Source organism: Bacillus infantis, assembly GCF_020171945.1.
Classification (GTDB): domain Bacteria; phylum Bacillota; class Bacilli; order Bacillales; family Cytobacillaceae; genus Bacillus_AB; species Bacillus_AB infantis_A.
The window spans coordinates 1-56,358 of the sequence record NZ_JAIVAP010000028.1; the positions used below are offsets into that span (position 1 = coordinate 1).

The 56,358-nt window shown below is 47.7% G+C and carries 57 protein-coding genes and 2 tRNA genes; 4 read left to right on the forward strand and 55 right to left on the reverse strand.

Features of this window, described 5'->3' with window-relative positions; genetic code table 11:
- Positions 1–473: 473 nt before the first annotated feature.
- From lysS to spoIIE, 19 genes are all read right to left on the reverse strand, one after another.
- Positions 474–1,931: a lysine--tRNA ligase gene (lysS, locus tag LCM00_RS22960; protein ID WP_318247651.1), complete on the reverse strand. Its 1,458-nt coding sequence runs from the start codon at positions 1,929–1,931 to the stop codon at positions 474–476.
- A gap of 234 nt (positions 1,932–2,165) precedes the next feature.
- Positions 2,166–3,158: a tRNA dihydrouridine synthase DusB gene (gene dusB / locus LCM00_RS22965; RefSeq protein WP_224906379.1), complete on the reverse strand. Its 993-nt coding sequence runs from the start codon at positions 3,156–3,158 to the stop codon at positions 2,166–2,168.
- A 30-nt stretch (positions 3,159–3,188) separates the two neighbouring features.
- Positions 3,189–3,404, reverse strand: a complete 216-nt coding sequence (locus tag LCM00_RS22970) for a helix-turn-helix domain-containing protein (protein WP_009796137.1) — start codon at positions 3,402–3,404, stop codon at positions 3,189–3,191.
- Positions 3,356–3,883, reverse strand: coding sequence for a 2-amino-4-hydroxy-6-hydroxymethyldihydropteridine diphosphokinase (gene folK, locus LCM00_RS22975; protein ID WP_224906387.1), 528 nt, complete (start codon positions 3,881–3,883; stop codon positions 3,356–3,358). Before folK ends, LCM00_RS22970 begins: the two co-directional genes overlap by 49 nt.
- Positions 3,884–3,885: 2 nt before the next feature.
- Positions 3,886–4,245, reverse strand: a complete 360-nt coding sequence (gene folB, locus LCM00_RS22980; RefSeq protein WP_224906389.1) for a dihydroneopterin aldolase — start codon at positions 4,243–4,245, stop codon at positions 3,886–3,888.
- Entirely contained in the window at positions 4,238–5,074 is an 837-nt protein-coding gene (gene folP, locus LCM00_RS22985) for a dihydropteroate synthase (RefSeq protein ID WP_224906392.1), read from the reverse strand. Before folP ends, folB begins: the two co-directional genes overlap by 8 nt.
- Complete coding sequence (gene pabC / locus LCM00_RS22990; RefSeq protein ID WP_224906394.1) at positions 5,071–5,946, reverse strand: aminodeoxychorismate lyase; 876 nt, start codon at positions 5,944–5,946, stop codon at positions 5,071–5,073. The genes folP and pabC overlap by 4 nt, the downstream gene beginning before the upstream one ends.
- A 2-nt stretch (positions 5,947–5,948) precedes the next feature.
- On the reverse strand, positions 5,949–6,539 hold the full coding sequence (gene pabA, locus LCM00_RS22995) for an aminodeoxychorismate/anthranilate synthase component II (RefSeq protein ID WP_224906395.1): 591 nt from the start codon (positions 6,537–6,539) through the stop codon (positions 5,949–5,951).
- Complete coding sequence (locus LCM00_RS23000; protein ID WP_224906397.1) at positions 6,536–7,951, reverse strand: anthranilate synthase component I family protein; 1,416 nt, start codon at positions 7,949–7,951, stop codon at positions 6,536–6,538. Before LCM00_RS23000 ends, pabA begins: the two co-directional genes overlap by 4 nt.
- A 126-nt stretch (positions 7,952–8,077) precedes the next feature.
- Positions 8,078–9,001 (reverse strand): cysteine synthase A, encoded by a 924-nt coding sequence (cysK, locus tag LCM00_RS23005; RefSeq protein WP_224906399.1) that lies wholly within the window; start codon positions 8,999–9,001, stop codon positions 8,078–8,080.
- Positions 9,002–9,452: 451 nt separating this feature from the next.
- Positions 9,453–10,343: a peptidyl-prolyl cis-trans isomerase gene (locus LCM00_RS23010; protein WP_224906401.1), complete on the reverse strand. Its 891-nt coding sequence runs from the start codon at positions 10,341–10,343 to the stop codon at positions 9,453–9,455.
- A gap of 24 nt (positions 10,344–10,367) precedes the next feature.
- A complete protein-coding gene (gene hslO / locus LCM00_RS23015) occupies positions 10,368–11,246 on the reverse strand; it encodes an Hsp33 family molecular chaperone HslO (RefSeq protein WP_224906403.1) in 879 nt (292 codons plus the stop codon).
- Between the two features lie 27 nt (positions 11,247–11,273).
- On the reverse strand, positions 11,274–12,053 hold the full coding sequence (locus LCM00_RS23020) for a type III pantothenate kinase (RefSeq protein ID WP_224906485.1): 780 nt from the start codon (positions 12,051–12,053) through the stop codon (positions 11,274–11,276).
- A 245-nt stretch (positions 12,054–12,298) separates the two neighbouring features.
- On the reverse strand, positions 12,299–14,287 hold the full coding sequence (gene ftsH / locus LCM00_RS23025) for an ATP-dependent zinc metalloprotease FtsH (RefSeq protein ID WP_224906413.1): 1,989 nt from the start codon (positions 14,285–14,287) through the stop codon (positions 12,299–12,301).
- Between the two features lie 143 nt (positions 14,288–14,430).
- Positions 14,431–14,976 carry a hypoxanthine phosphoribosyltransferase gene (gene hpt, locus LCM00_RS23030; RefSeq protein ID WP_009796150.1) on the reverse strand — a complete coding sequence of 182 codons (546 nt, stop codon included), beginning with the start codon at positions 14,974–14,976 and terminating at the stop codon, positions 14,431–14,433.
- A gap of 22 nt (positions 14,977–14,998) precedes the next feature.
- Positions 14,999–16,387: a tRNA lysidine(34) synthetase TilS gene (gene tilS, locus LCM00_RS23035; RefSeq protein WP_224906415.1), complete on the reverse strand. Its 1,389-nt coding sequence runs from the start codon at positions 16,385–16,387 to the stop codon at positions 14,999–15,001.
- Between the two features lie 211 nt (positions 16,388–16,598).
- A complete protein-coding gene (locus tag LCM00_RS23040; RefSeq protein ID WP_224906417.1) occupies positions 16,599–17,591 on the reverse strand; it encodes a serine/threonine protein kinase in 993 nt (330 codons plus the stop codon).
- Positions 17,560–18,297 carry a VWA domain-containing protein gene (locus tag LCM00_RS23045; protein ID WP_224906419.1) on the reverse strand — a complete coding sequence of 246 codons (738 nt, stop codon included), beginning with the start codon at positions 18,295–18,297 and terminating at the stop codon, positions 17,560–17,562. The genes LCM00_RS23040 and LCM00_RS23045 overlap by 32 nt, the downstream gene beginning before the upstream one ends.
- A gap of 89 nt (positions 18,298–18,386) precedes the next feature.
- Complete coding sequence (spoIIE, locus tag LCM00_RS23050; RefSeq protein ID WP_224906421.1) at positions 18,387–20,864, reverse strand: stage II sporulation protein E; 2,478 nt, start codon at positions 20,862–20,864, stop codon at positions 18,387–18,389.
- 333 nt (positions 20,865–21,197) lie between these two features.
- Here spoIIE and LCM00_RS23055 point away from each other — a divergent pair.
- Positions 21,198–21,271, forward strand: a tRNA-Met gene (locus LCM00_RS23055).
- A gap of 16 nt (positions 21,272–21,287) precedes the next feature.
- A tRNA-Glu gene (locus LCM00_RS23060) sits at positions 21,288–21,359 on the forward strand.
- A gap of 289 nt (positions 21,360–21,648) precedes the next feature.
- Here LCM00_RS23060 and LCM00_RS23065 read toward each other — a convergent pair.
- The 26 genes from LCM00_RS23065 to metG form a co-directional block, all read right to left on the reverse strand.
- Positions 21,649–22,119, reverse strand: a complete 471-nt coding sequence (locus LCM00_RS23065) for a S1 domain-containing RNA-binding protein (RefSeq protein ID WP_224906423.1) — start codon at positions 22,117–22,119, stop codon at positions 21,649–21,651.
- Between the two features lie 86 nt (positions 22,120–22,205).
- Positions 22,206–22,613 carry an FtsB family cell division protein gene (locus tag LCM00_RS23070; RefSeq protein ID WP_224906425.1) on the reverse strand — a complete coding sequence of 136 codons (408 nt, stop codon included), beginning with the start codon at positions 22,611–22,613 and terminating at the stop codon, positions 22,206–22,208.
- Positions 22,614–22,636: 23 nt separating this feature from the next.
- On the reverse strand, positions 22,637–23,263 hold the full coding sequence (gene yabQ, locus LCM00_RS23075) for a spore cortex biosynthesis protein YabQ (protein ID WP_224906427.1): 627 nt from the start codon (positions 23,261–23,263) through the stop codon (positions 22,637–22,639).
- Entirely contained in the window at positions 23,260–23,562 is a 303-nt protein-coding gene (yabP, locus tag LCM00_RS23080; protein ID WP_022543208.1) for a sporulation protein YabP, read from the reverse strand. Before yabP ends, yabQ begins: the two co-directional genes overlap by 4 nt.
- 129 nt (positions 23,563–23,691) lie before the next feature.
- The gene (locus LCM00_RS23085) at positions 23,692–23,961 is read right to left on the reverse strand and encodes an RNA-binding S4 domain-containing protein (RefSeq protein ID WP_224906429.1); all 270 of its coding nucleotides are present in this window, start codon (positions 23,959–23,961) and stop codon (positions 23,692–23,694) included.
- A gap of 14 nt (positions 23,962–23,975) precedes the next feature.
- Positions 23,976–25,436: a bifunctional methyltransferase/pyrophosphohydrolase YabN gene (gene yabN, locus LCM00_RS23090; protein ID WP_224906431.1), complete on the reverse strand. Its 1,461-nt coding sequence runs from the start codon at positions 25,434–25,436 to the stop codon at positions 23,976–23,978.
- A 6-nt stretch (positions 25,437–25,442) separates the two neighbouring features.
- Entirely contained in the window at positions 25,443–27,044 is a 1,602-nt protein-coding gene (locus tag LCM00_RS23095; protein WP_224906433.1) for a putative polysaccharide biosynthesis protein, read from the reverse strand.
- A gap of 204 nt (positions 27,045–27,248) precedes the next feature.
- Positions 27,249–27,785, reverse strand: coding sequence for a stage V sporulation protein T (gene spoVT, locus LCM00_RS23100; protein WP_009796163.1), 537 nt, complete (start codon positions 27,783–27,785; stop codon positions 27,249–27,251).
- A 265-nt stretch (positions 27,786–28,050) separates the two neighbouring features.
- Positions 28,051–31,590, reverse strand: coding sequence for a transcription-repair coupling factor (gene mfd, locus LCM00_RS23105; RefSeq protein WP_224906435.1), 3,540 nt, complete (start codon positions 31,588–31,590; stop codon positions 28,051–28,053).
- An 81-nt stretch (positions 31,591–31,671) separates the two neighbouring features.
- On the reverse strand, positions 31,672–31,902 hold the full coding sequence (locus LCM00_RS23110; protein ID WP_224906437.1) for an anti-sigma-F factor Fin family protein: 231 nt from the start codon (positions 31,900–31,902) through the stop codon (positions 31,672–31,674).
- A 132-nt stretch (positions 31,903–32,034) separates the two neighbouring features.
- On the reverse strand, positions 32,035–32,598 hold the full coding sequence (gene pth / locus LCM00_RS23115; RefSeq protein ID WP_224906439.1) for an aminoacyl-tRNA hydrolase: 564 nt from the start codon (positions 32,596–32,598) through the stop codon (positions 32,035–32,037).
- Between the two features lie 66 nt (positions 32,599–32,664).
- On the reverse strand, positions 32,665–33,300 hold the full coding sequence (locus LCM00_RS23120) for a 50S ribosomal protein L25/general stress protein Ctc (RefSeq protein ID WP_224906441.1): 636 nt from the start codon (positions 33,298–33,300) through the stop codon (positions 32,665–32,667).
- Between the two features lie 185 nt (positions 33,301–33,485).
- The gene (locus tag LCM00_RS23125; protein ID WP_009796168.1) at positions 33,486–34,442 is read right to left on the reverse strand and encodes a ribose-phosphate diphosphokinase; all 957 of its coding nucleotides are present in this window, start codon (positions 34,440–34,442) and stop codon (positions 33,486–33,488) included.
- Between the two features lie 28 nt (positions 34,443–34,470).
- Positions 34,471–35,844, reverse strand: a complete 1,374-nt coding sequence (gene glmU / locus LCM00_RS23130) for a bifunctional UDP-N-acetylglucosamine diphosphorylase/glucosamine-1-phosphate N-acetyltransferase GlmU (RefSeq protein ID WP_224906443.1) — start codon at positions 35,842–35,844, stop codon at positions 34,471–34,473.
- Positions 35,845–36,085: 241 nt separating this feature from the next.
- Positions 36,086–36,376, reverse strand: coding sequence for a septation regulator SpoVG (gene spoVG / locus LCM00_RS23135; protein ID WP_009336662.1), 291 nt, complete (start codon positions 36,374–36,376; stop codon positions 36,086–36,088).
- A 227-nt stretch (positions 36,377–36,603) separates the two neighbouring features.
- A complete protein-coding gene (ridA, locus tag LCM00_RS23140; protein WP_224906445.1) occupies positions 36,604–36,978 on the reverse strand; it encodes a 2-iminobutanoate/2-iminopropanoate deaminase in 375 nt (124 codons plus the stop codon).
- Between the two features lie 14 nt (positions 36,979–36,992).
- A complete protein-coding gene (purR, locus tag LCM00_RS23145; protein ID WP_035403610.1) occupies positions 36,993–37,820 on the reverse strand; it encodes a pur operon repressor in 828 nt (275 codons plus the stop codon).
- 58 nt (positions 37,821–37,878) lie between these two features.
- Complete coding sequence (gene ispE / locus LCM00_RS23150; protein ID WP_224906447.1) at positions 37,879–38,748, reverse strand: 4-(cytidine 5'-diphospho)-2-C-methyl-D-erythritol kinase; 870 nt, start codon at positions 38,746–38,748, stop codon at positions 37,879–37,881.
- Positions 38,749–39,004: 256 nt separating this feature from the next.
- On the reverse strand, positions 39,005–39,175 hold the full coding sequence (locus tag LCM00_RS23155; RefSeq protein ID WP_224906449.1) for a small, acid-soluble spore protein, alpha/beta type: 171 nt from the start codon (positions 39,173–39,175) through the stop codon (positions 39,005–39,007).
- Positions 39,176–39,392: 217 nt separating this feature from the next.
- A complete protein-coding gene (gene veg / locus LCM00_RS23160; protein ID WP_009796178.1) occupies positions 39,393–39,656 on the reverse strand; it encodes a biofilm formation stimulator Veg in 264 nt (87 codons plus the stop codon).
- Positions 39,657–39,935: 279 nt separating this feature from the next.
- Complete coding sequence (gene yabG / locus LCM00_RS23165) at positions 39,936–40,811, reverse strand: sporulation peptidase YabG (protein WP_224906451.1); 876 nt, start codon at positions 40,809–40,811, stop codon at positions 39,936–39,938.
- A 156-nt stretch (positions 40,812–40,967) separates the two neighbouring features.
- Positions 40,968–41,849, reverse strand: a complete 882-nt coding sequence (gene rsmA, locus LCM00_RS23170) for a 16S rRNA (adenine(1518)-N(6)/adenine(1519)-N(6))-dimethyltransferase RsmA (RefSeq protein WP_224906453.1) — start codon at positions 41,847–41,849, stop codon at positions 40,968–40,970.
- Complete coding sequence (rnmV, locus tag LCM00_RS23175) at positions 41,842–42,402, reverse strand: ribonuclease M5 (protein ID WP_224906455.1); 561 nt, start codon at positions 42,400–42,402, stop codon at positions 41,842–41,844. The genes rsmA and rnmV overlap by 8 nt, the downstream gene beginning before the upstream one ends.
- A 207-nt stretch (positions 42,403–42,609) precedes the next feature.
- A complete protein-coding gene (locus tag LCM00_RS23180; RefSeq protein ID WP_224906457.1) occupies positions 42,610–43,803 on the reverse strand; it encodes a G5 and 3D domain-containing protein in 1,194 nt (397 codons plus the stop codon).
- 269 nt (positions 43,804–44,072) lie between these two features.
- A complete protein-coding gene (locus LCM00_RS23185; protein ID WP_224906459.1) occupies positions 44,073–44,843 on the reverse strand; it encodes a TatD family hydrolase in 771 nt (256 codons plus the stop codon).
- A gap of 149 nt (positions 44,844–44,992) precedes the next feature.
- Positions 44,993–46,954: a methionine--tRNA ligase gene (metG, locus tag LCM00_RS23190; RefSeq protein ID WP_224906461.1), complete on the reverse strand. Its 1,962-nt coding sequence runs from the start codon at positions 46,952–46,954 to the stop codon at positions 44,993–44,995.
- A gap of 716 nt (positions 46,955–47,670) precedes the next feature.
- On the opposite strand from metG, the gene LCM00_RS23195 reads away from it, so the two are divergent.
- A complete protein-coding gene (locus tag LCM00_RS23195; protein ID WP_009791698.1) occupies positions 47,671–47,955 on the forward strand; it encodes an AbrB/MazE/SpoVT family DNA-binding domain-containing protein in 285 nt (94 codons plus the stop codon).
- A gap of 110 nt (positions 47,956–48,065) precedes the next feature.
- On the opposite strand, the gene rsmI is transcribed toward LCM00_RS23195, so the two are convergent.
- The 10 genes from rsmI to LCM00_RS23245 all read right to left on the reverse strand — a co-directional run bounded on the left by rsmI (position 48,066) and on the right by LCM00_RS23245 (position 55,328).
- Positions 48,066–48,944 carry a 16S rRNA (cytidine(1402)-2'-O)-methyltransferase gene (rsmI, locus tag LCM00_RS23200; protein WP_224906463.1) on the reverse strand — a complete coding sequence of 293 codons (879 nt, stop codon included), beginning with the start codon at positions 48,942–48,944 and terminating at the stop codon, positions 48,066–48,068.
- Positions 48,922–49,209 (reverse strand): GIY-YIG nuclease family protein, encoded by a 288-nt coding sequence (locus LCM00_RS23205; RefSeq protein WP_224906466.1) that lies wholly within the window; start codon positions 49,207–49,209, stop codon positions 48,922–48,924. The genes rsmI and LCM00_RS23205 overlap by 23 nt, the downstream gene beginning before the upstream one ends.
- Complete coding sequence (locus LCM00_RS23210; RefSeq protein ID WP_224906467.1) at positions 49,199–49,939, reverse strand: tRNA1(Val) (adenine(37)-N6)-methyltransferase; 741 nt, start codon at positions 49,937–49,939, stop codon at positions 49,199–49,201. Before LCM00_RS23210 ends, LCM00_RS23205 begins: the two co-directional genes overlap by 11 nt.
- A 58-nt stretch (positions 49,940–49,997) precedes the next feature.
- The gene (gene yabA, locus LCM00_RS23215; RefSeq protein ID WP_224906487.1) at positions 49,998–50,366 is read right to left on the reverse strand and encodes a DNA replication initiation control protein YabA; all 369 of its coding nucleotides are present in this window, start codon (positions 50,364–50,366) and stop codon (positions 49,998–50,000) included.
- A 13-nt stretch (positions 50,367–50,379) separates the two neighbouring features.
- On the reverse strand, positions 50,380–51,207 hold the full coding sequence (locus LCM00_RS23220) for a PSP1 domain-containing protein (RefSeq protein WP_224906469.1): 828 nt from the start codon (positions 51,205–51,207) through the stop codon (positions 50,380–50,382).
- Positions 51,200–52,207 (reverse strand): DNA polymerase III subunit delta', encoded by a 1,008-nt coding sequence (gene holB / locus LCM00_RS23225; RefSeq protein WP_224906489.1) that lies wholly within the window; start codon positions 52,205–52,207, stop codon positions 51,200–51,202. The genes LCM00_RS23220 and holB overlap by 8 nt, the downstream gene beginning before the upstream one ends.
- A 13-nt stretch (positions 52,208–52,220) precedes the next feature.
- Complete coding sequence (locus LCM00_RS23230; RefSeq protein WP_224906478.1) at positions 52,221–52,661, reverse strand: YaaR family protein; 441 nt, start codon at positions 52,659–52,661, stop codon at positions 52,221–52,223.
- Between the two features lie 25 nt (positions 52,662–52,686).
- A complete protein-coding gene (locus LCM00_RS23235; RefSeq protein WP_009791690.1) occupies positions 52,687–53,016 on the reverse strand; it encodes a cyclic-di-AMP receptor in 330 nt (109 codons plus the stop codon).
- A gap of 175 nt (positions 53,017–53,191) precedes the next feature.
- Positions 53,192–53,827: a dTMP kinase gene (gene tmk, locus LCM00_RS23240; protein WP_224906480.1), complete on the reverse strand. Its 636-nt coding sequence runs from the start codon at positions 53,825–53,827 to the stop codon at positions 53,192–53,194.
- Positions 53,828–53,855: 28 nt separating this feature from the next.
- Entirely contained in the window at positions 53,856–55,328 is a 1,473-nt protein-coding gene (locus LCM00_RS23245) for an aminotransferase class I/II-fold pyridoxal phosphate-dependent enzyme (RefSeq protein WP_224906482.1), read from the reverse strand.
- Positions 55,329–55,507: 179 nt separating this feature from the next.
- Between LCM00_RS23245 and LCM00_RS23250 the strand changes: the two genes are divergently transcribed.
- Positions 55,508–55,711: a sigma factor G inhibitor Gin gene (locus LCM00_RS23250; protein WP_022543201.1), complete on the forward strand. Its 204-nt coding sequence runs from the start codon at positions 55,508–55,510 to the stop codon at positions 55,709–55,711.
- Positions 55,712–56,358: the final 647 nt, after the last annotated feature.

Below are 56,358 nucleotides of genomic sequence, written 5' to 3' on the forward strand. Positions count from 1 at the left end.
CCGCCAGCGTTCGTCCTGAGCCAGGATCAAACTCTCCATATAAGAGTAAGATTTAGCTCTGATAAAAATAAGATTAACGTTGACGTTTTTGTTCGTTCAGTTTTCAAAGAACAATCTCTTTCGTTTGCCGCTCATTAGGCGACTTAACTATCTTATCATAACCAAGTTAGTGAGTCAATAGTTTTTTTATTTCTTTTTTTGGCTTGCTTGCTGTCTTGCAGCAACAGATATTAATATACCACCTATATGACAGGTGCGCAACACATTTTCATTAAAAATATACACCGTTATTAAAGAAAAACTATTCTTATTTTTCCGCTTTTGCTCAGCGCGTGGACACTGCAGGCCAGGAGCTAATTTTTCTCTCTTAATTGTTCTCTCCTGCTCTCCCCACCATTTCCTTCTATAATAAAAAAGCTGAAGGCAGGCCCGGTTGATCGGGTCTGCCTCCAGCAGGAAAAGAGTTTCTTCTATTAACGGTGGCGCATAAGCGGGAACAGCAGTACATCCCTGATCGAAGGGGAATTAGTCAGGAGCATGACAAGACGGTCAATCCCGATTCCCAGTCCCCCTGTCGGCGGCATGCCGTATTCAAGGGCTTCAATGAAGTCATCATCCATCATATGTGCTTCATCATTTCCTTGCTCTCGCTCTTTCAGCTGCGCTTCAAAGCGTTCGCGCTGGTCGATAGGATCATTCAGCTCTGTGAAGGCATTGGCATGCTCACGGGCAACAATGAACAATTCGAAACGGTCAGTGAACCTCGGATCCTCTTCGTTCTTTTTCGCAAGAGGAGAGATTTCAACAGGATGCCCGTAGATGAATGTTGGCTGAATCAACTTTTCTTCTACTTTCTGTTCAAAGAATTCATTGACGATATGGCCATATTCCATTGTGTCTTTGATTTCAACATTATGTTCCTTCGCGAGGGCTTGGGCCTCTTCCTTGCTCATCTGTTTCCAGAAGTCTACACCCGTATGCTCCTTAATCGCATCAACCATATGAAGCCTTGTCCATTCCGGCTTTAAATTCACTTCATAGTCACCGTACTGGACAGTCGTTGTGCCAAGGACTTCTTCAGCAATATGGGCAACCAGGTTTTCGGTCAGGCTCATGATATCACGGTAATCTGCATAAGCTTCATAAAGCTCAATCATAGTGAACTCTGGGTTATGCCTTGTAGAAACACCTTCATTGCGGAATACGCGGCCGATTTCATACACTTTCTCCAAACCGCCCACAATCAGGCGCTTTAAGTGCAGCTCGATTGCGATACGCATATAAAGTTCCATATCAAGAGCATTGTGATGGGTAATGAACGGACGGGCAGATGCTCCTCCGGCGATTGAGTGCATCATTGGCGTTTCCACTTCAAGATAGCCGTGGCTGTCCAGATAGCGGCGCATTGATTGGATGATGCGGCTTCTTGTAATGAATGTCTTCTTGCTTTCCTGGCTCATGATCAGATCCAGGTAGCGCTGGCGGTATCTTTGCTCAACGTCCTTCAAGCCATGGAACTTCTCAGGAAGCGGGCGCAGTGACTTAGTCAGAAGCTCGAACGCCTCCACCTTAATGGAAAGCTCGCCAACCTTGGTCTTGAACAGTGTGCCTGTTACGCCGACAAGGTCGCCAAGATCGGCACTGTTGAAGATTTCATAGCTTTCTTCCCCTACAGCATCCTGCCTTACATAAATCTGGATCTGACCTTTAAGGTCCTGAATGTGCGCGAAGCCTGCCTTTCCTTTTCCGCGCTTGGTCATGATCCGTCCGGCAAGAGTAACAGAAATATTCTGTTCTTCAATTGCTTCTTTCTCCTGTTCGCCATACTCATCAATCAAATCCTGAGACTGGTGGGAACGGTCGAATCTCTTACCGAATGGATCCATCCCTTTTTCACGCAGGCTGTTCATTTTTTCCCTGCGGACTCTCATCAAGTCATTTAACTCTTCACGGCTTTCGCTCACGGAAATCATCTCCAATACTGATCTTTTTATGTAAACCCTCATACAGGAACATCAGGTTTGTTTTGTATACTTCTATTATTTTACACAATTGACGTGAAACAGACATCATAAATGCAGAAATAGCGAAAAACTGCCAGCAAACCACTGGCAGTTTCTAATTATAACAAAAGTGTTTCAGATAGAGAAGAAAATGATAGCATCTTAGCCTGCCTGTATTTCCTTGGCTTCTGCATCAAGAGCAAGTGCATTAAGAAGTGTTACAAGCTCTTCTCTTGTATTGCATTCATTGACGGCGTTGCGGGCTTTGCCATTTCCTCTTATCCCCTTTAAATACCAGGCGGCATGCTTTCTCATTTCGCGCACAGCGATATACTCGCTCTTCAGGGCGATCAGGCGATCGAGGTGAAGGATGCATACATCTATTTTTTCACGCACTGATGGTTCATCCATCAGCTGCCCCGTTTCCAGGTACTTAACAGTGCGGTAGATCATCCAGGGATTTCCGAGTGCAGCGCGTCCGATCATAACGCCGTCTACCCCTGTTTCGTCCAGCATTCTTTTCGCATCCTGCGGAGTCTGGACATCACCGTTTCCAATCAGCGGTATGGAGATGTTCTGTTTCACTTCTTTAATAATATCCCAGTTTGCCTGGCCTTCGTACATTTGTACACGTGTCCGGCCATGAAGGGCAACGGCCTTTCCTCCGGCACGTTCAACAGCCTGGGCATTGCGGACTGCATATATATGGTCTTCATCCCAGCCCATCCGCATCTTGACGGTTACAGGCTTTGAAACAGCCGCTGTTACAGCCGAAACCATTTCATAAATTTTATCAGGATCCAGCAGCCACTTGGCGCCGGCATCACATTTGGTGATCTTCGGAACCGGACATCCCATATTGATATCAATGATATCAGCGTTTGTATTTTCATCTACAAACTTGGCGGCTTCAACCAATGTATCTTTCTCTCCGCCAAAAATCTGCAGGCTTAAAGGCTTTTCCCGCTCATCTATATACAGCATGTTCATCGTCTTTTCATTTTTCATGACGATTCCTTTATCGCTGATCATTTCGGCACAGACGAGACCTGCCCCGAATTCTTTAACGGTCAGGCGGAAGGCTGAGTTGCAGATTCCGGCCATCGGCGCCAGGACAACAGGATTCTTCATCTCAATGTCACCAATCTTAAGCATGTCGGTACCTCCTGTATCTTTCAATCTCTATTAGTCAATCTCCTGTGTCGGAGTTAATTCTTCAATGCTGATTTTCAATACATGCGCTACCTGGACGATGAAATCATCAGCGGGCATACGATTGCCTCTTTCAATTTCGCCAAGTACAGAGACTGAGACACCCAGCTCCTTTGCAAAGCTTTCCTGTGTAAAACCTTTTAATTTTCGAAAAGCCCGAATACGTCTTCCCCATTTTTCTGCTTCCATATTCGCACTCCTTCTCTATCAGGTATTTCCTCCAGCAATGCTTCAAGAGGCGTGTCCATCCCCGGAACATCCGTTCTCTCCCCGATTTCAGCAAGAGGCACAATGACAAATGCCCGTTCCTTCATTCGGGGATGGGGAATGATAAGGTCCTCTGTTATCATATTTTCGTGATTATACAGCAGAATGTCAAGGTCTATAGTGCGCGGCCCCCACCGGATTACCCTTTTTCTCCCAATATTCTGCTCGATGGACATGCATGCTTCCAGCAATTCATGCGGCGATCTGTCTGTATCTACAGCAATGACCATATTCAAGAATTCCCCCTGGTCTTCGTAGCCGACCGGGTCTGTTTCATAAATAGATGAATAACTTGCCAATTCAATTCCGGGATGCTCGGAAAGCATCTGGATGGCTTCCTTGAGATTTGCTGCTCTATCCCCCATATTGGAGCCCAGTGCGATAAATGCCCTATTTTCCACGCTTATCGTCCCCTTGTGATTTCAACTGCTACAGAGTCATAGTGTCCAGGGATCGGAGGATCCGGCTTTATGACTTTGACGGTTACTATGCTGATTGCAGAAAACTGCCCCAGCATTTCAGCAGCTATTTTTTCAGCCAGCGCTTCTACGAGTTTGAATGGCTTTCCCTCAACAACCTCTTTGCAGACATGATAGATCTCTCCATAATTGATGGAATCCTCGAGATTATCGCTTTTTCCCGCTTTCTCTAAATCTGTCTCTACAATTACATCAACAGCAAAACGCTGCCCAAGCTTTGTTTCTTCGGGAAAAACCCCATGATACCCATAGAACTTCATATTATTTAGATATATTTTATCCATGCAGCTCACCCTTTCCCATCATGGCATCCATCATTTTCGCCATGCGGCTCATTTCCTTTACATCATGGATCCTGATGATCTGGCAGCCTTTTTGGATGCCATAGCAGACAGTTGCCCCTGTGCCTTCCACCCTTTCCTCCACAGGGAGGTCAAGGATGGTGCCAATAAAAGTTTTTCTCGAAGTACCCAGGAGCACCGGATAACCGAGACTGGTGATGGTGTCAAGATTCCTCATCATCTCAAGATTGTAGGGCAGATTCTTCGCAAACCCGATTCCCGGGTCAAGAATGATGTTTTCCTCTTTGACGCCGGCATTCCTGGCAATCTGGATGCTTTCATACAGATCATTGAGCACGTCGCGGACAAAGGCGGAATAATCCCTGTTTTCCCGGTTGTGCATCAGGACGATCGGAACCTCGAGTTTCGCTGCCGTTTCCGCCATCTTAGGATCCTTCTTCGCTCCCCACACATCGTTGATGATGTGGGCGCCCGCGTTGATGGCTTCTTCTGCCACAGCCGCCTTATAGGTATCGATTGAGATTGGCAAAGGCACTTCCTTCGCCACTGCCCTGATCACCGGAATTACCCGCTCCAGCTCTTCTTCTGCAGGAACCTCGTCAAAGCCCGGCCTTGTCGATTCCCCGCCAATATCAATGATATCTGCTCCATTAGCAGCCATCTCCAGGGCATGCTCCACTGCCTTGTCAGCATCAAAGTATTTTCCTCCGTCAGAAAAAGAGTCGGGGGTGGCGTTCAGGATCCCCATCACTAATGTTTTTTTGCCATAGTCCAGCTCATATGGCCCGCAATTTATGATTTGTCTGTTCATCTTTGTCCCTCCATTAGAAGTCCTTCTCGTCCCCATAGATGACTGCTGTATTTTCTGTATTCTTTATGGAGCATTCCGGCAAGCCTGCCGGCACCCCCTGGAAAAGGAACACCGGCAAAGCCTGCGGCAGGTGCAATCTCCTGAATTGAGTTAGTGACAAACACTTCGTCCGCCCGCATCATTTCCTCCGGCTGATAAAAGCCTTCCTGGACCTGCAGGCCGTTTTTTTCAGCAAGCAGCAGCACAAATTGCCTGGTGATGCCATTCAGGATGCCCGTTTCCAGGGATGGGGTATATAAGATATCCCCTTTCGTCCAGAAAAGATTGGAGACAACACCTTCAGCCAGAAATCCTTCCTTCGTCAGAAAGACCCCTTCCTGTCCAGGTACATTCCCAAGCTCTCTTTTTGCAAGGATGTTGTTCATATAGTGGTGGGATTTCAGCCGTTCATCCCCCTCTGGCGTATTGCGCCTCATTTTGAGGAGCACCAGCTCTTTTTCCGTCATTTCCCCCGCTGGCGGCAGCGGCCGTGCAAAAAGGATCGTCTGGGGACTGCTGTAAACATCAGGGGGGAGGCCAAGCTCTTCAATGCCTGCAGATACATTCAGCCTTACATTGGCATTCCGGAGGCTATTCCGTTCCAGCACCATGCTGATTTTCCCGGCTATTTCCTCTTTTGAAAAAGCAGCCTCGATATTGAGGGTGCCGAGCCCCCGGTTCAGCCTTTCCAGATGATCATCCAGCAGAAATGGATGGCCATCATATACCCTGAATGTTTCGAAAAGCCCCATTCCGTAGAGAAAACCATGGTCAAAAGGCGAAATCACCGCTTCTTCAGCGGAAACAAGCCGGTCGTTCATTAAAATATACATACTTAGGCCCCAACCATCTTAGCCTTTTTATAATGAGCGATGAAATTGCTTAACAGTATTTTTCCCGACTGTGTCATGATGGATTCGGGATGGAACTGAACACCTTCTGCACTCATGGTTTTATGGCGGATGGCCATGATTTCGCCTTCTTCCGTCCATGCTGAAATTTCAAAGCAATCTGGCAGGGTTTCCTTTTTGACGATCAATGAGTGATATCTGGTCGCCGGGAAAGGATTCGGCAAACCGGCAAAGATCGTTTTGCCATCATGGTAGATTTCCGAGGTTTTCCCATGCATCAGCCTTTCTGCCTGTACAACATCCCCGCCGAATGATTGGGCAAGAGACTGATGGCCGAGACAGACGCCGAAAATTGGGATCTTCCCTGCAAAATGGGAGATTGCTTCCAGGCTGATCCCTGCTTCATTCGGACTGCAGGGACCAGGGGAGATCATCAGAAAAGAAGGACGGGCTGCTGCGATATCCTCAAGTGCCGCCTCATCATTTCTTTTGACAACCAGCTCTTCTCCCAGCTCCCCCAAATATTGAACTAGATTATAGGTAAACGAATCAAAGTTATCTATCATATAGATCATATCACATGCTCCCCGCCATTCTCGGCCAGCTCCTTCGCCTTCCAGAGGGCCATCGCTTTTTTGAGTGATTCTTTATATTCATGCTTCGGGCTGGAGTCGATGACAATGCCGGCTCCTGCCTGTACATGGGCCTTCCCGTCTTTTACGAGCATCGTGCGGATGACGATATTCAGCTCCATATCCCCATTGAAGCCGATCCATCCTATTGAACCTGTATACAATCCCCTTCTGACAGGCTCCAGCTCTTCAATGATTTCCATCGTCCTGATCTTCGGCGCCCCGGTAATCGTTCCGCCGGGAAAAACAGCATCTATGACATCGTAGGGAGATTTGCCTTGTGCGAGGATTCCCCTGACATTGGAAACGATATGCATCACATGGGAGTACTTTTCAATCACCATGAATTCATTCACTTCCACTGAGCTGTATTCGGCAACACGGCCGAGGTCATTCCGCTCCAGGTCTACAAGCATGACGTGCTCTGCCCGCTCCTTCTCGTTCTGGATCAGTTCCTCGGCAAGTCGCAGGTCCTCCGCTTCATCAGCCCCTCTTGATCTAGTGCCCGCTATCGGCCGCGTGCTGATCTCCTGCCCTTTCTTCTTGACCAGCAACTCAGGCGAACCGCTGACAATCTGGTAATCAGGCGTATGGATATAAGCCATATAAGGCGACGGGTTGAGCTGGCGGAGCTGATCGTACACATCAATCGCTTCGACGCCGATCGGTCTTGTCTGCCTTACCGACAGATTGACCTGGAATACATCCCCCTTGGAAATGTAATCCTGGATCCTGCTTACCGCTTCCTTAAATTCTTCTTCCTTCATTGATACTTCAAGATCTTCGCCAATCTGGGCCTTTTCCGGGACTTGGGGAGCAGGAACAGGGCCTGTCCAGCGGCTCGCCCAGTCATCCGCCCTTTTTTCAATAAGGCTGGCTTCAACAGAGGAATCATATAAAAACAGCAGCCAGAGTTCCTCCTCTTCATGATCAAAGATAAACCATTCCCGGAACAGAAAAAAATGGACATCAGGGAGTTCAAGGTCGTCTTCTGACCAAACAGGGAGCTTTTCAACATATCTTGCATAGTCATAGCTGATATATCCGATAGCCCCTCCCTGGAAATCAGGCAGCTCTTCCAGCCTGTCAGCTTCATAGCGGCCCATATATTCCTTCAGGCAATGAAGCGGATTGCCTTCAAGCAGTTCCGTACCTGCTTGGGTTACAGCTTTAAGCTGCATGCCCCTGCCAGTCAAAATCACTTCCGGATCAAAGGCTGCCATGCTGTACCTTCCGCCCCGTCCGCTCTCCAAAAGGACATGGTTCTCTTTGCCTGCAGATAAATGCCGGTAATGCTGATAAAACTCTGTATATGTATAAGCAGTTCTCCTGCTGCAGATTGACAGCTTCTCCAAACTGAACACTCCCATCCCAATAACTACTTTTCATCATACATGATTTGGAGCCGCCAGGACAGGTCCTCTGCTCTCTGTAAAAGCAGAAAAAAACAGCAGCCGGACGGCTGCTGCTCTTTGCATTCTCTATTCTTCGAACTGGTACAGCGGGGTGCTCAAATAGCGCTCCCCATTGCTCGGGATGATGGCAAGGACCTTTTTGCCTTTTCCGAGCTCTTTGGCAACCTTGAGGGCCGCATAGATGGCTGCGCCTGATGAAATTCCTCCCAGGATACCCTCTTCCTTTGCCGCACGGCGGGCATATTCAAAGGCATCATCATTCGTCACCTTTATTACCCCGTCATATACTTCTGTGTCAAGGATATCCGGAACAAACCCGGCGCCGATGCCCTGGATTTTATGAGGGCCGGGCTTCCCGCCGGAAAGGACCGGTGAATCTGCCGGCTCTACCGCATAAATTTTCACAGAGCCAAACTTCTCCTTAAGCACCTCGCCCGCGCCTGTTATCGTTCCGCCTGTGCCGATTCCGGAGATAAAAGCATCCACCTGATCCATCTGTTCAGCAATTTCCTTTCCTGTTGTCCTTCTATGAACCTCAGGATTGGCTTCGTTCTTGAATTGCTGAGGCATGAAATAGCCATGCTCCTTCGCCAGCTCTTCAGCCTTGCGGATCGCTCCTCCCATTCCCTCAGGCCCCGGAGTGAGTACAAGCTCTGCTCCATAGGCGCGAAGAAGGTTGCGGCGCTCCATACTCATTGTTTCAGGCATAACAAGGATGGCTTTATAGCCTTTCGCTGCTGCGACCATTGCCAGCCCGATCCCTGTGTTCCCGGATGTCGGCTCGATGAGCGTATCACCGGCTTTCAGGTTCCCGTCCTGTTCTGCGGCTTCGATCATAGCAAGGGCAATCCGGTCCTTAACACTGCTGCCCGGATTCATATATTCAAGCTTCAAGTAAACATCAGCACTATTATCATCTGTCAGGCGATTCAATTTGACGATCGGAGTCTGCCCGACCAATTCTGTAATTGAGTTTGCTACACGCACCATTTGCATCCGCTCCCTAATCCGAGTATTTTTATTGGTTTTATAAAAAACTTAACAGCGCAACAGGAAATTGTCAATCAATACGCAGTAAAATTGACCCTATTTTTAGAATTTTCTTTTAATAGATAAGCCCTCAGATTCGCTATGTAGTATTATATACCCTCATGCCTGCCTTTATGTTGAGGATAAACAAAAAACGGACAGGCTGCCTGTCCGCTTTCATGCTGTTTAGGAATTTATAAATTATAAATCTTGTGGATCATTATCAATTCTTGATCCACGTCCAGCAGCAGCGCCGAGGTCACAAGCCAAGACTCCCAAAAAGGCAAAGAACGCCTTTTTGGGAGGTTCGTCTTGAGGCCCCCAGTAAGCTGGTCATGCAGACGTTGCCACAGGACGTGGCGTTCTTAGTCTGCGTTACTTAAGGGTGACCAAGGCGCTTACGCTTTTGTTCCTATTGCTTTTCTTCCTGTTTATCATAGAAAGAGTCGACTTTGATTTCATTCCAGAAAGGTTTGGCCGAAGCAGGGGTGTCCATCTGCTCAAGAGCGAGCTGCCGGCGGATCTGGTTTTTCACATCCTTGAAAGCATAATTACGGCCAGCCAGATGCTCATGCAGCAGAATTACTGCATACCCGTCCTCCACTTCAACCGGGTCACTCCATTCCCCTTCTTTCAGCTTTGCCGCTTCATCAATGAAATCCTGTGAAAAGCGCTCATCTTCTTCGCTGATGAATCCTGTTTCACCGCCCTGGTTGGCGGTGAATTCATCGATCGACCTCTCCATGGCCAGCACCGGAAAGCTGGAGCCATTTTTAAGCTCTTTTATCGTCTGTTCAGCTTCTTTTTTTGTTTTGACGACAATTTGGGAAATATGATAGGAATCAGGAACCTGGAAAAGACTTTTATTTTGGTCATAATAGTCTTTCATTTCCTCTTCGGTCACCACAACATCCCTTGTCAGCAGTTCCTCCAGGAGCAGGCTGTATCTAATCTGCTCCTTCCACTTGCTTTCATCAAGCTTCTGCAGCCGGTTGCCCTGATACATGGTTTTAACAAGTGTGAGCTCCCTTTCGACCGCTTCCTTTGAGACTTCAACATTGTATTTTTCCGCCATGGCTGCGATCACCTTCTGGTCGATCAGGTCATTCAGCACTTCCTTGCCATAGCGCTGCTCCATTTCGTTCAGCCACTCTTCTCTCGTAATTTTATCTTTTCCGACCTCAGCCACTGTTTCCCGGCTGCCGGCAAACAGCACAGCAGGCCTGATAGTCAATAACAGGATAAAAATGATGTTTAAAACGAACAGGCCGGCAATAATCAGCCAAAGATGCTTTTTTTTCACAGTTTCCTCCCCCAGAAAACAGCTTTATACCGCTTCGCTTTTTAATGCCTCCAGCTCTTCTTTTGAGTAATGATATTTTTCATTGCAGAAATGGCATTGGGCTTCTGCTTCGCCGTCTGTATCGATCATATCCTGGATTTCATCCCTGCCAAGGCTGATGATGCTCGTTGCAAACCGCTCCTTGGAGCAGGTGCATTCAAAGGATACTGGCATCTTCTCCAGAATCTTGACATTTTCCTCTCCAAGGATCTCATTCAAGAGCTCTTCCGGTGTAAGGCCTTTTTCAATCAGCTTGGACACAGGAGGAATTTCCTTCAGCCTGTTCTCGATTCTAGTAATTGTCTCTTCATCTGTTCCTGGAAGAAGCTGCAGGATGAATCCGCCCGAAGCAAGGATCGTATTGTCCGGATTTACAAGAACGCCGACTCCGACAGAGGAAGGAAGCTGCTCAGACATAGCAAAATAATAAGTGAAATCCTCTCCAAGCTCACCTGAAACGATTGGCACCTGTCCTGTGAAATGCTCTCTCATCCCGATGTCCTTGACGACAGTCAGCATGCCATCAGTACCGACTGCCCTGCGGACATCCAGCTTCCCTTGCTCATTCAAGTCGAAATGAGTCTGCGGATGTGTCACATAGCCGCGGACCTCTCCCTTAGAATTGCTGTCAACCAGAATCGGGCCAAGCGGGCCGCCGCCTTCAATCTTGATGGTCAGCTTTTCCTCGCCTTTCAGCATCGCCCCCATCATCACACCTGCAGTCATTGCCCTGCCAAGAGCAGCAGAAGCCGTCGGCCACGTGTAATGCCTTCTTTGCGCCTCTCCCACCGTATCAGTGCTGCGGGCAGCGTACGCACGCACCTGTCCATTAAAGGCAAGCGCCTTAATCAAATAATCTTCCATCTTGTACTCCTTTCAAAGCTGTATTTCCTATTTCTTTATACTTTCCCTATTTCGTTTATAAATTAACTGTAATCCTTTTAATGTTAAAAACGGGTCGACAATGTCGATCATATTTGATTCCTGGGCAATCAGATTGGCAAGCCCTCCGGTGGCAATGACCAGCGGGTTTTCATCGCTCTGGTCCTTCATCCTCTTCACAATGCCCTCTACCTGTCCAACATATCCGTAGACAATGCCGGACTGCATCGCGGCTACCGTATTCTTGCCGACTATATGTTCAGGACGGGCAATTTCTATCCTTGGAAGCTTGGCTGCCTTTGAATACAATGCCTCTGTCGAAATATTGACGCCCGGTGCGATTGCTCCGCCCATATACTGCTTATCAGCATTAATATAGCAGTAGGTTGTCGCAGTCCCAAAATCGACGATGATAAGCGGCCCGCCATACTCATGAATGGCTGCAACTGCATTGACGATCCTGTCAGCGCCCACCTCGCGCGGATTTTCATACTTGATATTAAGACCGGTCTTAATGCCAGGGCCAACGACAAGCGGCTTATGCTGAAAGTACTTCTGGCACATTCTTTCAAGCGCAAACATGATCGGCGGCACAACCGAAGAAATAATGATGCCATCTATGTTAGAAAACGAGAGATTCACATGCTCAAAAAGAGATTTCACGATCATCCCATATTCATCTTCTGTTTTATTCCGGTTCGTCTCTATTCTCCAATGGTGCTTCAGCTCTTCGCCATCATATACACCAAGCACAATATTTGTATTTCCCACGTCAAATACAAAGATCAACATTCTCACCACTTTTATAATTTTTCTAACACAAACACACTGCCAACATCATATCACAACTCCTGCCGAATCGTAATAGAAAATGACCTGCACTTATCCTAGCCCGCCAGGATATCCTGCCTGCCTGAAAACAGACGCCGCTGCTGAGCCTGCGCCTATTTAAAGATACCCTTATTGTTTCCCAAAAAGCAAAAAGCTGACTCAGGCGGCCAAATTCCGGCTTCCTGAGTCAGCTTCTTTATCGATTAGAGGTCGCGCTTTTCGTCAGCGCTGCCGGTTGGGCCGGCATCATCCTTCGGTGCGACCGGATCATTTGAATCTGCCGGATGGATTTCCTTCACAGCATCTTCATCTTTCTTGATGTTGATATTGACCTTCACATCATCTGTGCTGGCATCGATCACTTTGCGGTCAGGCAGCTTGCCATGATCCACAAGGCTCTTGATCTGTTCAGCATCGAGTGTTTCAACTTCCAGAAGTGTGTTGGCGATCAAGTCAAGCTTATCGCGGTTTTCGGTAAGGACTTTTCTTGCTTTTTCATAACACTCTTTAATGATGCGCTGGATCTCCAGATCAATTTCGTAAGCAATCGCATCAGAGTAGTTCTGTTCATTGTTGAAATCCCTGCCAAGGAATACCTGGCCCTGGGACTGTCCGAACTGAAGCGGTCCGAGCTTATCGCTCATACCGAATTCAGTTACCATTCTCCTGGCTATGCCTGTTGCGCGCTGGAAGTCATTGTGCGCGCCAGTGCTGACTTCGCCAAAGACAATCTCTTCAGCTACACGTCCGCCCAGGAGGCCGACGATCTTATCCAGAAGCTCCGGTTTCGTCATGAAGTAGCGGTCTTCCTTCGGCAGCATGACAGCATATCCGCCAGCCTGGCCGCGTGGAACGATGGTTACTTTATGGACCATTTCAGCCTCATCAAGCATTACACCGATCACAGTATGCCCGGCTTCATGGAATGCCACGATATTTCTTTCCTTCTTGGAAATAACGCGGCTTTTCTTGGCCGGTCCGGCTATGACTCTGTCCGTTGCCTCGTCAATATCGGTCATATCAACTTTTTTCTTATTCTGGCGTGCCGCAACAAGGGCAGCCTCGTTCAATAAGTTTTCAAGGTCGGCGCCTGAGAAGCCTGGCGTCCTTGCTGCAATGGCCTTCAGATTGACAGACTCATCAAGAGGCTTATTGCGGGCATGTACCTTCAGTACTGCTTCACGTCCATTGACGTCCGGACGGTCAACAGTGATCTGGCGGTCAAATCGTCCCGGACGCAGAAGGGCCGGGTCAAGAATATCCGGACGATTCGTTGCGGCTACGATGATGATTCCTTCGTTAGCCCCGAATCCATCCATTTCAACAAGCAACTGGTTCAGCGTCTGTTCGCGCTCGTCATGGCCTCCGCCAAGTCCGGCGCCGCGCTGGCGTCCAACTGCATCAATCTCATCAATGAATATAATACACGGTGCATTTTTCTTAGCATTCTCAAACAGGTCACGCACACGGGATGCACCGACACCGACAAACATCTCAACGAAATCGGAACCGCTGATCGAGAAGAACGGTACGCCCGCTTCACCGGCAACAGCACGTGCCAGCAGGGTTTTACCGGTACCCGGAGGTCCGACCAGAAGCACCCCTTTAGGGATTCGGGCCCCAAGATCCGCGAATTTGCGTGGATCCTTCAGGAACTCGACGACTTCTACAAGCTCTTGCTTTTCTTCGTCCGCACCAGCAACATCCTTGAAGCGGACTTTCTTTTTCTCTTCACTGTAAAGCTTGGCTTTGCTCTTGCCGAAGTTCATTACCCGGCTGCCGCCGCCCTGTGCTTGATTAAGCAGGAAGAAGAACAGGATGAAAATGATGATGAACGGAATGATGCTAGTGAAGAATGTCACCCAGCCGCTTGTTTCCTTGGCAGGCTGTACATCCACCTTCGCATTGGCTGCCGCCTCATCTATGCGGTCCAGCAGATTGTCGCTGTTCCATACATAAGTGATAAAGAATTTATCTTCATCATAGCCTTCCAGCTTGCCCCGCACCTCAAATACTCCGCGCTCAGGCTGCATCGAAAGCTCTGTTACCTCGCCGCTGTCCAGGTAACCGACGAATTTGTCATAGGATATATGTTCTGTCGGCTCATTGTTGCCGTTAAAGAAGCTGACAACGCCTATAATGACTAAAAAGATTAATAAATAAAAGATGGTATTCCGGAAGATCCGATTCATCCCTTACCTCCTCCCACGGTAAACAAACTATATTGTATAGTATCATAGTAAATCATGCCAATTCAAGAAATTACACTTTTGAAAACCGGGCTGGTCCATGCTTTTAGCAAGGCTTGTCATAAACCTCTCACATATAGGATTGCTTAATCGTTGTTTGTGTATACTTCAGGCTTCAAAACCCCTATATATGGAAGGTTGCGGTATCTTTCCGCATAGTCAAGGCCATAGCCAACCACGAATTCATCCGGAACGATGAAACCTACATAATCGGCTTTGATGTCTGCCTTTCTGCCGGTCGGTTTGTCCAGGAGAGTGACAATCTTGATGCTTTTTGCTTTCCTGTAGCGGAACAGTTCAACCAGATAGCTTAGTGTCAGGCCGCTGTCGATGATGTCTTCAATAATCAGGATGTCCCTGCCTTCCACTGAAGTATCCAGGTCTTTCAGGATTTTGACTTCTCCGGAAGAGACTGTTGAATTGCCGTAGCTGGAAACGTCCATAAAGTCCATCTCAAGATACGTATCGATGCGCTTCAAAAGGTCTCCCATGAAAGGCATTGCCCCTTTCAGGACGCCGATTGCCAAAGGATAGCGGTCCATATATTCCTCAGTCAGCTGCTGGGCAAGCTCTTTTGTCTTTGCCTGGAGTTCCTCTTCGGAAATTAGTACTTTTTCGATATCGTTTTTCATGAATAGTGTGCCCCCTAGAAGATCAATGCTTTATATATGTTAAAAAAATATTCCTGGTGTCAGAGCCTGCAGGCAGCTTATAGGCAGATTTGCTCAAACCGGGGATCCAGAGGATTTCCCCGCTGCTGTCAGTCACGATGGGCCAGCTGTCCCGTTCATGCAAAGGGATTTTCCTGTCGATAAAAATAGATTTCACTTTTTTCGTCCCGTTCATTCCTTTTATCGTCATTCTGTCCCCGGCTTCGCGGGTGCGGACAATAAGCGGAAAACGCACATTATCCCTGCTGACTTCAAAGCAATTCAGTTCTGCCGTTCCTCTATTATCTCCGCTCTCTCCTGCCAGTAGGGCACCGGCGCTCGGAAGCTCGATTTTTCCGGGCTGATTTATCTCAAAACGATAGGCTTGCACCTCAGAGTGGCTGTACCTGAAATGGCAAAAGCCGTATGATCGCACAATTTTTAAGCCGTTTGGGAAATCAAGTGAACCGGAAGGATGAGGATTATTCAATATTGAAAATATCTTCTCAATATGTAAGGCGGATAATGATGCAGGCCTCTCTTGATAGAGATAGTTTAATATTAGTTGAATACCTCTCCTTTGTAAAGGCATTGGCATTAGCATGAAGCGTTCTGCATCAATCGTGATTTCAGCATCTTCCTTCTTCTTCATTACTGTATTCATTTCCCGGGCCGTTAATTCCTGAAGGAGCTGTTCATCGCCGCGCAGCTCTTCGCTGAAACGCTGAAAATGAACATGGGCCTGAGGGTTTTCCGATTTCAGGAATGGCAGGACGTTTTTCCTGAACCGGTTTCGGCTGTAAACGTCCTTTTCATTGCTCGGATCTCTTCGGGGGTCCAGCTCATTTCTTAAACAATACTCTTCAATCTCTCCCCGCTCAAGGCACAGGAAAGGACGGATGATCTCACCGCCCCCAAACGGACGGGAGAAAGGGATCCCTGATCTTGCTCCCCCTGTGCTGCCTCTTGTCAGCCGCATCAGGATGGTTTCCATCTGATCATCCCCATGATGGCCGAGTGCCAGGTATGATGCCCCTGATGCCTTCATGGCCTCTTCAAAAAAGCGGTACCGGCATTCGCGCGCCGCAGTCTGGGAGCTCTTACCGGATTCCTTCATATAAGCCGATACATCCTCCCTCCTCAGCTCAAACGGAATGTTCCGCTCTTCACAAAAGGACTGGACAAATCGGGCTTCCTGATAGGATTCCTCACCTCTGAACATATGGTCAAAATGAATGGCCGCAGGTTCAATGCCCCACACCTCCCGCTTTTTCCACAGCAAGTGGAGCAGCGCCAGGGAATCGGGGCCTCCGGACACGCCTACAAGCACCTTTTTGCCTTCGAGCCGTACACCATGATGCCGAAGGAAAGCTTCGGCTTTTGCATCAAGCATAATAAATTCTTCCTTACCTGAAAAATCTATAGTCCCTTATACCCCTGGTGATGGGTGAATAACCTTTATTAAAGGAAACTACTATATTAAGAATAGCATCTTTGCCTGCAATCTCCAAAGCATAACCCTGATGGAATGCATATCGCATCCAGGGTGCCTGGGCCTGCTCCATTATGTACGCATTCAGAAGCGAAAAGTTTCACCATTTCCATTAGACCAGCTGTCCATAAATATAAACAAAATAAAGGACCGAGATGACAAAGACAATGAGCATCGTTTCAAGGAAACCGCCCTTCTTCTTCTGATCCTTTGCGCCCTGCCTTGTCCGTGAGGGGCCGGGCCCGGGACCCGCGGCCTGGCTCCGGGCAGCACTCCGCCGGGCCGTACGGCTTTCAGGCTGTCCTCCTGCAGGCATGGCAAGGAGCTCTTTCCTCATTTCAGAGGCAGATGCATACCTCCCCTCCAGTGCCTTCAGGAGCATCAGCTCATACTTCATCAGCTCTTTGTTCTGCCTGATCATGTCCCTGAGCTGGCTGATGCCCCCTGTTGTCTTATTGAACCGCTTTGGATAATAAAGATTGATCAGTACCATTGCAGCAGCGAATAAGTCATACTGAGGATCAGCCTTCCTTGTACCAAGCCCCCAATATCCGCGGTCGTAAAACTCGGTAAATTCCTTGATTGCCCTCCCTTTGATGGTTGTACCGCCCACATCAATGCAGCGTATCCTCGGAGGAGGGGATGTCACAATCAGGTTCTCCGGCTTCAGATCGCCAAACACCCAGCCGCTCTGGTGAAGCTTTTCCAGATCGCTGAGCAGCTGGGAAAGAAGCACTTCTGTCCAGGAAGGCCCTTTTTGCCGGATAAACCCGAGCAGATCCGGTCCGTTTATGTATTCCATTGCATAAAAGGAAATCCGCGCATCCTTCCTCTCCCAGTCATCGACATCAAGCAAAGAAGGCCCAAGGGCAGAACCCTGGACCTTGGCAAAGGATTTAAGCACATTCACTTCAGAGGTAACGGACATCCCATTATCACTCATCTTTAAGGCAACCTGCTGATTCCGGCACTGGGCCAGATAGACGATCCCATTCGCCCCGCTGCCAAGCTCCCTTATGATCGTATACCGGTTGCGATGCCATTTCCCTTCGATAATCGTCCCGGGGCTTACTTTACATAGAATCTTCAAAGTATTGTTCATCATCACGGGAAAGCAGGCTCCTTAGTGAACGTTTTTTCTTGAAATAGCTTAAAGCTTCACGGATTGCAGGCCCGGTGGGGGTGATGCCTCCAGTTGACAGCTTGGAAAATATGCTTGTCAGTGATTCGAGCCTCGGCGTCCAATCCAGCAGTTTTTCGACATCATTCTTTTTCCCGGGAAATACAAAAACTGCAAAACGGTTATCTCCTGAACGGGCATTCAAGCTCAAGGACAAATCAAGAAGTGCTTCCTTGACCGTCGGGAGTTTATGCTTCATGCTCGCACTTGTATCGACGAGGACCAGCACCTCAAGCTCGACTGTTTCCCCGAGCTCATCGACAACCTCCATGACCTCTCCCCTTTTTTCCGGCGGAAGGTCTTCAACTGTCTGGGAGCCGCCCAATATTTGCTGAAGCTCTTTATTCACCACACCCTGGAGCGTCTGGGTCATTGCCTTCCTCGTCACCATCTGCACCGTCTGCGATAACGCCTGCGAGTAGACGACCTGGCTGACTCCGCCCCCGGAGAGCGCAATTCCCTCAATTTCATTCATGCCCCGCTCATCAATGACATCCTTCTCCATCACTCCGATGACATTTACCGTAATGCCCTGTTCTTTCGCCAAAGCTGACATGGCCACAGGATCCTCGCCCTGATTGGAGCAGCCGTCTGTGATAAGCAGAATCTGTTTCAGTGTTCCGGTCTTCATAAAATCTCCCCTCCTGTTCCTTATTGGTACCATTTTCGACGGAACAGGACGGAAATATACATGTTACCGGGAAGGGAGGGACAAAATAATCAGTTGGCTTTTTGGCGCAGCTTCTGGACCGGGATGGATGCCCATTTTGGCGTATTATGCTTGATTTTGGATACTACCACTGTCATATCATCCTCGATCAGGCCTGAACGCGACCTGATGACCTCTTCCATGATCAGGTCGGCGATCTCCTGCGGGTCCTCTGTTTTCAGCTCATGAATCTTCCGCTTCATCCACAGATCATAGTTTTCCACATGCTTAGGACCTTCAAATACACCATCGCTCATCATGATCAGAAGGTCGCCTGCCTTCAGCTGCTCGCTGACTACATCCACCTCGAATTCCTGCAATATTCCCATCGGCAGATTGCTTGCCTGGACTTTGAGAACCTTGCCGCCTCTTTTAATGAAGCTTGGCGTTGAACCGATTTTCAGGAATTTGGCCGCTGCATTTTGAAGATCGACCATCGCCAGGTCCAGGGTTGAGAAAATTTCATCTGTCGTCCGCAATGAGAGCACAGAGTTGACCGATTTGATCGCCACCTTCTCCTCTATCCCTGACTGGAGAATTTTTTGCAGCAGCTGGAGGGTTTCCTTACTCTCAATATGTGCCCTTTCGCCGTTCCCCATCCCGTCGCTGATGGCAATGGCATATTTACCCCCTCCAAGCTCGATGGTCGAATAGCTGTCACCGGAAATCAGCCCTCCATCCTTTGCCGCATGGGCCACCCCGGTTTCAACTGCGTAGGCCTTAGCCGAGCGGAATGTCACGTAGCAGCTGCCGCTTCCAAATGTGGAACACTCCTCTGAATTGACAAGAATGGTTTCTCCCAATATATCTGACAGCATCGGTGCTATCAGCTTTTCACACTCGCCGTGCCCCCTGCAGTAGGGAATCGTCATATCAATGTCGACATTCCCCTGCTCCAGGCTGTAAATCTCCACCTGCTCTATTTGAATGCCAAACCCCTGGAGTGCGTCCAGGATGGCCTCTTCCTGCTTATGATGATTTTCCCGCTCGCGCTGAATTTCTTTCGCAAAATCGCCCATCACCTCTGACACACCCAGCAGCTGGTCTGCCACAAGCCTCCTGCTTTCCTGGACCTGCTTTTTGAGCTTCAAATTTGCCTGATAGAACGTCAGCTCCTGATGCATCGTCTCCAAAACCTTTTTTGAGCGGGTGCAATGTTTTTCCCATTCCCTTGTCAGCCTTCCGGAAACGGTTCCCTGCTGCCCGTCCATTTCATGCATAATTTCCTTCATATATTCATAGGTTGTATCAAAGTTCCTTGCCCAGCAATGGTCTTTCTTGAAACAGGTCTGGCATGTCTTCTCCGTGACATTGCTCAGGAAATAATCCATCTCCCTTTCCTCCCCATCCCAGTCGATGGGATCATCATGAGAAGAAAAACTTTTGGACAGAGCCTGGAATACAGTCGAGAATTGGGCAACGCGCTGGGCGGTGACGTCCCGCATCTTCCGCATATACTGCTGCTGCTCAGCCGCATACTCAGGGGTCCCCGGTATATGCCTGGCCAGCTTTCCTGTCAGCGCCTGCGGAGTCAGGAAAAATAAGACCGTTGCTGCACCAGTCTCCAGAACGGTTTTCAGCAAGGTGCCGGTTCCTTCCCCATACATCCCGATTAATAAGGTGGCAATCAGCAGACCGCATGCCACGCCAAGCTTTCTCCCTTCCTTCAGTAAGCCGCCCAGGAGGCCGGAGAAAGCAAGCAGGCTCATATGATAAAAACTCGAAACATTTGCCAGGCTGAAAATCAATCCGGTCACTACCCCGACTGTTGACCCGACCGTTGCACCTGCAACAAATGCAAATAATAGAACCAGATATCTGGATAATATATGTTCAACGGACAGGTCATACACCGACCAGCCGATTGTTCCGGTCATGACTGAGGCAAGCATGATGATCAGACAGACAATTTCCTCAGTCTTAAGCGACTGCCTTCTTTTCGAGATGCTGAGCAGCGGGAGGCTCTGCAGGAAAATCAGAGTGAGGATAAAGCCGAGGCTTGCTTCGACGCCGGCCATCATCGCATCATAGAGTGCCAGCTGTCCTGAGACAATACAGGCTTCTGCAATCTTCCCGATCGCCAATACGAAAAACGTATAAACCGGCAGGGCCCTTACTTCATTTTTTAGCCACTTTTTCGAAACCCTGAAGGCGAAGAGGAACATAAAGCAGATTCCAAACACTGATGCTGCATTCATCATTGATAAGGTGAACGCACCGGCAGTAAGCCCAATCAGTGCCAGCGGTGCTTTATCCCTTTTGATCAGATAGACCGCTGCAAAAAATGGCAGGCTGAAGGGTGTCAATTTCGCCAGGATGAGCGCCCTTCCCAAGAGAAATCCAATCAATAGAAGAATATAGCCCTTTTTGATAAAAAAAGTCTCTATTTTCATTTGGAACTTGTGAAGGCCTTTTGCCAATTCGAGCTTCGATCCGTTGAAATCCACTTCCCCAGCAGGATCCATTACCGTATGTTCTGCCTTTTCCATTCATTCCACTCCCCGTATTTGTATCGTTGCTGATTATTATAAAATTGGTTATGCATAAAAGTTTGTCAAAAGAGGAGACAAGCCCATGTTTTTCTTTCGACGGCTTTCCGCCTAATAACAAAAAAGCAAACAATATAATGGAATATAATCCCATAATACCGGTACCTGTTTTGAATATTCACACAAATAGGGTAGGAGAAAGCCTTTAAAGCGGGTATTCTCCTGCCAAAAAAAATTGGCGAACCGAAAAAAAGGAGAGACGACATTTTTCTTTTAAAATATTATTGACACCAGGGTCAATCCTTTGTATTATATTCCTTGTGCTTATATTATGGCGGTGTAGCTCAGCTGGCTAGAGCGTACGGTTCATACCCGTGAGGTCGGGGGTTCGATCCCCTCCGCCGCTATCCTTATCTTTAATACGGCCCCTTGGTCAAGCGGTTAAGACACCGCCCTTTCACGGCGGTAACACGGGTTCGAATCCCGTAGGGGTCATACATGAAATGCGGAGGGTGCTTGTTTAGCCCCGACAAGCTTAAGACGCCTCAGAAATGAAGGCGGCTTTTTGCCTTCAATTCTGAGGCGGCTTAAGACTCGAGGGGCTAGCACCCGCAGCTGGACAATCGAAATGCGGAGGGTGCTTGTTCAGCCCCTCATCTAAAAAAACACCTTCTCCTTTCCGGAGCAGGTGTTTTTGTATTTATGGATTCATTCAACCTATAAAAAAAGACAAGCCCCTCGGCCTGTCATGGTCATGCAATATATAGAAAAAATCAGCAGCAAGTTATCCTCGTTTAGCGCCTCTTCCTCCACGTTTGGATTCCGTATTGCGTTTTAGTGAGGCCAATCGATCTTCACTGTCTTTGAGGAACTTGGCCATTTTGGACTCAAAGTTCTCTCTTGGCGGACGGCTGTCATTGGATCTTCCATGGCGCGGACGCTGGGATCCGGAATATCCGCCTCGTGATTCGCGGCGTTCAGGCCTGTCAGTTCTTTCAGGTCTGGCCGGTCTCTCTGGCCTGTCTATTGCTTTCTTGATGGATAAGCCGATCTTTCCATCCTTCTCCACATTAATGACTTTAACCTCTACCTGGTCACCGACCTTCAGGTGATCATTAATATCCTTAACATAGTTATCTGCGACCTCACTAATGTGGACAAGACCGGTTGAACCTTCCGGCAGTTCTACGAACGCGCCGAAATTAGTAATGCCGGTTACCTTTCCTTGTAACTTGCTGCCTACTTCGATTGACATAAAAAGATTTTGCCTCCTTAAAGATTAAAAGAATTAAACTTACTTTATATTATACAGAATTTCAAAAAAGAGTGTCAATAAGACTGCTACTCGGATGTTTTTTCCTTTTCCTTCTTTCCGCCCTTGTCCTCAGGCAGATTAAAGATGATTTCGTCCTTTTCGGAAAGGAAATAGTTCTTCCTCGCTAGCTTGGCTATATATTCATCATCATTCAGTTTGACGATTTCTTCTTCCAGGAGTACCTCATTCTTTTTAAGGGAGGCGAGCTTCTTTTCAAATTTTTCTTTTTCGAGGGCCTTTTCTTCAAGAGCAGAGGATTGCGTGACGAGTGTAGAGATCATCAATACGGCGATGGCTGCAGCGCCAATGAAAAAGACAGTCAGCCTGCGGATAAGCAGGACTCTCTTCCTGGCTGTGCTGATCTCTGTATTCTCTTGCTGTTTGGCATAGTTTGTCTCGATTTTTGCTACTTTGCGTTTCCTGATGGCACTCACTCTCGCAGCCCCTCCTTGCCCATTTATTTATTTTTCCATCTGGTTAATAAGCTGTTTAAGTTATTCTTGAATGTGTGCAAATTTCCTGCCAATTTATTATATAACTTCTCGACGCTATTTTTAATCTTTTTCGGCAAAATAAACCAAAAAAGTGACCAAATCCATTTGACAGGGCTTAAAATCACTTTTAAAAGAGTCCAAATGATCCGAAGTGCCAGCTTCATAAGGGCCAGTATGCCTTTTCCGAGCAGCAAAATAAGGGAAATAATACCCATTATAATCGATTGGATCGGTTTATAAACCAAAAGATGCGCCATTCTGACAAAAAAGCGGAATATCGCTGCAATTGCCCCTATCAATGTTTCAAGCAGCCGGAGAAATCCCTGCTTCAGCAGGCTCTGGTATGCGGCAAACCCGCAGAACAGGGCAATAAAGATATAGAACCTCAGCTCGCCCTGGTTGATGATGAACAATACATAAAAGACAGCAAGTCCCTGCAGGCTCCAAAATAAAAAATCATTGATAAAGACGATCCAGCTTTTTCTTTTGGCGCGGCGCAGGAAGCGGTTATATGTATCGAGCGACGCGCCGAACGCGCTTCCCATGCCAATCATGGCAAGCATGGTAAGAAACTGCGCAGATAGGGTCATCGGAATATCTTGCTAAAGAACCCTTTAGCTTTTTCCCCTTGCTGTTCATCCATATATACGAGGTCAAAGACTTTCCCCTTAATGGATACGATCCCTTTTTCCACGTCCAGATTCTTCATTTGGAGATTCTGGCCGCGGATGGCCAGGAAGCCCATGACTGTCTCCAAAAGGAATTCTTCATTATCAAAGCTTTCGACCTGCTTGACGCCGGTAATATCCAGAAGCTTTCGTCCCCTCATGATGACATCATGATCAGGAGCATTGCTTTTGCCTGTGTTTGATTCATAGTATTGGCTCATCCTCATCCCCCACAATCGCATAGTACAACCTTTTGTACATGTGTATGAGGGAGGGGGGCCTTTTAGAACAATTCAGTCAGGCCTGGCCATTATACAATACCTGTTTCCCCGCCGTTGCTGTCTTAAACATTAATTTTCCTGCTGGCCGGTGCGTTCTTCCTTAAGGACAGTGTACATCTCGGCTGCTTCTTCCTTGCGGCTTGTTTCCTGGAGGCGCTCGATCTTCGCTGTTACAATCCGCTGCCCGAGCCTGACCGTCAGCTCATCACCGACCTTTACGGTTGAACTTGCCTTCCCCTGCTGTCCGTTGATGAGGATCCTCCCCTGGTCAGCTACTTCCTTTGCCAGTGTTCTTCTTTTAATCAGTCTTGATACCTTCAAAAATTTATCCAGTCTCATTCTTCTCTCCCCCTTTATAATCCTTGCTGTTTCGCTTCATCCCAAAAGCGGTCCAGCTCTTCCAGGCTGTATCCGCTGAAGTCCCGGCCGCTCTCCCTGACCCTATCTTCAATATACGTAAAACGCCTGATGAATTTCTGATTGGTCGTGAAGACCGCCTGCTCCGGATCGATCTTGCAGAATCTTGCAATATTCACAAGTGCAAACAGGATATCGCCGAACTCCTTCGCCGCTTCTTCTGACCGCGGATCCCGGTTCATTTCCTCTTCGAATTCAGACAGCTCTTCTTTAACCTTCTCCCATGCAGGCCCGATTTCCTGCCAGTCAAATCCTGCGCCGGCTGCTTTCTTTTGGATATCTGCTGCCTGGAGCAGCTGCGGCATCGATTTGACAATCCCGCTCAAGAGCGACTCAGGCGCAGCCCCTTTTTCTTCAGCCTTGATTTCCTGCCAATTCTTCAGCACCTGCTCTTCTGTTTCAGCTGAAGCCTCGCCAAAGACGTGGGGATGCCTGCGGATCATTTTTTCACTGATGCCCTGGATGACGTCATCCATGGAGAAATAGCCGTCATCTTCCCCGATCTGTGCGTGCAGCACCACCTGCAGGAGGACATCACCCAGCTCCTCGATCATATGGTCGATATCTTCATTATCAATTGCTTCAATAAGCTCATATGCTTCCTCGATCAAATACTTCCTGAGCGATTGGTGGGTCTGCTTGAGATCCCATGGACAGCCGTCCGGCCCCCTCAATGCGGCAATGATTTCCCGGAACTTGCTGAATTCCCTGTAGAGGAGGGTTTCATCCTTTACAGGCGGCACATAGACTGAAGTGAGATTATTGATCTCCGCTTCCCTGTCAAGCTCAAACAGAGGCACCTTCCTGATGCTTTCCCTGCTGCTTCCCGCTGCCGTGGCAATATAAATCTCATAATCATACGGAAGCATTTCCATCAGTGTCAGCTTCACATTGCTCGCCACGTAGGTATCATACACCTGACCGATGATCATATGATGCTTCAGCATTACTTCATCCTTTTTCAGGTCAGTGGCATCGAGCAGCTGGAAGCCTTCGATTGGATCTATTTTCAGAGCCTGGAACAGGGCGTCCAAAAAGCTCTGGCCTCCGCCGATCACGATATCAATTCCCAGCACAGGGCCTTTCTCAAGCAAAACCTGAACCGTTTTCTCCGCAACCAGCGGATGGCCCGGCACAGCATAGACTACATCCCCATCTGCTGCCTTTGCCAGGAGGATTTCGCAAATTTCATCGTATACGTCTTCAAAGCGGCTGTGCTTTTCATATACATGATCAAATGACTGAAAAGCCATCCCTTCATCCTGCAGCTCCCGGATCACCGGATGGTCCTCTGTCCTTAAATATACCTTCCCCTCAGCCTGAAGGGCTTTATAAACGCCAAAGGGCAGCTGTTCGAGATCCCCTGCCCCAAGGCCGTAAACCGTAATTTTATTCATATCAAATCATCTCCTGTTCCTGCCGTGCAGCAAATAGCCCAGTTTGCTTCCAAAAGGCAGCATGCTGATTTCTTCTTTTCTAAAAGTCTCTCCTTTTAAAGCTAAAAGCATGAATACAATTCCGCCTGTTGCAGCTGCGCTTAAGGCAATAAGGCCGGCCGCAAGGCGCCCTTCCCCGGCCAAAAATCCCGCAGCCAGCAGATAGCCCTTCAAATAAAGCAGCATGACTGCGGCAGCGGTTCCGAGCCCCAGGATGAAGCGGCCTGGCACTAAAGGCTGCCGCAATAGGAGGCGGAGCCTGGCGAGCAGGACAAGCAGAACGATAGCGAGCGCTGCACACGCAGCAATAGCCGCTCCCATCGTCCCTGCAGCTGGCACAAGCAGAATGTTAAGGATATATTTTATCCCGAAGCCTCCGATCATCACCGCAGCCGGGAAAAACGTGTGGCCCAGCCCCTGCAGGATGGCTGCCAGGGTCATGATAATCGAGGCAAAGAAAATGAACAGGCTCAGCACTGAGAGCACTTCTGATCCTTCCGCATTCTCGAACAGCATGATATTGACCGGCCTGATAATGGCCCATAATCCGAAGGCCGCACCTGTCCCGAAGAGCAGGCTGACGCGGAGGGCAAGACCTGCCTTTTCAGCAAGGAACTGCTGATTATTTTTCAGTTTTTCAGCAGTGATGAGCGGAACAAGCGAAAGTGACATTGATGTGGCGATAACAGTCCCAAGCTGTATGAGCGGCTGTCCCCTGTCATAAATCCCTTTCAGCTTTTTTGCCTCTTCAGCATCCAGCCCTCCCGATACAAGCAGGGAATACAGATTCAGCGAATCCGCCAGCTGAAGAAGGATGAGCAGCATGGATGCCGCACTGATGGCCGCACCCTGGAGAGCGATGGTTTTCATTGTCATCAGGACCGCTTTTCCACTCAGCCCAATATTCGCTGCACCAGCTGCTTCCTTACTTATCCCGCGCCAGAAAAAGGCGGACAGGATGGCTGCAGAAGCAATGCCCCCTGTCACTGAACCGAAAACAGCCCCGCTGCCGGCCGTATATAGTGATGCTCCTTCTTTCATGAGAATGGACGCAGCAGCCAATATGGTCGCCACACGGATGGCCTGCTCTCCCACCTGTGAAACAGCAGTCGGAAGCATGTCGCCCCGGCCCTGGAAATACCCCCTGAGGAGAGCTGTAGCCGGCAGTAGAAGGAAGACTGGGGAAAGTGTCCTTAAAAGGATACCCAGCCTTGGATCCCCCATTTGCGAAGCAATCCAATCCGCCCCGGCAAACATAATCAGGAAAGCAGCAAGGCCAATGGCCAGAAGGAAAAGGCCAGAGGCCGCCAGCAGCTGCAGAGCTTCTTTCCTGCTCTTTGCCTGCTCGGCATAAAGCTTTGAAATAACGACCGGAAAACCATATGTAGACAGCACGATGGCAATCCCATAAAAGGGATATACCTGCTGGTAAATATAAAAGCCGACATCCCCTACGATATTCTGGAAGGGGACTCTGTAAACTGCGCTCAATACCTTTGTGACCAAAGCGGCAGCTGTAAGGATCAGGGCTCCTTTGAACAGATCTCCTGATTGATTAGCGGGCTTCATTGCCCATCTCCTTCCAATAATGAATTCGAAAAGTATTATAGCATAACTATTGGCCGCAAGATGGGATGATAACGCATTAACCTTGTTTCGTTGTCTGTTTGTCATAAAACAAATAGCTTTGAAGCATTATTTTTCATTTTTCCCATAGAAAAAAGGCAGCCAGGCTGCCCCTTTCTATCATCTCTATAAGATTCAATATTGATATTAAGACTCCATCTGCCTTGCCAAGAATCCTGCTGCCGTTTCTACAGCCTTCTGCTCTACATCACCAAGTGAATCTTCCTTCGCATAAATGATGACCGCCCCTATTGGATCGCCATTGGCAATGATCGGGCCGATTGTATAAGCAGAAAGGCTTTCCTCGTTCCCATCTGCAAGGGCATACTCGCCTTGAGTGTTGACGAGGACAGACGTTCTGTCTTCCATTGTTTTTTCCAGCAGATCACTGATGTTTTTGTTCAGATAATCCTTCTTTGATCCGCCTGCTGTTGCGATGAATGTATCCCTGTCACAAATAAGGACCGGGTTTCCAAGGCTGTCATACAAGGCTTCTGCATATTCTTTTGCAAAATCGCTCAATTCGCTGATTGGCGAATACTTCTTTAAAATGACTTCACCATCGCGGTCTACGAATATTTCCAGCGGGTCACCTTCACGAATTCGCAGTGTCCTGCGGATTTCCTTCGGGATTACAACACGACCCAAATCATCGATACGACGAACTATACCAGTTGCTTTCATCCTGCGTTGCCTCACTTTCATCTGATGATTTTTAGCAGGAGAAGATTTCTGCTTCCTTTTGTTGAAAACTTCTCCATGTTTGAACTTAGTATCTTTCATATGGAAAGTTCTATACACTTGCAAATATCTTTTCTCTCGCGTGATAACATTTCCTCAATAGGATAAACATTCCAGTATAAAAATCCTTACCATTTGAAATACCCTTGTCTACTCTTATTAAACACTTTTCTCATTTCATTTAGGTGACAGGAACTTTTCCATTACTTTACGATATTGGATTTTGCTGCTTCTTTTTGGATTTATCTATTCCAAGGATCATATCATAGGCGGTATTAAGCCATTTGTCTGCACTGTATCCCTTTGTCTGGATGACCATCTTCAGCTTTTTTCCTTCCATGCCAAGTCCGACCATCCGTCCATGCCTGGTGCTTTCCTGGAAGATTCTCTGTCCGTCAATCAGAGAGCTTGCCTCCTCTGACAGGAGGATCAGCACTTCCGTCTTGGACTGTTTGATGAGCTCTACCCCGGCCTCCTGGGCATGGACCTTCATCTCGGCGACGCGGAACAAATAAGCGACCTCATCCGGATAGTCCCCGAATCTGTCTGTCATTTCTTCCTTCAGCCCTTCGATTTCATCCATCGAGTCGATGCCGCGGAACCTTTTATACATTTCAATCTTCTGATTCCCGTCTGCCAGGTATGCATCAGGAATGTAGGCATCGATTTCCAGATCGATTTCCACTGAAGGCTTTTTAAATGTTTCCGGATTTTCCTTCCGTTCTTCTATAGCCTCTTTAAGCATCTGGGAATACAGATCAAAGCCGACAGAATCGATGAATCCGTGCTGCTGTGAGCCGAGCAGATTGCCTGCACCCCTGATAGAAAGGTCGCGCATCGCAATCTTAAAGCCTGACCCCAGCTCTGTGAACTCCTTGATGGCCTGGAGGCGCTTTTCTGCCACTTCAGTCAGCACTTTATCCTTCCGGTAGGTGAAATAAGCATAGGCAACCCTGTTTGAGCGGCCAACCCGTCCCCTCAGCTGGTACAGCTGGGAGAGCCCCATCCTGTCTGCATCAAAAACGATCAAGGTGTTCACATTCGGGATATCGACTCCCGTTTCAATAATGGTTGTGCTGACAAGGACGTCCGCTTCGCCTTCAAGGAAGCTCAGCATAACTGATTCGAGCTCATTTTCCGTCATTTGGCCATGGGCTGCGACCACCTTGGCATCCGGGACCAGCATGGAGATTTCCTCTGCCTTCCGTTCGATATCCTCAACCCGGTTATACAGGAAATATACCTGGCCGCCCCGCGCCATCTCCCGTTCGATGGCTTCCCGGACAAGTCCGCCATTGTATTCCATTACATAGGTCTGGACCGGGAACCTGTTCTCCGGCGGCGTCTCGATGACAGACAAGTCCCTCACGCCGAGCATCGACATATGCAGGGTCCGCGGAATCGGTGTTGCAGTCAATGTCAGGACATCGACATTTGTTTTGAGCTGTTTGATCTTTTCTTTATGGGTGACGCCGAACCGCTGCTCTTCGTCAATGATGAGCAGCCCCAGGTCTTTATAGATGATTTCCTTAGAGAGCAGGCGATGGGTGCCGACAACAATATCAACGGTCCCGTTTTTGAGACCCTTGACTGTCTCGGTCTGCTGCTTCTTTGTCCTGAAGCGGCTTAAGAGGCCGATCTCAACAGGGTATTCCTGGAACCTTTCTCTCATTGTCTGGTAGTGCTGCTGGGCGAGGATTGTCGTCGGCACGAGTATTGCCACTTGCTTGCCGTCCGCAATCGCCTTAAAGGCAGCCCTGATCGCCACCTCAGTCTTTCCGTACCCCACATCGCCGCACAGCAGGCGGTCCATCGGCCGCTCTTTTTCCATATCCAGCTTGATTTCATGGATGGACCTCAGCTGATCCTCTGTTTCCTGATAAGGGAAGGACAACTCGAATTCGCGCTGCATGTCCCCGTCAGGAGAGAAGGCATAGCCCTTCGACGCTTCCCTTTCGGCATACAGCTTGATCAGATCATCCGCTATATCCTGGACAGAGCTTTCAACCTTCTTCTTGACACGCTTCCAGTCATTGCCGCCAAGCTTATAGATCTTCGGCTCTTTGCCTTCTGAACCGACATACTTCTGGACCAGGTCAATCTGGTCGACCGGCACATACAGCTGGTCGCTGCCTGAATAGCGGATATTCAGATAGTCCTTATGAAGGCCATTGATTTCAAGTGTTTCAATGCCCAGGTATTTGCCGATCCCGTGATTCACATGGACAACATAATCGCCGATTTTAAGCTCTGAATAGCTTTTAATCCTTTCAGCATTCGAAAGCTTCTGCCTGCGCGGCGACCGCTTCGCTGTTTTCTTGTTGAAAAGCTCTTCTTCAGTGATGACGGCAATTTTCTGGATCGGCAGCTCAAAGCCTGTCTGCAGGCTTCCTTCAGTGATCTGGAACTTGCCTTTCAGCACCTCTTTATCCGGCTTGATGACAGCAGCCTCAATTTCATAGTCGGCCAAAACGCTTTGTAGCTTCTTGACCCGGTCCATGTCAGGGCCGAGGAACAAAACAGAGAACCCGCTCTTCTTCCAGCGCTCCAGCTCGCTTTTCAGCACATTCAGCTGGCCGTGGAAGTTCTGCATCTGCCTGCAGGAGACATTGATGATATTCTGCGGATTCGTATTCGGGACATGCCTCAAGAACAGGGACATATAGACAATCGGCTGATAGGACCTGCCGATGAATTCCTTCAGGCTGTGGGAAGTTTTGACGTCATGGACGATTTTCCCTTCGCCAAGCAGGCTTGTATACCATTCCGCCTCCTCTTTCTCAAGGGACTCATTCATCTCCTGAACCCTGCTGATTTCATCAATAAAAATGAGCCCATCCTGCGGAAGGTAATCTAGCAAACTATTATTGGATTCATAAGCATAGGAGAGGTATTTGAACATCTGCTCAGGCCTTTGCCTGTTCCGGAGCTGCTCCAGTTCATACCCGATATTCTGGGCCAGCAGCTCTTTTGCCTTTTCATCCTTCAGCTTCTTCAGGCTGGCTGAGAGCCCTTTTTCCAGCTTCTGATATACCCTGTCATAATGCTCATCCTCAAAAGGATTCTCGGTCGCAGGGCCAATATGTACCTGCTTCAGCTTTTCTTTCGAGCGCTGGTCTTCAAGGGAAAAAGAACGGATGCTGTCAATTTCAGTGTCAAACAGCTCAATCCTGATCGGATCCGCTTCGGTCAGCGGATAGATATCCAGGATGCCGCCCCTGACGCTGAATTCCCCCGGGGAAGACACCATATCGGTGCGGCTGTAGCCCATTTTGACAAACTCAAGAAGCTGTTCCTCTATTTCTATATCATCGCCAAGCTTTAATATCAGCTGGCGCTTCTTCCAAAGGGAAGGAGGCGGAAGCACCTTCCTCATCCCGGCCATAGGGATAATGACAATTCCGGTAGCCTTCCCGCTCCAATGGTTGAGCGCGTCAATTCTCTGCGCCCTCAGCTCAGGGCTTGCAATGCTCAGCTCCGCTGCGATCAATTCATTGGCAGGATAAAGAAACACATCATCCTCGCCTATAAGATTGACAATATCATCATATAATTTCTGTGCTTGTAAAAGATTGTGAGTTACAACCAGCATAGGTTTCTTTGTCTGCTCATATATAGAGGCAAGGAAAAGCGTCCGTGCCGAGCCGGTCAACCCGGCCACCAGCTGCTCTTTCAGTCCCCCGTTCACTCCGGTGATGACAGTCTTGATATCATCCTGCCGGGTGAAAAGCTGTTTTAATCCTAGCATGGCAACCCCTCCTCTCGTCCTAAGTCGTTATGTGTGCATATGGAAACAGAAAAACGCTTTGGAGTGTTCGTCCAAAGCTTTTTAATGAATAAGGTAATCGTTCTGATGGTAGTCAGGATTTCTTTCCAGTGATTCCTGGCAATCCTCGCAGATCGATTTTATGTGTATATCCCCGGATAATCCATAGAGAATCATATCCTGGCGTTCTTCTTCATTCAATTTATGGAACCCGAGGCTTTCTGCATGCATTGACAAGTTATCCAGCGTTCCCATCTTCATGCCGCAATGGCGGCAATGATAATGAAGTGCCATGCCTGTCCCTCCCTGTCTAACAATTGTTATTGCTAGTATTGCCCCGGGAGGAAATCTTATTCATTTACAGCCTGCCGCAGAAAACGCTAACTTAACTTTATCATATGTAAGGCCAAATGAAATAATGAAAAGCTAAGATTGGTTATATTGATTCATGACCTCAAGGAAAGGCTTCCTGATCCAGTCTATGCAGGCATCGGCCGAGCGGTCTGCTGCCTCATCCATGACCTTCTGCTCTTCCGCTGTAAAACGGCCGAGCACATAATCAGTCACCTTCATCCCGCCTTCAGGGCGTCCGATCCCGACGCGGATGCGGCTGAATTCCTGTGTGCCGGTGTGCGCGATGGTTGATTTGATGCCATTGTGGCCGCCTGCGCTGCCCTTCTGCCTGAGGCGGATTTTCCCCGGCGGCAAATCAAGGTCATCATAAATGACTGCCAGATCTTCTGTATCGATATCATAATAGTCCATAAGCGGCCTGATCGATTCTCCTGACAGATTCATATATGTAAGCGGCTTCAGAAGGAATACCTTCTCTCCATCAACGCGTCCCATGCCAAACACACCCTTGAACTTTGCCTGGTCCATAGGGATATTCAGCTTCTCCGACAGCCTGTCAATAACATCAAAGCCGATGTTATGCCTTGTTTTCTCATATTCTTTCCCGGGGTTCCCCAGCCCTACAAACAATTTCATGTCCTATTACCTCCGCCTATCAACGTAAGAAAAGGTCTGACCAGAGCGGGCCAGACCCTTGATTGTTTACTCTTCGTTTGCTTGGGTTTCCCGGCCTTCCTGATTCTCAGGGATGCCAGGCTCCTGCTCTTCGCCTGTGCTAATTTCCTCTTCCTGCCTTGGCGCAAGGATGGAAGCAATGACTGTTTCGTCATCCGTGTTGATCGTGAAGCCGCGGCCCGCTTTAATATCGGCGGCCGTAATGCTTTCTCCGACCTGGAGATCTGCTATGTTTACCTCTACGCTCTGCGGAATGTCATTCGGCTTGGCCGATACAGATAACTCATGGACAGGCTGCTGAAGGACTCCGCCGTCTTTGACGCCTGCAGCATCGCCGACCAGCTCGATCCTCACTTCTGCCGTGATTTCCTGCGACATATCAACCGCCCTGAAGTCCAGGTGGGTGATTTCATTTTTCAAAGGGTCCGCCTGATAGTCGCTCAGCACCACATCGTGCCTGGTGCCTTCTACATCAAGAGAAAAAACAGCATTCCTGCCTGTTTCCCGGATTGTTTTGATAAAATCAGGGCCATTCAGGTAAATTGCCTTGCTTTCGATTTTATTCCCATAAACAACACCAGGAATATTCCCCTCATTGCGCAGCTGCGTCAGATTGGAATTGCGGAATTCTTTTCGTTCTTTGGCTTGAAGTACAGTGCTCATAAAAAAACGTCCCCTTCCTCAATTTAAGGTGTAATCAAAATGAACCATGCAAATGGACTGCATACTTATCTTTTTAAAAATGCCCTAAATGGAGATGTTTTAAACACAATTGCCTGCAAGCTGTTTTTATAAATTGAGTATAGCATAAAAGGCTTGCCCTGGGGCAAGCCTCTTGTACTGCTGGATTAATCGAACAGAGTGCTGACAGATTGCTCCTCGTGGACGCGGATGATCGCTTCCCCGATAAGAGGGGCTACAGACAGCTCCCTGACTTTTGCGATTTTCTTTTCTTCTGGCAAAGCAATGGAGTTTGTGACAGCCAGTTCTTTAATATTTGAGTTCTGAATCCGCTCGATCGCCGGCCCTGACAATACAGGATGCGTGCAGCAAGCATAGACTTCCTTCGCGCCATTTTCAATCAGGGCATTCGCAGCAAGGGTGATCGTTCCGGCCGTGTCGATGATGTCATCGATAAGAATGGCGATCTTGCCGTCGATATTTCCGACGATATTCATGACTTCCGCCACATTCGGCTTAGGACGGCGTTTGTCGATGATGGCGATCGGAGCCTTCAGGCGCTCAGCAAGCTTGCGGGCGCGGGTTACACCGCCATGGTCCGGAGATACGATGACGATGTCGCCATCCAGGTCCTTGTTCCCGAAATAATCGGCCAGAATCGGCACACCCATCAAATGGTCGATCGGGATATCGAAGAAGCCCTGGATTTGCGGCGCATGAAGATCCAGCGTGATCACACGCGTTGCCCCTGCTGTTTCAAGCAGGTTAGCTGCAAGCTTGGCAGTGATCGGTTCACGGGCTCTCGCCTTGCGGTCCTGGCGGGCATAGCCGTAGTAAGGCATAACAATGTTGATTGTCTTGGCAGAAGCCCTCTTCAGTGCATCAATCATGATCAGAAGCTCCATCAAGTGCTCGTTTACAGGAGAGCTTGTGGACTGGATCACGAATACATCACAGCCCCTGATGCTTTCCTCGATGTTAATCTGGATCTCTCCATCACTAAAACGTGTAACAGAGCACTTTCCAAGCTCCACTCCGATAACCTTTGCAATTTCCGATGCCAGATCACGATTTGAATTCAGGGAAAACACCTTCAAGTTTGGATCTAAATACTGGTTCGACATGTTAACCTCCATTAGCTTTTTATCACTTTTATTTCTTGTTATTAAGCTTGCTCACATAATCTTCTTTATTCGTCTGCCTTGCACGGGCCACTGCCAGCGCTTCGCCAGGCACATCTTCCGTGATGGTAGAGCCGGCCGCTACATAAGCGCCTTTTCCGACCGTCACCGGCGCAACCAGATTGGAGTTGCAGCCAATGAATGCACCGTCTTCGATTTTTGTCAGGAATTTATTTTTCCCGTCATAATTGACTGTGATTGAGCCGCAGCCGAGGTTCACATCGCTTCCGACTTCCGCATCCCCAATATAGCTGAGGTGGGATGCCTTGCTTCCTTTGCCGAAAACAGACTTCTTGATTTCAACGAAATTGCCGACCTTCACTTCATCATGGATATCTGACTGAGGACGGATATGGGCAAACGGCCCGATCGCTACACCACTGCCGATGCTGCTGTCATGGGCGACAGAATGCCTGATAACAGTGTTGTCCCCAATTTTACAATTCTTGATTTCCGAGTTGGGGCCGATCACGCATTCAGAGCCGATCACCGCAGCCCCCTGGATGACTGTTCCTGGATAGATGACGGTATCCTGGCCGATCACAGCTTCAGGACTGATATACGTCTGTTCAGGATCGATCAGCGTCACACCGTTTCTCATATGCTTCTCATTAATGCGCTTTTTCATGATGCGTTCTGCCTGAGAAAGGGCAACACGGTCATTGACGCCAAGAGACTCATCGAAATCGCCTGTTGCGAAGGCCGATACCGTCTCACCTTCATTTTTCAGGATTTCAATGACGTCAGGCAGGTAATACTCTCCTTGTACATTGTCATTGCTGACATTGTTCAGGGCGCGGAAAAGCGACGCGTTATCAAAGCAGTATGTACCTGTGTTGATTTCCTTGATATTTCTCTCCTGCTCTGTCGCATCCTTATGCTCGACGATTTTCTCGACATGCCCTTCTTCATTCCGTACAATTCTTCCATATCCTGCAGGATCAGGAGCAATGGCAGTGAGGATTGTTGCTTTAGCACCAGTTTCCTCATGATGGCGGAAGAGCGCCTCCATTGTTTCTGCCTTGATGAGGGGAGTATCCCCGCATACAACGATGGTCACGCCCTCTTTTCCTTCAAGGGCATCCTTAGCCTGCATGACAGCATGGGCTGTGCCGAGCTGTTCCTCCTGAAGCGCATAGCTGCTTGCATCTCCCAGCTGGGATTTAACAAGCTCGGCGCCATGTCCGATGATGGTGACGATTTTTTCTATATGAAGATTCGATACTTGATCCACAACATGCTGAACCATTGGTTTGCCGCAAACGGGATGAAGCACTTTATAAAGCTTTGACTTCATGCGTGTCCCTTGGCCTGCGGCTAAAATTACCGCGAAACGTGTAGACATTTACAGGCCTCCAATTTACCTTTTTATCCATTAAGAATATATCTCAAAAATCCTTTCATTTCAAGGAATGTTGCCAAAGTACATATTTTTGTCATAAGGAAGATTTACTGGGAAGGAAATTATTTGGGCAGGATGGTTTACACTTGGGACTTACCGGGGAAAGGCAATAATAAGGACAGGCGGTAAAAATGGCCGTAAAAAAGAGCCTGACTAATGAAGTAGGCCCTCGTTGCAATTATACTTAAGAAGCTCCGGCTTCTTCAAATTCAACTTCTAATTCGCCTAAGCGGTGATATTCTGCCAAAACAGCTTCTTGGATCTTGCCGCGTGTTCCGGAATTGATCGGGTGAGCGATATCACGGAACTCTCCATCAGGTGTACGTTTGCTTGGCATTGCCACAAATAGGCCATTATTGCCGTCGATGACGCGGATATCATGAACAACAAACTCATGGTCTAAAGTAATTGAAGCAATTGCTCTCATCCGTCCATCTGTATTTACACGGCGCAATCTTACGTCAGTTACCTCCATTTGGTTCACCACCTTTACTAGTAAATAAATTCTAATTTTATTAATTCAACAAATTTTCCAATTCTCCTTCTTAAATGGGAATTTTTTTTTGGGAATTTTCCCATCGTCTGGGGAAAAGGAAGGAAAAGGAGGCGCTTACAGCAAACACAGGCCCTCTCCCGGCAGTACAAACCGCCCAAATTAACAGGTAATTCAGAAAATATTTTTGGATAAAAAAAAGCCCCCGTTTATTTAACGAGCGCTATTACTTCGATTTCGACCAGTGCATCCTTTGGCAGTCTTGCCACTTCCACACAGGAACGGGCCGGCTTGTGCTCTCCAAAATACTCTCCATACACTTCGTTGATCTCCGCAAAGTCATTCATATCTTTAATAAAAACCGTCGCCTTTACGACCGTTTCCAGCGAAGCACCCGCTTCCTTCAGTACAGCCTGGAGGTTCTTGAACACCTGGTGCGTCTGCTCCTTGACATTTCCATCCACCATGATGCCCCCGGCGGTCAATGGAATCTGGCCGGAGCTGTAAAACATATTATTTACGACAATTCCCTGTGAGTATGGTCCGATTGCAGCCGGAGCCAGCTCTGTCTGAACTTTTTTCATGGCTTTTCCCACCTTTATCCGTTCTTATGCCTGAAATAGTTTCCCTCTGTCACATTGATCTTCTTTTCTTTAACATCCACATCTGCAAGCTGGACAAGAGACAAGTATTCATCAACAAGGCGTTCTTCAGCCTTTTCTGCTTCCACCAGGACCGCAATCCCGGCAACATGTGCCTTGAATTCCTCCAGCATGCTGATCATGCCGTTGACCGTACCGCCTGCTTTCATGAAATCATCGACAATCAGCACCTTTGATCCTTCTTCCAGGCTCCTTTTCGAAAGCACCATCGTCTGGATGCGCTTGGCTGACCCTGAGACATAGTTAATGCTCACAGTCGATCCTTCTGTCACCCTGCTGTCTCTCCTGACGATCACGACCGGCACATTCAAATATGCCCCGACAGCGTAGGCAAGCGGTATCCCTTTTGTAGCCACAGTCATGACTACATCGATGTCAGCATCGGCAAAAGCGGAGGCAAAGACTCTCCCTGCCTTCTGGACAATCGCCGGATCGCCGAGGATGTCTGTCATATACAGATAGCCCCCCGGCAGGAGCCTTTCCGGGCTGGCAATGACCTCACAAAGCCCGCTTATAAAAGGGCGTGCCTCATCGTCGCTTACCTTTACAGAGTATTTCACTCCCCCTGCTGCACCCGGCACCGTTTGAAGGGTGCCGATACCCCGCTGCTCGAATGTCTCTTTTATAATGGCCAGGTCTTCGCTGATCGAGGATTTGGCAGAGCCGTAACGATCGGCAAAGAAAGTGAGGGACACCAGCTGCCGGGGATGCTCCAGCAGATAATTCGTCATGTCTATTAAGCGCTCGCTGCGACGAAACTTCATAATTACGAAACCTCCGGAATCCGAATAATTAACGATAATATACCACTAATATACGGATTTAATCAAGCTTATGCTGATCCCCCAGCATTCGTACGGCGAAAACCTGATCACAGAATCCTTTCAGGCCGTTATAAATCCGGTGCATTCTTGAATCATGGTGAACAAGGCCGAACACGGTTGGCCCGGACCCGCTCATCAGCACCGCGTCCGCTCCGAATCTTTTCATCTGATCCTTGATCTGTGCGACCTCAGGATAAAGATTGAGCGTCACATCTTCCAGTACATTCCCGACATTCCCGCATACACCGCTGTAATTGCCTTCCTTGATCGCCCCTACCATGCCCGCGGTATTTGGATGGCTGATCCCTTTCAGATCGAGGCGCCTGTATACATCAGCAGTCGATACCCCGATGAACGGCTTCGCCAGGATCACCCAGCATGTCGGCGGTGCCGGCAGATGCTTGATCATTTCTCCCCGCCCCGTCGCCAGCGCAGTACCGCCATAGACACAGAAAGATACATCTGAGCCTATTTCCGCTCCGATCTCTGCAAGCTCATCCAGTGAAAGGCCAAGCCCCCACAGCTTATTCAGGCCTCTCAGGGCCGCAGCTGCGTCGCTGCTGCCGCCGGCAAGACCTGCCGCGACCGGAATGGTCTTTTCTATCGTGATGGCCACACCCTGTTTTACCTTGAAGCGCTCCTTCAGCAGGGATGCCGCCTGGTACGCGAGATTCCGCTGGTCATCAGGCACAAACCGGTTATGGGAAATGATCCTGATTTCGTCTTTTTTCAATTCAGTCAATTCAAGGCGGTCGGCAAGATCGATCGTCGTCATGATCATCTCCACCTCATGGTAGCCATCCGGCCGTTTATACAATACATCCAGCGATAAATTGATCTTAGCCGGCGCCTTTACTAAAAGCTTCAAAATACCCACCTACTTCTGCTCATTTCAACGTCTCAGTTTTTGTCCTATTTTACCACAAAACAGGGCTTGTAAGACGTTCGAATCAGACATTCTTCAACAAATAAGTTATTTTACCATGCGACCGGGAAAGAGAAAAGGCAAAATGAGCTGTCCGGAAGGGCCTCAGGAGCCCATCGACGCAAAAAACCCGGGGTTTCCCCCCGGGCCCGCAAATGCAGCTGTTTGGTTTCAAGCTTGAAGCAGTGAACATCATTTTTTACTGAAGGAGGCTCTGCTGTGCTTTTTCTATCGCCAGCTTGACCATATTGCCGGCATCCTTCGCGCGGATGCCTCCCCAGCCTTCCTTCTGGACAACATCATAGAAGCCGAGCTCTTTCGCCAGTTCTTCCTTGAAGCCCTCTGACATGACGCCATTTCTCCTGCTCAATGCAACATCCCCTTTTTAAGCATTGCGGTATTGTTATTGTAGGCGGCTTCAGGCCCGCCCATGCAACCCTATATTTGACTGTTTCTGCTGGAGCCGGACGCTGATCAAGAAATGATAAAAATACACAAGGCTTACGATTTATAATTTCCTGAACAATTAAAAAGCAGGGGCGGCAAAAATCGTTTTGCCGCCCCTGCTTTTTAGAAAAGGATATATATCAGCTTAAAGCCATATGTCCTGATGCGTCTTCGTAGAAGGTAATTTGAACCGTTTCTGTTAAAACATCTGCATAACTGTAAGATACGCGTTCGAATGCATTTTCATCCTGATCAAGTTCAATCACAAATACAGAGGGATATGTTTCTGCCAGTACGCCTGAACGTTCAATCGTTTTCCTGCGCCCGCCATTGGCTTTAAGCAAAAGCCTTTTCCCCAAATTTGAATCAAGAGCCTTTTTTATGTCCGTTAATGTTTTTGCCATTCGGTCCACCTCACTATGTAAAGTATATCACACTGACACAGTAGAGTCAAATAAAAACATAAATTATAACAGTCTTTAAAAAAGATTGTCAATATATTTTCGTCTACTTTTTATCCTATTTTTCAACATTTTTATCATTCCCTAAAATAAGCGAATTATGTGCAAAATATGAATAAGACAGGAAAACCTTGCCCCATATAGTCTTGCAAGCATAAAATCAAGGCCTGTCCTGCCTGCTTCAAGAAAAAATAAGCCCGCTCTTATGCCGGCTTATTTCCCTTATTCTGCTCCTTTATTAAACGGCATGCCCGTCCGGAGCACACCCTTCGTTTCTATCCCTCCAAGCCCCTTTTCGCCTGTCAGTGTGTTTCGGAGAACATCCCATACATTGATCCTTTCCATAAAAGGCGTAAAACTGATCTTGGCCACAATATAGACAGGATCGAGGGCATGGATATTCACACGGGAGGGAGAGCTTGCAAAATTGGCCCCTGCGTGGATCAGGGATTCAAAATGCGACTGGCAGGCGCCGGCAAATATGACCAGCTGATCCAGGTGGGGAATCTTCCTCCGCGCCTCCCTGACCGTCTGGACAAAATGCTTGGAATGGCGGTAAGCATTTATATCGGTTACCTTGCCTTTGGCCTTTGAATAGGCATCATGCCCTGTGATGACCAGGATATCCGGCCTGTAATAGTCGATGAGCTGCCCGATTTTGCCCGGCATCTCCTTTTCATTGCAATGGATCCCGGTTACCGGGACACCGATCTTCTCATATAGGGAAAGGCATTTCTTTAAATAGGACGGATCACCGTCCAGATGAAGCACCCTGCCCGGGATCTGAAAATAATTGAACGGCTTGCTGTATGCGCCGGTTGCTTCGTATTCCTGCTTCTGCTTCAGGAGGCTCACATCCTGCCTGAACAGATTATAAGACTGTTCCTCAAGGGACTGATACTGCCTCGACATCTTCATCCGCTCTGACTGGTTGATGACAATCAGATCTTCATAAGGCGCATCCGCTATCAGCCTGATGTCCTCTCCATACAGAACCGCAAGCTTCCGGCCTTCTTCTTCACGTATATCGATCACCCGAAACATGATGTCACAGTTATAAGAAACCCTTCCTACAACATCCATAAGGTTAATGCTCACTGGCGTCACTCCATTAAGCTCCTGTGCCGAGCTGGTCTAATCGCTTCTGGTTCTTTCATAAACTATGCAAATGCCCCTGCACATGTGCCTTCCCGGTTGTATGGCCGGCAGTAAGCCAATAAAAAGAAGCCCGGAGATCTCCGGGCTTCCTGCTCATTAATTTTTAAAATAGGGATAAAGTTCATCGCTCAGGCGGCCAAACTCCTCAATTGAAAGGGTTTCTCCGCGCCTGGATGGCTCGATGCCTGCTGCCTCCAATGCAGCAAGGACCGCCTCCTTCTTCTGCTTTCCTTCATGCAGCTGGCTTGTCAGGTTGTTGAGGATGGTCTTCCTTCTCTGGGCAAAGCTTGCCTTTGTCACCTGGAAAAAGAATGCCTCGTCCTTCACCAGAACTGGAGGCTGCTCCCTCCTCGTCAGCCTGATCACGGCCGAGTCGACATTCGGCTGCGGCACAAATACCGTCTTCGGAACGATCATGACCGTTTCCGCTTCTGTATAGTACTGGACGGCAATCGAGAGCGAGCCGTAGTCCTTTGAGCCCGGCTTGGCCGAAATGCGGTCAGCCACTTCCTTCTGAAGCATGCAGACAATCCCGCGGATCGGCAGCTTTTCCTCCAGAAGCTTCATGATGATCGGCGTCGTCACATAATATGGGAGATTGGCGACCACCATCACATCCTGGCCCGGTGCAAACCTTTCCTCGATTGTGGTTTTAACATCAGCCTTCAGGACATCCTGATGGATTACTTCTGCATTCGGATAAGGTGCGAGCGTTTCCTTCAGAATCGGAAGGAGCCTCTGGTCGATTTCAAAGGCGACCACTTTTTCGCTCCGCTTGGCCAGCTGCTCTGTGAGCGCTCCGATCCCCGGGCCGATTTCAATCGTACCTGAGCCTTCCCTCAGCTCGGCATGGTCGACGATCCGATTCAGTATATTGGTGTCTATCAGGAAATTCTGCCCCAGGCTCTTTTTAAAGCTGAAACCGTATTTTTCAAGTATGGCACGTGTCCTAATTGGTGTTGCGATATCTTTATGCATGGCGCTCCTCCTGGTCGATCGCTTCAATGGCAGATGCAAAGTCTTCTTTCGGGACCTGGAACATCATCAGTCTCTTATGAAGCTGTTTTCCGTTAGTATACCCGATCTTAAGAAGCCTTCCCAGCTTCTCCCTGCGCTCCCTCGCGCTGCTTCCGCCGATGAGGCCGGCCAGGATCAAATCCTCCTGGGTAATTTCCTCCCGGGCTGTTTCCTGCATGGTCTGGGCATCCTGGAGGGCTTTCCTGATTGTCTCAGGGGAAGCATGCTCGACCCCTAAGCCCCTTCCCGACTTCGGCAGGGCATCTGTTTTATCTATGAAAGCATGCTTGCAGCCAGGCACATGGCGGGTGATGCTATCACGGATCTTCTGGCCCGGAAAATCCGGGTCCGTCAGAACGATGACACCCCTTTTGCTTTGGGCATGCTTGATTTTTTCCAATGTCGCCGCATTGATGGCTGAACCGTTCGTTTCAATCGTGTCAGCATTGACCGCCCTCTTTATGGCTGTCGTATCATCCTTGCCTTCCACTACAATGATTTCTTTAATCTTCATTGGTCCTCCAAAATTAAAATGAAAAATTTGATAAAAACTTGAAACATTTTTGTAATCTGAATCGTCTAATAGTATGAACAGCAATAAAGACAATCCATCTGTGTTTTATTATATATTACCGAATCGCCGGGAAAAAATCATTCGGCATTAGCATACTCCGCTAAACCAACAAAAAAACAGGAGAATTCCTTCCCCTGCATAAATCGTTTAGTCTAATATTTTGATTTTAACCGTCTTTCTTCCCCAACGGTATGCATCCGACTTGGAAGCAAAGAATACATCGATTTTATTTCCCTTAATGGCAGAGCCGGTATCGGCTGCCACTGCATAGCCATATCCTTCGACATAGACTTTCGTGCCAAGCGGGATCACGCGCGGATCCACGGCAATGACTTTTATGCCGGGGTTGGACTTAAGGTTGATTCCTGTAGCGGTTATGCCCGAGCATCCGCTGCAGCTTGGAGTATATGCAGTAGAGGATACATACATTTCCCTGCCGGACTCGCTTGAGCCCGCTCCGCGGGAAACAGCAACCGTCTGCGCCATGACCTTTGTGCCGACAGCAACTATCTTATCCTTTTTCTCTTTTACTTTCTTTTCACTTAGCAATTTTCTGGATGTTTCTTTCCCGTTTTCCAAAACAACTTCATACTGCCTTGATAAAAGGCCTTCCTGCCCGTGGGAGACAACCTTTTCCTTCCCCTTGGCAAGGCTGGCGTCCTTCTTTGTAACCACGGCATAACTGATTGGTTCTTCCACTACATCGGTGACTTTTTCAACTCGAATGACATTGACAATGGCATTTTCCTTGACTGTCTCTTCTAGCTTTGGTTCAACACGGTCCATATTGTTTAGTGTAATTCCCTGCTGCGATAAAAAGTCAGCGACCGTAGTCGAAGTTGACCACATTTGTTGTTTCTTGCCGCCCTCAATGAGCGTTAACGCAAAAGCTTTTTCCACTTCTATCTTTAAATCGTCCTTAATTTCCTCTTCCGGCTTCGGATTGACTTTGTCATGCTCTGAAAGTGCGATATTCTGCTCCTTTAAAAGCCCGCCCACCGTATCTGCCGTTGTCCAAATCGTTTTCTTCCCGCTGCTGTCTGTCAGTTGAACCTGTTTTGCCGGCTCCCATACTACCTCTAAGCCGTCCTTTACCTTTGTGCTTCCCGAGGGAAACAAATAGTCTTCTGAGCGAAGGGATATTTCCAGATCATCGAATATATCTTGAACTGTATCTGCATGTGTTTTGATGACTTTGTCCTGGCCATTCATGGAAACTGCTACTGTTTTTTTCGAGGTCTCATAAATCATGAACCCGGCAGCTGCCGAAAAAACTATTAAACTAGCAACCATGACGGTCAATTTTTTCTTACTCAAAGACTTGGAAAACAGGTTTTTCATGGTCTCAATCGCGATGAAAAACGCCTCCTTTTCTCTTCGGAGTGATTATATAGAGTATCTTGCCGGCTGTCAACTCAAACACTTTTCTCTCATTTTGCTTCGTTTCCTGGGCGGGAGGGGGAAAACGTATTTCCTATTATGCAAAAAAATCAAGAGAAAGGAAAGAGAGACTTATCGACACGGTTATCCTATGATGAAAAGGAGGCGTGTAGAACTTTTAAGAATTGGACTTAATAGGGACAAGCTCCCCCATGAATCGACAAAATCACTTAGCGGCTGATGCCGAATAATCTTTTTGCATTTTCTGTTGTAGCTTCTGCCACTTCTTCATACGCCAGCCCTTTCAGTTCCGCAATTTGCTCAGCCACCAGCTTAACGTAGGCAGGTTCATTCCTTTTGCCGCGGTAAGGATGCGGGGCGAGATAAGGGCAGTCAGTTTCTATCAATAGCTTTTCAAGCGGGACCGCCTCTGCGACTTCCTTCGGTTTTTTCGCATTTTTAAAGGTTACTGGCCCTCCAAGAGAAATATAGAAATTCATATCCAGGCATTCCTTTGCCACCTCGACACTGCCGCTGTAGCAATGCATGATGCCGCCGATCTCGCCCGCTCCCTCTTCTCTCAGGATTTCCACAACATCAGCCGTTGCGTCACGATTATGGATGACGATCGGCAGCTTAACTTTCTTCGCCAGTCTGATCTGCCTTCTGAATACATCTTTTTGGACATCCTTCGGCGATTTGTCCCAATGATAGTCAAGCCCCATCTCCCCGATTGCCACTACTTTCGGATGGGCAGCCAGCTCTTCGATCCAGGCCAGATCCTCATCAGTCATATCAATAGCATCAACAGGATGCCAGCCGACACATGCAAAAATAAAATCATAGGCCTCTGCCAGCTCCATTGCCCTTGTGATTGTTGGGCGGTCAAAGCCGACAACCACCATATGGGAGACACCTTCCGCCTGTGCCCTCCCGATCACTTCTTCCAAATCTTCTTCAAACTGCTCAGCATTCAAATGGACATGTGTGTCGAATAACATAGAAAAACTCCTTACTGAAGAAAATATTATATTTACATCTCTATTATTTCATTTATGTTACAGATTATCTTTCCTATCCTTAAATGAAAGAAAACATAGGGCTGTCCGACGCTTATAAAACGCAAACATCCCTATGTCCATTCTACTGTTTATTTTACACGCGCCCCGTTTGGCAGCGACTCGGCGATAGTCGCAAGGGACAGCGCTCCGTCCTCGCTTCCAGCCAGGATCATGCCTTCTGACAGCTCGCCCCTCAGCTTAACCGGCTTAAGATTGGTCACACAGACAACCTTGCGGCCGACAAGCTCTTCCGGCTTATAGAATTTTGCAATCCCGGAGACAACCTGCCTCTTTTCATAGCCAAGATCAAGCTGAAGCTTCAGAAGCTTATCCGCTTTTTTGACGGGCTCAGCAGAAATGACTTCAGCTACTCTCAGGTCCAGCTTCATGAAATCATCAATTGTAATTTCTTCGCTGTCCGGCTTTTCAGGAACTTTCTTCTCTTCTGCTGCAGGAGCTGGTGCGCTTCCCTGCATTTTTTCTTTGATATATTCAACTTCTTCTTTCATATCAAGCCTTGGGAAAATCGGATCTCCTTTGACTACCTTCGTATTCTCCGGAATCAGGCCGAATGTCTCGAGGCTCTCCCAGGATGTCAGCTCTTCCGTGTTCACATTCAGCTGGTTGAAGATTCCATCCGGCGTGCGTGTCAGGAAAGGCTTCAGCAATACGCCGGTCCTTCTCAGAGACTCAGCCAGGTGGAACATCACATTGCCCAGCTCTTCTTTGCGTGCTTCGTCCTTCGCAAGCACCCATGGCTGTGTTTCATCGATATACTTGTTCGTCCTGCTCACAAGCTGCCACACAGATGAAAGGGCTACAGAGAATTCCATCTTTTCCATCGCTTCTTCATACTTCGCGACTGTTTCTTTGTTCATGTCCAGCAGCTGCTTGTCAAACTCGCCTTCAGATCCTGTATAGGCAGGTATCGTTCCGTCAAAATACTTCTCGATCATTGCCACTGTACGGTTAAGCAGATTGCCCAGGTCGTTTGCCAGGTCAAAATTGACCCTTTCAACAAATCCTTCCGGTGTAAAAACACCATCAGCGCCGAATGGCACTTCGCGAAGGAGGTAATAGCGGAGAGAGTCCAATCCGTAGCGGTCGATCAATGTAACAGGATCGACGACATTCCCTTTGGATTTGGACATTTTCCCATCCTTCATTAAAAGCCAGCCATGGGCAAATACCTTTTTAGGCAGCGGCAGATCCAGCGCCATCAGCATGATCGGCCAGTAAATCGTATGGAAGCGGACAATTTCCTTGCCGACCAGATGAACATCCGCAGGCCAATAGTTCAGATACTTAGAGTCATCTTCTGTTCCATAGCCAAGCGCCGTAATATAGTTGGAGAGCGCATCAATCCATACATATACTACATGCTTTGGATTGTCCGGCACTTTCACGCCCCAATCAAAGGTTGTCCTTGAAACAGCCAGGTCCTCAAGTCCAGGCTTGATGAAATTGTTGATCATTTCATTTTTGCGTGATTCAGGCTGGATGAAATGCGGGTTTTCTTCATAATACTTAAGCAGCCTGTCTGCGTATTTGCTCACCTTGAAGAAATAGGACTCTTCCTTCACTTTATTGACAGGGCGTCCGCAGTCGGGGCAGTTGCCGTCAGCCAGCTGGCGCTCTGTGAAGTATGATTCACAAGGTGTACAATACCATCCTTCATATTCTCCCAAATAAATATCACCCTGCTCAAGCAGGCGGGCGAAAATCTTTTCAACAACCTGTTTGTGGCGATCCTGGGTCGTGCGGATAAAATCATCATAAGAAATATCAAGCTTGCTCCACAGGTCCTTGATGCCATCGACGATCTCATCGACATACTCCTGCGGCGTTACGCCCTTTTCTTCCGCTTTCTGCTGGATTTTCTGTCCATGTTCATCCGTGCCGGTCAAATACATAACATCATAGCCGCGCAGGCGCTTATAGCGGGCCATTGCATCGCCGGCCACTGTTGTGTAGGCATGGCCGATATGCAGGTTCCCGCTCGGATAATAGATCGGGGTTGTAAGATAAAAGGTCTTCAATTTTCCTTCCATTTGGTTTCCCTCCTGTTAATGTTCAGCAAAGTAAGAGCAAGCAAAAAACACAAGCTCGTCCATCTATTTGATATGGCATCTCAGGCCCTGAATGCAAAAAATCCCGCCCTTTCCAGGACGAGAGCGAAAATCAGCCTAGCATGCCCGCAATCAAGCAAATTCACTATGTTTTCTATACTCGTCAGCATAGCCTCTTATACCCTCAAAATATACCTAAAAATATCAAATAGTGCAACTAAGAAAGGCGGAGGCGGCTTGCAATTTAAGGAACGCAGGCTAAATACGCCACGTCCTGTGGCAACGCCTGCATGACCTACATCCTGTGAGCATAAGACGCTTTGGAATCGAAGGCGATCTTTGCCTTCGGTTCCAAGTATCCTCATAAATCCGCAATCCCGCTCGAAGTATATATTATGAAGCGTTTCGACATTTTTGTAGAATTTTGTCGAATGAAGTTATTATAGTATAAAATTTTACTCTTAATTCAAAATATATATTAAAACAGCACAATACCAAAAATGTGTCTCCTCAGCCACAAAACCTTGATATAGCAACTTTCTTCATCACCTAAAAATTTCTAAAAAAATTTGATTTAAAAGTAATTGACGGATTTGGGAATGGCTGGTATTATGTTATCTATAAGAATTTTGTCGAATAATGACGAATCTATAGATAGAGAAAAAGAAAATAGTGGAGATATGAGAGGAGATTTTATTATGAAATCTACAGGTATTGTTCGTAAAGTTGATGAACTGGGACGCGTAGTTATTCCGATTGAATTAAGACGTACACTTGGCATCGCCGAAAAGGACGCTCTTGAAATCTACGTTGATGATGAGCGCATCATTTTGAAAAAATATAAGCCAAACATGACTTGCCAGGTTACTGGTGAAGTATCTGATGATAACATCACACTTGCTGGCGGCAAGCTGATCCTGAGCCGTGACGGTGCAGAACAGCTGCTGAAAGAAATCCAAAGCACATTTGAAACTGCAAAATAAGAAAAGTATAGAGCTGACTCAGCATTCCAGTCACTTGCGCTCTTTGTAAGAGTAATACTTTTTGATTCTATATGAAAAGAAAAAAGCTTCCATCTACCGGAAGCTTTTTTCTATTGCTCAATATGATAAGCGCTGTACACTTCTCTTTTATTCAGGCTCCTGTCCTTCGCTGTCTGCTTGATGGCATCCTTGGAGCTCATCTCCTTCACAGATATATAGTGTTTTACATGCTCCTCAATGGATAGCTGCTCCCACCACATATCTTCTTCTGCAGATTCTCCCTCCGGATTCCCTTCAAGAATAATACAGAACTCGCCTCTGACTTCATCAGATTCTGCCCATTCCACAAGCTCTGAAAGGCTGCCCCGGATGAATTCTTCATATCTCTTTGTAAGCTCCCGGCATAGAACGGCCTGGCGTTCACCTAACTGCCCGCTCATCAGCTGCAGTGTTTCCTTCAGGCGGTGCGGGGATTCATACAGGATAATGGTTGCATTAATCTTAGCAATCTTTTCCAGCTCCTGCTTTTTCTCTTTTTTCTGCCTGTTCAGGAAACCATAGAAATAAAAAGGCTGCGAGGCAATACCTGAAGCAATAAGGGCCGTCAGTGCAGCATTTGCCCCCGGAAGCGGAACAACAGTCAGCTGGTGTTCAAGCGCCTTTACGACCAGGTCATAGCCCGGATCGGAGATAGTTGGCATTCCGGCATCACTCACCACTGCTACCGCTGATCCCTCTTCAAGCATCTGAATGATTTTATCACCGCTATGGCCTTTATTATGCTCATGATAGCTGATGACAGGCGTTTCTATTTCAAAATAATTGCAAAGCTTCTTTGTATTCCTTGTATCCTCAGCTGCAATATAATCGGCCTCTTTCAGCATCCGCACGGCCCGGAAGCTCATATCCTCCAGGTTTCCGATAGGCGTCGGCACCAAATAAAGCGTACCCTTCCTATAATCACTGCTAAAGCTCTTTTGCTGCCACATCCAAATCACCTGTTTCCTTCATTAGAAAGTCTTCTTTCTTTTTTCTGCTCAACTGCTTGAATTGATATTCTGCCCTCATCGCTTCAGTTTTTCCTGAAAAGACTTGATGATAGACAAGCACAACCGGTCCGCGCCCCCTTGTATATTTAGCCGCCTTCCCTTCATTATGAAGCCTGACCCGCCTGTCGAGATCATTGGTGTAGCCGGCATAGAGGCTGCCATCCCTGCATTTCAGCACATAGAAGTAATGTGTATCATTTTCCATATAACATCTCACTGATTTCCGGTGTATATTCATGATCCTTATTATAGATATAAAGCGGCGGGAGCACCTTTAAATCCGGACTCCCCTGCTTGACCCCTTCGACAAGGAGCATATTGGCCTCTTTACCCTGCTTCGGATAAACAAACTGGAGACGCTTCGGCTCAAGCTTATACTGCCTCATCAGAGTGACAATATCAAGGAACCTACCCGGCCTGTGGACGAAGGCTGCCTTCCCTCCCTGCTTCAGCAGCTGGCTGGAGACGCGCACTACATCCTCCAGTGTGCAAAGGATCTCATGCCTGGCAATGGCAAGATGCTCATTGGCATTGATCTGATCTTTGGCTGGTGTAAGGAAATAAGGCGGATTGCATGTCACAATATCATACTTCCCATGCCCGAGCAGGGCCGGCATATCCTTAATGTCCCCATGGATCATCTTAATCCTGTCTTCCAGCCCGTTGTACTCAATACTTCTCACAGCCATATCATAGAGCCTTTCCTGAATTTCCACACCGGTAATCGACCCTTTTGTTCTGCTGCTCAAAAACAGCGGAATTACACCATTGCCGCTGCACAGATCAATCAGATTCCCTTTCTGGATCGGCACATAAGCAAATCTCGCCAGCAGGACAGCATCCAGTGAAAAAGAAAACACAGACGGGCTCTGGATGATGCGCAGCTTTTCAGCAAGCAGATAATCCAGCCGCTCATCCCCTTTTAAATTCAGCATACAATTTCCTCCGATAAACATTGTAAAAAGAGCCTTCCCGGCAAAAGGAAGGCTTACATTATTTCTTATTAAGGAAGGAAAGGCAGAAAAGGCAATCCCCTTCTTTACGCGGGCTCCCGAAATGCAGATTGCAGATATGGAACCCTTCCTGGTAAAGCCTTGCAAGATTGTCATAGCCCTCGCCAATATCGATGACTTTATCATCCTGCTCCGGCTTGCTTTTCCCTTTCTTGTCTTTCTTCCTGTTGGACTGTTGCTCTGCCGTTGTTTCCAGCCGGCGCCTTAAGTGGTCATTTTCCAGCTTCAAGGAGTTATTCTCCTCAAGTATCTCTGCCAGATGCTGCTTAAGTTCGCCAAGCTGTGTATACAGTTGTCCGATTTGGGTTTCCATATTGATCACGGAATCAAAAATCTCTTTTTTATCCACGCGTTCCACCTCATTAATCTGTGGATTGTACCGAAACAGCACCTTCTGTCAGCACTTCGTCCAGCGTATATTCAAGGACACGCTCCTGGTCTCTCACTTCCACTTGCAGAACGCGTTCTAAAATATTGAGCCCTACCACTTTGCCCCGGCCCTGTGGAGTATTGATGACCTCTCCTATATCCGGCAGCTGCTCTTTCGCAGACTCATACTCATCATTCTCGTACTTCAGGCAGCACATGAGCCGTCCGCACAGTCCGGATATTTTAGTAGGGTTAAGGGAAAGGTTCTGGTCCTTTGCCATCTTGATCGACACCGGATCAAAATCCCCCAGGAAGGTAGAACAGCAAAGCATCCTACCGCATGGGCCTATGCCACCGAGCATCTTAGCTTCGTCCCGAACACCAATTTGGCGCAATTCGATCCTTGTCCGAAAGATCGCTGCCAAGTCCTTTACAAGCTCCCGGAAATCTACTCTTCCGTCGGCTGTAAAGTAAAAAATCACTTTATTTCGATCAAATGTATATTCAACATCAACAAGCTTCATATCAAGCTGATGAGTGCTGACTTTTTCACAGCACACCTCATATGCTTCATGTGCAGCTTCCTTGTTTTCCTCAACAATCATCCGATCCTTTTGATCTGCAATTCTCAGAACTTTTTTCAATGGAAGGACAACATCGTTCTCATCCACTTGCTTCCGGGCAATTACTACTTTTCCGTACTCTACGCCCCGGACTGTTTCCACGATTACAAAGTCGTCCTTTTGAATTGAGAGATCTCCGGGATCGAAGTAATAAATCTTCCCGGCTTTCTTAAACCGTACTCCCACTACATCATACAAATGAAGATCCCTCCTGCAATTTTAACACAAGCTGTTCCATCAACAGCTGCGGATTCATATTTGCGTGCAGCTTTCTTTTTGCCTCCAAAATGGCTGTCATCTGCTCGGTCAGACGACGTCCGGACGTTTGTAATGCATATTGCTCTAAACGGTTCATCTCGTTTAGATAAACAGCCTGTCCCTGTTTCCCAAGCTGTATATATAGTAAATCCTTAAAGATAAGTATCAGCAAATCCAAACCGCGATCAAACTGCTCTTTCTCTTTAAAGTGCAAAAACCATTCTTCCTGCAGTGCAACCATTGCTTCTAAAGGATTCTTTTTCAGCACTTCATATAATTTTAACACTATTTTTTGTGCTTGTGCAAACCAATCATCACTGGAGAGAGCGATTGCTTCATCCAAATTATTGGTTAATTGGGCCAATAATGGCGCCATTTGCGGGCTTACACCGTTTTCAGCGAGCTGCATTTCCATATTTTGGGGTGTCAGCGGAATGAATGAAATTGTCTGGCAGCGGGACAAAATTGTCGGCAGCATCCTTTGCCCCTGCTCGGTCATCAGGATTGCGACAGAGTCAGAGTTTGGCTCCTCCAGAAACTTGAGAAGGCTGTTCGCCGCATTGACCGTCATTTTATCGGCATGATTGATCATATAAAGCTTGCGCTTCGATTCCACTCCTGTTTTGGAGAACTCCTCCTGAAGCGCCTGTATTTGATGCTTTTTAATTGAAAGCCCATCAGGCTCCAGCAGATGTATGTCCGGATGGTTGCCGCTGTTGATCCGCCTGCAGTTTGTGCAGTTTTCACAGGGGATATAGCCGCCCTCCGGCCTTTCGCAGAACAGGCTTTTTGCCAGAAGAAGCCCGGCATCCTTCTTTCCGGTCCCCCTCATCCCTTCAAATAAATAGGCGTGGGCAAGCCGGTCCTTCTGTATGCTGTTTTTGAATAATTTCAATACGGCAGGCTGAAGCTTCTCCAGCTGCTCCCACGTTTTTGCCAAACTGATCACTCACCTACATATATATATTAATCAGCAGTCCTTTGATTTCCCCGATTTTCCCCAGTATACCGATGGACTGCTTTTCCTTCTTCATGACTTCCTCCGTCAGATCGGCCAGCTTCTGGTCAATGGTTTCCACAATCTTTAAAGACCGGCCCTGTCCATACTGGTTCCAGCTGTGGGACTGGTTCAGCTCCATCCCGTAATCGACTGTTTCCTTCACAAAACGTTTGACAAGTGTTTTAAACTTGGCAAGATCCTTGAAATTGCGCGATCTCCCCAAGCGTTCCCCGGCAGAGTCGATGTCCTTCAAAAGCCCCTGAAGCTGGGCCATCTGCATCTTTTGGTCCTGCTTCTGGACAAGCTGCTGGAATTTTGCCCCGCCGCCTGGCTGAAGCTTTTGATCCTGCTTAACCTTATCAAGGTTAAGGCGCAAATCCTGATTTATTTTCAAAGCAATCGTCTCCTGTTATTCCTTATTAAAACTGGTGGAAGCTTTCAACCGGCAGAACAAACACTGTTGCACCGCCCACTTCGACCTCAACCGGATACGGCACATAAGAATCGGCATTCCCGCCCATCGGCGATACAGGCGCCACAAGCTGGTCGCGCGCGCTGCAGCTGTCCTTTATGACCTGCAGGGCCTTATCCACCCGGATGTCATCTGTACCAATCATAAAGGTCGTGTTGCCTGCTTTTAAAAAGCCGCCGGTGCTCGCCATCTTTGTTGCCCTGAAATTATGCTCCACTAACGCACTCATCAGCTTATTGCTGTCCTGATCCTGAATAACGGCTAATATTAGCTTCATCTATTGTCACGTCCTTTAAAAAGTGTTTTTCCGCGTGTATCTATCTATATTATAGCAAGAATTCTGTCTATAAACAGGGTCTATTCAAGTGCTTTGAAATAATTCCGTTCTCCAAAGAACAAAAACAGTTTCCTGAAAAGGAGAAAAGGCCTTATGAGGCCCTTTCGTTCAGCATCTATTTATCTGCTAACAGTGATTTTAGCCTGACAGATGCCAGCTGGTAAACCTCTTCTACAGGAAGAGAAGCATCTATGCGGCTAATCCTGTCAGGGAATTTCGCAATCAGAATCTCATAGCCTTCCCGCACCTTATTGTGGAATTCCAGGCTCTCCAGATCCAGCCTGTTCACTTCCCGCCCCTCATTCCGGCCGATCCTTTGAAGGCCGGAAGCCGGATCAATATCAAAATATAAGGTCAGTTCAGGCATCATGCCTTCAATTGCAAAATGATTGATGGAATAGACCTCATCAATCCCAAGCCCCCGGGCATATCCCTGATAGGCAAGCGAGCTGTCAATAAACCGGTCGCACAGGACGATATAGCCTTCATCAAGGGCAGGCTGCACTTTCTCTGCCAGATGCTGCCTTCTCGCTGCTGCATAAAGAAGCGCCTCGGTCCGCGGATCCATTGCCGTATTCTTTGTATCCAGGATAACAGCCCTTATCTGCTCAGCGATTTCAATGCCGCCCGGCTCCCTCGTCTGCATCACTTTATATCCTTCATCGGCAAGCCCGCTCGCCAGCATATTGATAATTGTCGTTTTGCCGGCCCCCTCAGGACCTTCTGCCGTTATAAATATACCTTTATCCATCATGTTCCTCCTGCTTACATTCTGCTCGTTAAGCATATATGCTGATTTGATTTTTATCTAGATGTCTGCCGCCCTGGAACCTTGCACCGCTTGCCTGTAAAAGCTGGAGGCTCTTTACATCCTCTCCTGATATCACTTCACCAGGGAAAAGGAGCGGAATGCCGGGAGGATATGGAATGATCAGCTCTGCGCATATCTTTCCTGCCGCCTCCTCCATGGATACTGTTTTCCTTCTCATTCCCATCTGGTCCTGAGTATTCAGGGCAAGGGTCGAAACGGATGGCTTTTGAAAAAAATTCACCTTAGCAGTCTGGCTGTCTCTTTTTTCGGACATTGCCTTTTCCGTTTTAAAAATAATCTCTTCAAAAGGAAAATCCATATCCTTCTTTAAGAGCGGGAGGACAAACACAACATTATAGGGATCCGCCATTTCAGGATAAATCCCCTCGTCCTCCAGCAGGCCCTGCAGCTCAAAGCCGGACAATCCCTCAGGCTGGATCACAACCTTAAGCGGATCTCCTGCGCCACCTTCATATTCCAGCACGAGCAGGCCGCTTATGCCGGCCAGCCCGCGTCTGAATGATTTTATACGATCAAGGAGGCTTCTATCATCCTCTTCTGTAAATGTTTCTAAATAATGCCTGGCACCATCCAATGATGCCATGATTGGATAAGAAGGGCTGCTGGACTGCAGCATCTGCAAATATTCCCTTGCTCCCTCAAAACCGATGAGCCGGCTATTATAATGTAGATAAGCACCCATCGTCATGGCAGGGAGCGTCTTGTGGGCTGACTGCACCACGAAATCAGCCCCCAGCTCCACTGCCGACTTCAGCCGGGACATTTTAATCAGATGGGCCCCATGTGCCTCATCCACTAATACAAGCATCCCATGCTGATGGGCTTTATGGATGATTGCCTTCAAATCAAATACCATACCATAATAGTTTGGATAAGTCAGGATGATCGCTTTGGCGCCAGGATGAAGGCTTATCGCCTTTTCCACCGTATCTGGAGCAATGCCGCCGGCGACTCCCCAGTCACCATTATACTCCGGCCCCAGGAAAACAGGATGCGCTTTGGCAAGGCGGATCCCATTCAAAACAGACTTATGGCAATTCCGCTGCACAAGGACCGTCTCCCCTTCCTTCACAGTCCCCAGAATCATAGCCAGATTTCCAACAGTCGACCCATTTATTAAAAAAGAGCTCTCCTTAGCTCCATACAGCTTGCTGACTAAAAGTTCCGCTTCTTTGATAGCGCCTGAGGCAGCATAGAGGTCATCCAGACCGGATAATTCCGTCACATCCAGCTTCAGAGCCTCTGCGTACACCTCTTGGCTGCCTTTATATAAAAGCCCGTTCTTATGTCCCGGGACATGCAGGGAGATGCTTTCCTCCCCTATATGATCCAGCAGCCTGCTGAACAGGGGAAGATTATTATAGTCATTCATTGTCATCACCAGATTATTAGATTCTTCACCTATTTTATCAGACCCCATCTTAAAAAGATAATGCGTCCCCTAAATAAAACTAAGCTGTTCCCAAAAGAATTGCCTATAGACATACACCCGGAAGCGAAGCAGCACATACAATAGAAAACATGTAAATACTCTCGAGACTTTTCAAAAAATTGTATTATTTCTTGCAAAATGGACAGAATAAGAGTGGAGGTGGAGATATGGATTCTTTATTGGCAAACAATCAGATGAAGAAAACCTGTGTCATTTGCGAAGAAGATAAAACAAGGGGCATACATTTATATACCTCTTTCATCTGCACAGATTGTGAATCTGATCTGATTAACACCGACACGGACAATCCAAAATATAAATATTATCTGAAAAAACTGCGTAAAGTAAATACACCGGAAATATTCTCGTAGAAGCTGATGCTTCTTTTTTTTGTGGTTTATTGGAGGAGAACAGCTTTTGAAATTGTGGCCTTGGCGGGAGAAGCAGGTAAGCATATTTGAAGGCAGAGTGTGGAGTTGGGCAGCTGGGTTTTAATTGTTAGTTTATTTGGGTTGTCGGTGGATTAGTGGACGAATTGGTAAAATTCATGGTTATAGCAGATGCTTTTCCCATTGCTTTAACCAAAAATGCAGATCATTCGCTTGCCCGGTATGCTTTTTTCTGCAGTATTTAAGATATTAACAGCCTGAATTAAGGTAAATGGTAAATTAAATGCCGAAGTCGGTAAATTAAGTGGGGAAGTCGGTAAATTATTCAGCCAATTGATTAAATAAATCGCCAAGTTGGTAGATTATCGGACAAATTGATGAAATTCGCAATCAAAGCAGCTGCTCTCCCCATCAATCTAATCAAAAACCCTGCTAATCTGCCCACACCGGCCACTAATTTCCGCTCAAGAACCCTTTTCTTATTAAAATCTTCTCCTTTTCATTAAAAATAGGTTCTACGTCAAATGTTGGGGTGAGGTCCAAAGGGCTTCACCCTTATCCAATATGCACACCCAACTTTTTATACTTATGAGTTAATAAGATTTTGGCTCGAAAACGCTTAAAGCTTC

Excerpts from the sequence above, each read along its gene's own strand:
- LCM00_RS23205 (WP_224906466.1), bottom strand. The coding sequence starts at position 49,209 with ATGGAAAATGATACACATTACTTCTATGTGCTGAAATGCAGGGATGGC.
- LCM00_RS23040 (WP_224906417.1), bottom strand. The coding sequence starts at position 17,591 with ATGATGAACAATACTTTGAAGATTCTATGTAAAGTAAGCCCCGGGACG.
- mfd (WP_224906435.1), bottom strand. The coding sequence starts at position 31,590 with ATGCTAGGATTAAAACAGCTTTTCACCCGGCAGGATGATATCAAGACT.
- hpt (WP_009796150.1), bottom strand. The coding sequence starts at position 14,976 with ATGAAAAACGATATCGAAAAAGTACTAATTTCCGAAGAGGAACTCCAG.
- spoIIE (WP_224906421.1), bottom strand. The coding sequence starts at position 20,864 with ATGGAAAAGGCAGAACATACGGTAATGGATCCTGCTGGGGAAGTGGAT.
- yabQ (WP_224906427.1), bottom strand. The coding sequence starts at position 23,263 with ATGACCCTATCTGCGCAGTTTCTTACCATGCTTGCCATGATTGGCATG.
- cysK (WP_224906399.1), bottom strand. The coding sequence starts at position 9,001 with ATGGTGCGTGTAGCAAACTCAATTACAGAATTGGTCGGGCAGACTCCG.
- spoVT (WP_009796163.1), bottom strand. The coding sequence starts at position 27,785 with ATGAAAGCAACTGGTATAGTTCGTCGTATCGATGATTTGGGTCGTGTT.
- pabA (WP_224906395.1), bottom strand. The coding sequence starts at position 6,539 with ATGATCTATATGATAGATAACTTTGATTCGTTTACCTATAATCTAGTT.
- LCM00_RS23245 (WP_224906482.1), bottom strand. The coding sequence starts at position 55,328 with ATGGGGTCTGATAAAATAGGTGAAGAATCTAATAATCTGGTGATGACA.
- tmk (WP_224906480.1), bottom strand. The coding sequence starts at position 53,827 with ATGGATAAAGGTATATTTATAACGGCAGAAGGTCCTGAGGGGGCCGGC.
- lysS (WP_318247651.1), bottom strand. The coding sequence starts at position 1,931 with ATGAGAGTCCGCAGGGAAAAAATGAACAGCCTGCGTGAAAAAGGGATG.
- LCM00_RS23065 (WP_224906423.1), bottom strand. The coding sequence starts at position 22,119 with ATGTCAATCGAAGTAGGCAGCAAGTTACAAGGAAAGGTAACCGGCATT.
- yabN (WP_224906431.1), bottom strand. The coding sequence starts at position 25,436 with ATGAATAAAATTACGGTTTACGGCCTTGGGGCAGGGGATCTCGAACAG.
- LCM00_RS23180 (WP_224906457.1), bottom strand. The coding sequence starts at position 43,803 with ATGAAAAACCTGTTTTCCAAGTCTTTGAGTAAGAAAAAATTGACCGTC.
- LCM00_RS23125 (WP_009796168.1), bottom strand. The coding sequence starts at position 34,442 with ATGTCGAACCAGTATTTAGATCCAAACTTGAAGGTGTTTTCCCTGAAT.
- rsmI (WP_224906463.1), bottom strand. The coding sequence starts at position 48,944 with ATGTGGCAGCAAAAGAGCTTTAGCAGTGATTATAGGAAGGGTACGCTT.
- LCM00_RS23085 (WP_224906429.1), bottom strand. The coding sequence starts at position 23,961 with ATGAGACTGGATAAATTTTTGAAGGTATCAAGACTGATTAAAAGAAGA.
- LCM00_RS23120 (WP_224906441.1), bottom strand. The coding sequence starts at position 33,300 with ATGAGCACTGTACTTCAAGCCAAAGAACGAAAAGAATTCCGCAATTCC.
- rnmV (WP_224906455.1), bottom strand. The coding sequence starts at position 42,402 with ATGAAGATTAAAGAAATCATTGTAGTGGAAGGCAAGGATGATACGACA.
- veg (WP_009796178.1), bottom strand. The coding sequence starts at position 39,656 with ATGGCAAAAACATTAACGGACATAAAAAAGGCTCTTGATTCAAATTTG.
- rsmA (WP_224906453.1), bottom strand. The coding sequence starts at position 41,849 with ATGCATAAAGATATCGCAACACCAATTAGGACACGTGCCATACTTGAA.
- tilS (WP_224906415.1), bottom strand. The coding sequence starts at position 16,387 with ATGCTTGATGCAAAAGCCGAAGCTTTCCTTCGGCATCATGGTGTACGG.
- LCM00_RS23235 (WP_009791690.1), bottom strand. The coding sequence starts at position 53,016 with ATGAAGCTAATATTAGCCGTTATTCAGGATCAGGACAGCAATAAGCTG.
- LCM00_RS23210 (WP_224906467.1), bottom strand. The coding sequence starts at position 49,939 with ATGCTGAATTTAAAAGGGGATGAGCGGCTGGATTATCTGCTTGCTGAA.
- metG (WP_224906461.1), bottom strand. The coding sequence starts at position 46,954 with ATGGAAGGAAAATTGAAGACCTTTTATCTTACAACCCCGATCTATTAT.
- folP (WP_224906392.1), bottom strand. The coding sequence starts at position 5,074 with ATGAACAGACAAATCATAAATTGCGGGCCATATGAGCTGGACTATGGC.
- yabP (WP_022543208.1), bottom strand. The coding sequence starts at position 23,562 with ATGAGCCAATACTATGAATCAAACACAGGCAAAAGCAATGCTCCTGAT.
- LCM00_RS23185 (WP_224906459.1), bottom strand. The coding sequence starts at position 44,843 with ATGTTATTCGACACACATGTCCATTTGAATGCTGAGCAGTTTGAAGAA.
- purR (WP_035403610.1), bottom strand. The coding sequence starts at position 37,820 with ATGAAGTTTCGTCGCAGCGAGCGCTTAATAGACATGACGAATTATCTG.
- LCM00_RS23250 (WP_022543201.1), top strand. The coding sequence starts at position 55,508 with ATGGATTCTTTATTGGCAAACAATCAGATGAAGAAAACCTGTGTCATT.
- dusB (WP_224906379.1), bottom strand. The coding sequence starts at position 3,158 with ATGCTTAAGATTGGTGACATTGAGATGAAGAATCCTGTTGTCCTGGCG.
- LCM00_RS23110 (WP_224906437.1), bottom strand. The coding sequence starts at position 31,902 with ATGGCACTTCATTATCATTGCCGCCATTGCGGCATGAAGATGGGAACG.
- glmU (WP_224906443.1), bottom strand. The coding sequence starts at position 35,844 with ATGTCTACACGTTTCGCGGTAATTTTAGCCGCAGGCCAAGGGACACGC.
- ridA (WP_224906445.1), bottom strand. The coding sequence starts at position 36,978 with ATGAAAAAAGTTCAGACAGAGCTGGCTCCGGCTGCAATCGGACCATAC.
- ftsH (WP_224906413.1), bottom strand. The coding sequence starts at position 14,287 with ATGAATCGGATCTTCCGGAATACCATCTTTTATTTATTAATCTTTTTA.
- spoVG (WP_009336662.1), bottom strand. The coding sequence starts at position 36,376 with ATGGAGGTAACTGACGTAAGATTGCGCCGTGTAAATACAGATGGACGG.
- LCM00_RS23045 (WP_224906419.1), bottom strand. The coding sequence starts at position 18,297 with ATGAAGACCGGAACACTGAAACAGATTCTGCTTATCACAGACGGCTGC.
- LCM00_RS23195 (WP_009791698.1), top strand. The coding sequence starts at position 47,671 with ATGAAATCTACAGGTATTGTTCGTAAAGTTGATGAACTGGGACGCGTA.
- LCM00_RS23095 (WP_224906433.1), bottom strand. The coding sequence starts at position 27,044 with ATGAAGCCCGCTAATCAATCAGGAGATCTGTTCAAAGGAGCCCTGATC.
- folB (WP_224906389.1), bottom strand. The coding sequence starts at position 4,245 with ATGGATAAAATATATCTAAATAATATGAAGTTCTATGGGTATCATGGG.
- hslO (WP_224906403.1), bottom strand. The coding sequence starts at position 11,246 with ATGGAAGATTATTTGATTAAGGCGCTTGCCTTTAATGGACAGGTGCGT.
- pth (WP_224906439.1), bottom strand. The coding sequence starts at position 32,598 with ATGAAATTGTTTGTAGGGCTGGGGAACCCCGGGAAAGAATATGAGAAA.
- LCM00_RS22970 (WP_009796137.1), bottom strand. The coding sequence starts at position 3,404 with ATGGAAGCAGAAAAATGGGGAAGACGTATTCGGGCTTTTCGAAAATTA.
- pabC (WP_224906394.1), bottom strand. The coding sequence starts at position 5,946 with ATGTATATTTTAATGAACGACCGGCTTGTTTCCGCTGAAGAAGCGGTG.